Source organism: Acidimangrovimonas pyrenivorans (assembly GCF_042643245.1).
GTDB lineage: Bacteria > Pseudomonadota > Alphaproteobacteria > Rhodobacterales > Rhodobacteraceae > Acidimangrovimonas > Acidimangrovimonas pyrenivorans.
In genome coordinates, this window is record NZ_JBHRSK010000004.1 from 57,044 (window position 1) to 113,078 (window position 56,035).

Annotated in this window: 51 protein-coding genes (1 of these 51 only partly in view); 21 read left to right on the top strand and 30 right to left on the bottom strand. The window is 69.3% G+C overall.

Annotated elements, in window-relative coordinates; genetic code table 11:
- Positions 1 to 73: 73 nt before the first annotated feature.
- From ACFOES_RS03280 to ACFOES_RS03290, 3 genes are read left to right on the top strand one after another with little or no spacing between them, the layout of a single operon-like run.
- Complete coding sequence (locus ACFOES_RS03280) at positions 74 to 1,108, top strand: TRAP transporter substrate-binding protein (protein WP_377831744.1); 1,035 nt, start codon at positions 74 to 76, stop codon at positions 1,106 to 1,108.
- A complete protein-coding gene (locus ACFOES_RS03285; protein WP_377831745.1) occupies positions 1,105 to 1,686 on the top strand; it encodes a TRAP transporter small permease in 582 nt (193 codons plus the stop codon). The genes ACFOES_RS03280 and ACFOES_RS03285 overlap by 4 nt, the downstream gene beginning before the upstream one ends.
- Before the next feature lie 3 nt (positions 1,687 to 1,689).
- Positions 1,690 to 3,024: a TRAP transporter large permease gene (locus ACFOES_RS03290; protein WP_377831746.1), complete on the top strand. Its 1,335-nt coding sequence runs from the start codon at positions 1,690 to 1,692 to the stop codon at positions 3,022 to 3,024.
- Positions 3,025 to 3,069: 45 nt separating this feature from the next.
- On the opposite strand, the gene ACFOES_RS03295 is transcribed toward ACFOES_RS03290, so the two are convergent.
- From ACFOES_RS03295 to ACFOES_RS03335, 9 genes are all read right to left on the bottom strand, one after another.
- A complete protein-coding gene (locus tag ACFOES_RS03295) occupies positions 3,070 to 3,807 on the bottom strand; it encodes an SDR family oxidoreductase (RefSeq protein WP_377831747.1) in 738 nt (245 codons plus the stop codon).
- On the bottom strand, positions 3,804 to 5,126 hold the full coding sequence (locus ACFOES_RS03300; RefSeq protein WP_377831748.1) for an FAD-binding oxidoreductase: 1,323 nt from the start codon (positions 5,124 to 5,126) through the stop codon (positions 3,804 to 3,806). The genes ACFOES_RS03295 and ACFOES_RS03300 overlap by 4 nt, the downstream gene beginning before the upstream one ends.
- Positions 5,123 to 5,551, bottom strand: coding sequence for a GtrA family protein (locus ACFOES_RS03305; protein WP_377831749.1), 429 nt, complete (start codon positions 5,549 to 5,551; stop codon positions 5,123 to 5,125). Before ACFOES_RS03305 ends, ACFOES_RS03300 begins: the two co-directional genes overlap by 4 nt.
- A complete protein-coding gene (locus ACFOES_RS03310; RefSeq protein ID WP_377831750.1) occupies positions 5,548 to 6,987 on the bottom strand; it encodes a UbiA family prenyltransferase in 1,440 nt (479 codons plus the stop codon). The genes ACFOES_RS03305 and ACFOES_RS03310 overlap by 4 nt, the downstream gene beginning before the upstream one ends.
- Positions 6,988 to 7,106: 119 nt before the next feature.
- Entirely contained in the window at positions 7,107 to 8,507 is a 1,401-nt protein-coding gene (locus ACFOES_RS03315; protein ID WP_377831751.1) for a TRAP transporter large permease, read from the bottom strand.
- 3 nt (positions 8,508 to 8,510) lie between these two features.
- Entirely contained in the window at positions 8,511 to 9,143 is a 633-nt protein-coding gene (locus tag ACFOES_RS03320; RefSeq protein ID WP_377831752.1) for a TRAP transporter small permease subunit, read from the bottom strand.
- Positions 9,144 to 9,230: 87 nt separating this feature from the next.
- The gene (locus ACFOES_RS03325) at positions 9,231 to 10,247 is read right to left on the bottom strand and encodes a C4-dicarboxylate TRAP transporter substrate-binding protein (RefSeq protein ID WP_377831753.1); all 1,017 of its coding nucleotides are present in this window, start codon (positions 10,245 to 10,247) and stop codon (positions 9,231 to 9,233) included.
- Between the two features lie 168 nt (positions 10,248 to 10,415).
- Positions 10,416 to 11,759: a sigma-54-dependent transcriptional regulator gene (locus tag ACFOES_RS03330; protein WP_377831754.1), complete on the bottom strand. Its 1,344-nt coding sequence runs from the start codon at positions 11,757 to 11,759 to the stop codon at positions 10,416 to 10,418.
- Positions 11,756 to 13,531 carry a sensor histidine kinase gene (locus tag ACFOES_RS03335; RefSeq protein ID WP_377831755.1) on the bottom strand — a complete coding sequence of 592 codons (1,776 nt, stop codon included), beginning with the start codon at positions 13,529 to 13,531 and terminating at the stop codon, positions 11,756 to 11,758. The genes ACFOES_RS03330 and ACFOES_RS03335 overlap by 4 nt, the downstream gene beginning before the upstream one ends.
- A gap of 391 nt (positions 13,532 to 13,922) precedes the next feature.
- On the opposite strand from ACFOES_RS03335, the gene ACFOES_RS03340 reads away from it, so the two are divergent.
- On the top strand, positions 13,923 to 14,363 hold the full coding sequence (locus ACFOES_RS03340; RefSeq protein WP_377831756.1) for a YeeE/YedE family protein: 441 nt from the start codon (positions 13,923 to 13,925) through the stop codon (positions 14,361 to 14,363).
- A complete protein-coding gene (locus tag ACFOES_RS03345; protein WP_377831757.1) occupies positions 14,363 to 14,800 on the top strand; it encodes a DUF6691 family protein in 438 nt (145 codons plus the stop codon). Before ACFOES_RS03340 ends, ACFOES_RS03345 begins: the two co-directional genes overlap by 1 nt.
- A gap of 2 nt (positions 14,801 to 14,802) precedes the next feature.
- Here the strand turns inward: ACFOES_RS03345 and ACFOES_RS03350 are convergent, their stop codons facing one another.
- Entirely contained in the window at positions 14,803 to 16,149 is a 1,347-nt protein-coding gene (locus tag ACFOES_RS03350; RefSeq protein ID WP_377831758.1) for a HAMP domain-containing sensor histidine kinase, read from the bottom strand.
- The gene (locus ACFOES_RS03355; RefSeq protein WP_377831759.1) at positions 16,146 to 16,808 is read right to left on the bottom strand and encodes a response regulator transcription factor; all 663 of its coding nucleotides are present in this window, start codon (positions 16,806 to 16,808) and stop codon (positions 16,146 to 16,148) included. The genes ACFOES_RS03350 and ACFOES_RS03355 overlap by 4 nt, the downstream gene beginning before the upstream one ends.
- A gap of 182 nt (positions 16,809 to 16,990) precedes the next feature.
- Between ACFOES_RS03355 and ACFOES_RS03360 the strand changes: the two genes are divergently transcribed.
- The 5 genes from ACFOES_RS03360 (at position 16,991) to ACFOES_RS03380 (ending at position 22,215) form a co-directional block, all read left to right on the top strand.
- Complete coding sequence (locus ACFOES_RS03360) at positions 16,991 to 17,377, top strand: PepSY domain-containing protein (RefSeq protein WP_377831760.1); 387 nt, start codon at positions 16,991 to 16,993, stop codon at positions 17,375 to 17,377.
- The gene (locus tag ACFOES_RS03365; RefSeq protein ID WP_377831761.1) at positions 17,374 to 18,009 is read left to right on the top strand and encodes a cytochrome b/b6 domain-containing protein; all 636 of its coding nucleotides are present in this window, start codon (positions 17,374 to 17,376) and stop codon (positions 18,007 to 18,009) included. The genes ACFOES_RS03360 and ACFOES_RS03365 overlap by 4 nt, the downstream gene beginning before the upstream one ends.
- Before the next feature lie 537 nt (positions 18,010 to 18,546).
- Entirely contained in the window at positions 18,547 to 19,017 is a 471-nt protein-coding gene (locus ACFOES_RS03370) for a DUF2271 domain-containing protein (protein ID WP_377831762.1), read from the top strand.
- Positions 19,018 to 19,031: 14 nt separating this feature from the next.
- A complete protein-coding gene (locus ACFOES_RS03375) occupies positions 19,032 to 21,248 on the top strand; it encodes a PepSY domain-containing protein (RefSeq protein WP_377831764.1) in 2,217 nt (738 codons plus the stop codon).
- Complete coding sequence (locus ACFOES_RS03380; RefSeq protein ID WP_377831765.1) at positions 21,229 to 22,215, top strand: FAD:protein FMN transferase; 987 nt, start codon at positions 21,229 to 21,231, stop codon at positions 22,213 to 22,215. The genes ACFOES_RS03375 and ACFOES_RS03380 overlap by 20 nt, the downstream gene beginning before the upstream one ends.
- 3 nt (positions 22,216 to 22,218) lie before the next feature.
- On the opposite strand, the gene ACFOES_RS03385 is transcribed toward ACFOES_RS03380, so the two are convergent.
- The 8 genes from ACFOES_RS03385 to ACFOES_RS03420 form a co-directional block, all read right to left on the bottom strand.
- Positions 22,219 to 23,436, bottom strand: coding sequence for a glycosyl transferase (locus ACFOES_RS03385; RefSeq protein WP_377831766.1), 1,218 nt, complete (start codon positions 23,434 to 23,436; stop codon positions 22,219 to 22,221).
- Between the two features lie 8 nt (positions 23,437 to 23,444).
- Complete coding sequence (locus tag ACFOES_RS03390; protein ID WP_377831767.1) at positions 23,445 to 24,230, bottom strand: HAD-IIB family hydrolase; 786 nt, start codon at positions 24,228 to 24,230, stop codon at positions 23,445 to 23,447.
- Positions 24,230 to 25,969 (bottom strand): sugar phosphorylase, encoded by a 1,740-nt coding sequence (locus tag ACFOES_RS03395; protein ID WP_377832995.1) that lies wholly within the window; start codon positions 25,967 to 25,969, stop codon positions 24,230 to 24,232. The genes ACFOES_RS03390 and ACFOES_RS03395 overlap by 1 nt, the downstream gene beginning before the upstream one ends.
- Positions 25,970 to 26,671: 702 nt before the next feature.
- Positions 26,672 to 27,271 (bottom strand): GNAT family N-acetyltransferase, encoded by a 600-nt coding sequence (locus ACFOES_RS03400; protein WP_377831768.1) that lies wholly within the window; start codon positions 27,269 to 27,271, stop codon positions 26,672 to 26,674.
- Positions 27,272 to 27,395: 124 nt separating this feature from the next.
- Positions 27,396 to 27,914: a bactofilin family protein gene (locus tag ACFOES_RS03405; RefSeq protein WP_377831769.1), complete on the bottom strand. Its 519-nt coding sequence runs from the start codon at positions 27,912 to 27,914 to the stop codon at positions 27,396 to 27,398.
- Positions 27,904 to 29,244 carry a DUF5930 domain-containing protein gene (locus ACFOES_RS03410; protein WP_377831770.1) on the bottom strand — a complete coding sequence of 447 codons (1,341 nt, stop codon included), beginning with the start codon at positions 29,242 to 29,244 and terminating at the stop codon, positions 27,904 to 27,906. The genes ACFOES_RS03405 and ACFOES_RS03410 overlap by 11 nt, the downstream gene beginning before the upstream one ends.
- A gap of 280 nt (positions 29,245 to 29,524) precedes the next feature.
- Complete coding sequence (locus tag ACFOES_RS03415) at positions 29,525 to 30,355, bottom strand: ferritin-like domain-containing protein (RefSeq protein ID WP_377831771.1); 831 nt, start codon at positions 30,353 to 30,355, stop codon at positions 29,525 to 29,527.
- Positions 30,352 to 30,813: a peroxiredoxin gene (locus ACFOES_RS03420; RefSeq protein ID WP_377831772.1), complete on the bottom strand. Its 462-nt coding sequence runs from the start codon at positions 30,811 to 30,813 to the stop codon at positions 30,352 to 30,354. Before ACFOES_RS03420 ends, ACFOES_RS03415 begins: the two co-directional genes overlap by 4 nt.
- A gap of 98 nt (positions 30,814 to 30,911) precedes the next feature.
- Here ACFOES_RS03420 and ACFOES_RS03425 point away from each other — a divergent pair, with 98 nt between their 5' ends.
- The 7 genes from ACFOES_RS03425 to ACFOES_RS03455 all read left to right on the top strand — a co-directional run bounded on the left by ACFOES_RS03425 (position 30,912) and on the right by ACFOES_RS03455 (position 40,616).
- Positions 30,912 to 34,214, top strand: coding sequence for an AsmA family protein (locus tag ACFOES_RS03425; RefSeq protein ID WP_377831773.1), 3,303 nt, complete (start codon positions 30,912 to 30,914; stop codon positions 34,212 to 34,214).
- A gap of 8 nt (positions 34,215 to 34,222) precedes the next feature.
- The gene (queA, locus tag ACFOES_RS03430; protein ID WP_377832996.1) at positions 34,223 to 35,314 is read left to right on the top strand and encodes a tRNA preQ1(34) S-adenosylmethionine ribosyltransferase-isomerase QueA; all 1,092 of its coding nucleotides are present in this window, start codon (positions 34,223 to 34,225) and stop codon (positions 35,312 to 35,314) included.
- A gap of 52 nt (positions 35,315 to 35,366) precedes the next feature.
- Positions 35,367 to 36,674, top strand: coding sequence for an MFS transporter (locus tag ACFOES_RS03435; RefSeq protein ID WP_377831774.1), 1,308 nt, complete (start codon positions 35,367 to 35,369; stop codon positions 36,672 to 36,674).
- A gap of 171 nt (positions 36,675 to 36,845) precedes the next feature.
- Positions 36,846 to 37,421, top strand: a complete 576-nt coding sequence (locus tag ACFOES_RS03440; protein WP_377831775.1) for a DUF924 family protein — start codon at positions 36,846 to 36,848, stop codon at positions 37,419 to 37,421.
- 155 nt (positions 37,422 to 37,576) lie between these two features.
- Entirely contained in the window at positions 37,577 to 38,971 is a 1,395-nt protein-coding gene (gene lpdA / locus ACFOES_RS03445; protein WP_377831776.1) for a dihydrolipoyl dehydrogenase, read from the top strand.
- 180 nt (positions 38,972 to 39,151) lie between these two features.
- Entirely contained in the window at positions 39,152 to 40,381 is a 1,230-nt protein-coding gene (locus tag ACFOES_RS03450) for an MFS transporter (protein WP_377831777.1), read from the top strand.
- 34 nt (positions 40,382 to 40,415) lie between these two features.
- Complete coding sequence (locus tag ACFOES_RS03455) at positions 40,416 to 40,616, top strand: YgaP family membrane protein (protein WP_377831778.1); 201 nt, start codon at positions 40,416 to 40,418, stop codon at positions 40,614 to 40,616.
- Between the two features lie 42 nt (positions 40,617 to 40,658).
- Here the strand turns inward: ACFOES_RS03455 and uvrA are convergent, their stop codons facing one another.
- Positions 40,659 to 43,520 carry an excinuclease ABC subunit UvrA gene (gene uvrA / locus ACFOES_RS03460; RefSeq protein ID WP_377831779.1) on the bottom strand — a complete coding sequence of 954 codons (2,862 nt, stop codon included), beginning with the start codon at positions 43,518 to 43,520 and terminating at the stop codon, positions 40,659 to 40,661.
- Positions 43,521 to 43,811: 291 nt separating this feature from the next.
- Here uvrA and ACFOES_RS03465 point away from each other — a divergent pair, with 291 nt between their 5' ends.
- Positions 43,812 to 44,177, top strand: coding sequence for a rhodanese-like domain-containing protein (locus ACFOES_RS03465; protein WP_377831780.1), 366 nt, complete (start codon positions 43,812 to 43,814; stop codon positions 44,175 to 44,177).
- Positions 44,178 to 44,299: 122 nt separating this feature from the next.
- Here ACFOES_RS03465 and ACFOES_RS03470 read toward each other — a convergent pair whose 3' ends face one another.
- From ACFOES_RS03470 to ACFOES_RS03500, 7 genes are all read right to left on the bottom strand, one after another.
- Positions 44,300 to 44,665, bottom strand: a complete 366-nt coding sequence (locus ACFOES_RS03470) for an excinuclease ABC subunit A (protein WP_377831781.1) — start codon at positions 44,663 to 44,665, stop codon at positions 44,300 to 44,302.
- 116 nt (positions 44,666 to 44,781) lie between these two features.
- Positions 44,782 to 45,654, bottom strand: coding sequence for a 3-hydroxyisobutyrate dehydrogenase (gene mmsB / locus ACFOES_RS03475; RefSeq protein WP_377831782.1), 873 nt, complete (start codon positions 45,652 to 45,654; stop codon positions 44,782 to 44,784).
- Between the two features lie 2 nt (positions 45,655 to 45,656).
- Positions 45,657 to 46,694 (bottom strand): enoyl-CoA hydratase/isomerase family protein, encoded by a 1,038-nt coding sequence (locus ACFOES_RS03480; RefSeq protein ID WP_377831783.1) that lies wholly within the window; start codon positions 46,692 to 46,694, stop codon positions 45,657 to 45,659.
- On the bottom strand, positions 46,694 to 47,839 hold the full coding sequence (locus tag ACFOES_RS03485; RefSeq protein WP_377831784.1) for an acyl-CoA dehydrogenase family protein: 1,146 nt from the start codon (positions 47,837 to 47,839) through the stop codon (positions 46,694 to 46,696). The genes ACFOES_RS03480 and ACFOES_RS03485 overlap by 1 nt, the downstream gene beginning before the upstream one ends.
- A 137-nt stretch (positions 47,840 to 47,976) precedes the next feature.
- Positions 47,977 to 49,104 (bottom strand): carboxylate-amine ligase, encoded by a 1,128-nt coding sequence (locus tag ACFOES_RS03490; protein ID WP_377831785.1) that lies wholly within the window; start codon positions 49,102 to 49,104, stop codon positions 47,977 to 47,979.
- A gap of 45 nt (positions 49,105 to 49,149) precedes the next feature.
- Positions 49,150 to 49,569, bottom strand: coding sequence for a hypothetical protein (locus tag ACFOES_RS03495; protein WP_377831786.1), 420 nt, complete (start codon positions 49,567 to 49,569; stop codon positions 49,150 to 49,152).
- A 78-nt stretch (positions 49,570 to 49,647) separates the two neighbouring features.
- Entirely contained in the window at positions 49,648 to 51,147 is a 1,500-nt protein-coding gene (locus tag ACFOES_RS03500) for a CoA-acylating methylmalonate-semialdehyde dehydrogenase (protein WP_377831787.1), read from the bottom strand.
- Between the two features lie 102 nt (positions 51,148 to 51,249).
- On the opposite strand from ACFOES_RS03500, the gene ACFOES_RS03505 reads away from it, so the two are divergent.
- The 3 genes from ACFOES_RS03505 to coaD all read left to right on the top strand — a co-directional run bounded on the left by ACFOES_RS03505 (position 51,250) and on the right by coaD (position 53,349).
- Positions 51,250 to 52,143, top strand: a complete 894-nt coding sequence (locus ACFOES_RS03505) for a LysR family transcriptional regulator (RefSeq protein ID WP_377831788.1) — start codon at positions 51,250 to 51,252, stop codon at positions 52,141 to 52,143.
- A gap of 76 nt (positions 52,144 to 52,219) precedes the next feature.
- Positions 52,220 to 52,654 carry a CBS domain-containing protein gene (locus tag ACFOES_RS03510; protein ID WP_377831789.1) on the top strand — a complete coding sequence of 145 codons (435 nt, stop codon included), beginning with the start codon at positions 52,220 to 52,222 and terminating at the stop codon, positions 52,652 to 52,654.
- 167 nt (positions 52,655 to 52,821) lie between these two features.
- A complete protein-coding gene (coaD, locus tag ACFOES_RS03515) occupies positions 52,822 to 53,349 on the top strand; it encodes a pantetheine-phosphate adenylyltransferase (protein WP_377831790.1) in 528 nt (175 codons plus the stop codon).
- A 163-nt stretch (positions 53,350 to 53,512) separates the two neighbouring features.
- Here coaD and ACFOES_RS03520 read toward each other — a convergent pair whose 3' ends face one another.
- The 3 genes in view from ACFOES_RS03520 to ACFOES_RS03530 are tightly spaced (each overlapping or abutting the next) and all read right to left on the bottom strand, a layout consistent with a single transcriptional unit that may run on beyond the window.
- Positions 53,513 to 54,316, bottom strand: coding sequence for a 3-hydroxybutyrate dehydrogenase (locus ACFOES_RS03520; protein ID WP_377831791.1), 804 nt, complete (start codon positions 54,314 to 54,316; stop codon positions 53,513 to 53,515).
- Complete coding sequence (locus ACFOES_RS03525; protein ID WP_377831792.1) at positions 54,313 to 55,824, bottom strand: AMP-binding protein; 1,512 nt, start codon at positions 55,822 to 55,824, stop codon at positions 54,313 to 54,315. The genes ACFOES_RS03520 and ACFOES_RS03525 overlap by 4 nt, the downstream gene beginning before the upstream one ends.
- On the bottom strand, positions 55,821 to 56,035 hold the final stretch of the coding sequence (locus tag ACFOES_RS03530) for an acetyl-CoA acetyltransferase (RefSeq protein ID WP_377831793.1). The gene runs 949 nt beyond the window's last position; only the last 215 of its 1,164 coding nucleotides appear in the window; its start codon lies beyond the right edge, outside the window — the gene reads right to left on this strand; the stop codon is at positions 55,821 to 55,823. Before ACFOES_RS03530 ends, ACFOES_RS03525 begins: the two co-directional genes overlap by 4 nt.

A 56,035-nucleotide genomic window follows, 5' to 3' on the forward strand; every position in this document is an offset into this window, starting at 1 on the left:
GTACGGGAGAGGCCGGGTCAGGGCCCACGGTCGCGCGACGGGGCCGCCCAAGGACAACGGAGGAGGAACCAAGATGAAGAGAAGAGACTTTCTGATCGTGGCCGGGGGCACGCTCGCCGCCCCGGCCCTGGTCCGCAGCGCCTATGCGTCGAGCCCCGAGGTGACGCTCAAGCTGCACCATTTCCTGGGGCCGAAATCGCCGGCCCAGGTCAAGATGCTCGAACCCTGGGCCAAGGCGGTCGAGGACGAGACCGGCGGCCGGGTCAAGATCGACATCTATCCCTCGATGAGCCTCGGCGGGCGGCCGCCGCAGCTGTTCCGCCAGGTTGCCGACGGCGTCGTCGACATCGTCTGGACGGTGAACGGCTACACGCCCGGCCTGTTCCCGCATTCCGAGGTCTTCGAGCTGCCGACGATCTTCACCAACAACATCGTCGCCACCAACCTGGCGATGCGCGACATGTTCAACGACTACCTGGCGCCGGAATATGAGGCGGTCCACGTGCTGTTCAACCACGTCCATGCCGGCCAGGCGCTGCACATGGCCAAGGACCCGGTGCATTCGATCGCCGACACCAAGGGCAAGAAGCTGCGCGTGCCGGGCCCGACCGGCAACGACGTCGTCCGCGCCATGGGCGCGACGCCGGTGACGATGCCGGTGCCGGCGCTGCCGCAGGCGCTGTCGACCAATGTCGTCGACGGGGCGCTGATCCCGTGGGAGATCATCCCGGCGCTGCAGCTGCAGGACGTCACCACGTACCAGATCGAGGGCCCGGACAAGAACCGCTTCGGCACCACCACCTTCCAGGTCTCGATGAACAAGGCGCGCTGGAACAGCCTCGATGCCGAGATCCAGGCCGCCTTCAACAAGCATTCGGGCGAGGACTGGCTGCGCGAGGTGGGCAAGATCTGGCGCGAGGACGACGATCACGGCATCAAGGTCGCCATCGACGCGGGCAACAAGTACATCGTGCTGACCGACGCCGAGATGAAGACCTTCAACGACGCGCTGGGCCCGGTGGTCGACAAGTGGATCGCCGCCCATCCCAAGATCGACGGCAAGGCGCTGGTCGAGACCGCGCGCAAGACGATCGCGAAATACGCGTGAGCAGGGACCGTCAGACCGCGCCGGGGCAGGACCCCGGCGCCGCTCCGGGGGCGCGACGGCTCGTCCTCGGCGCGGCGACATTCATTCGCTGGTGGGCGCTGGGCGGTGGCCTGGTGGTCTGCGGGCTGGCGGTGATGACCGCCTACAGCGCCTCGTCGCAGGTGCTGTTCAACGCCCCCTTCGCCGCCGATTACGAACTTTCCAAGCACCTGATGGCGATCGCCATCTTCATGTTCCTGCCCTATTGCCAGCTGACCGGCGCCAACGTCACCGTCGACATCTTCACCGAACGGCTGAGCGAGGCGCGGAAGGCGCTGATGAGCGTGCTCTCGGCGCTGCTGGCGCTGGGCTTCGCGCTGCTGCTGCTGCGGCAGATGTCCTACGGTTTCGTCAGCTACATGCAATATCCCGAGGTGACGCCGGTGCTGCAACTGCCGCTCTGGACCGCCTTCCCGCCGATCCTTCTTTCCCTCGCCCTGCTGATCGTGGCGTCGCTCATCACCCTGAACGACTGCATCCGCGTGGCCCGCCACAAGCGGCCGATCTTCGAGGCCGGGGGGCTTCAAGTCAGCGAGTAATCCATGATCGACACCTTTTCCTTCGGGCTCATCGGCCTTGGCGTGATGATCCTGCTGATCGTGGTGCGGGTGCCGGTCGCCTATACCATGATCCTGGTCGGCATGGCCGGCACGATCTTCACCTCGGGCCCGGCGATCCTGCTCAACCAATTGAAGGACCTCGCCTATTCGCAGTTCTCGATCTACGACCTGACGGTGCTGCCGATGTTCATCCTGATGGGCGGGCTGGCGGCGCGGTCGGGGCTGTCGACCGACCTGTTCCGCGCCGGCAACGCGCTGCTGGGGCGGTTCCGCGGCGGCGTGGCGATGGCCGCCGTCGCCGCTTGCGCCGGCTTCGGCGCGCTGTCGGGCTCGTCCACCGCCACCGCCTCGACCATGGCCCGCGTCGCCCTGCCGGAGTTGCGGCGCTACAAGTTCTCGCCGGCACTCGCCACCGGCACGATCGCGGCGGGCGGGACGCTGGGCATCCTGATCCCGCCCTCGGTGGTGCTGATCGTCTATGCCGTCATCGTCGAGGCCAACATCGTCACCATGTTCGCCGCCGCGCTGATCCCCGGCATCCTGGCGACGGTGCTGTTCATGCTCGCCATCGCCGTCTATGTCCGCCTCGTGCCCGGCTCGGGGCCCGAGGGCCAGGCGGTCTCGCGCCACGAACTGGTCGCCAGCATGGTCGCGGTGCTGCCGGTGGTGGTGATCTTCGGCATCGTCATCGGCGGCATCTACGCCGGCATCTACAACCCGACCCCGGCGGCCGGGATCGGCGTCTTCCTCGTCGCCCTCTACGGTTTCGTCACCCGGCGCATGGGCTGGGGCGATTTCCTCGACTCGCTGCTCGAGACGGCGCGGACCAGCGGCATGATCTTCCTGATCCTGCTCGGCGCCGAACTGCTGAAGATCTTCATGGCCCGGGCCGGGGTGCCGCAGGCGGCGGCGGATTACCTGCAACACAGCGGGCTGCCACCCTATGTCATCCTGGCGATGATCATCGTCGTGTTCCTGATCTTCGGCTGCCTGATGGACAGCCTGTCGATGGTCATCCTGGCGATCCCGTTCTTCTGGCCGGTAGTGATGGGGCTCGATTTCGGGCTCGGGCCGAACGAGCTCAAGGTCTGGTTCGGGATCATCATCCTGGTGGTGGTGGAACTGGGGCTGATCACGCCGCCGGTGGGGCTGAACGTCTTCATCATCAACGCGCTGGCGCCGGACGTGCCGATGCGCAAGACCTTCGCCGGGGTGATGCCGTTCTTCGCGGTCGAGATCCTGCGGGTGACGCTGCTGGTGGCGTTCCCGATCCTGACCCTCGGCCTGCCGCGGCTGCTGCTGGGCGGCAAGTTCTAGGGCGGGGCGACCTGCGGCCGGACTGCCGCTAGGGGGCGTTTCGGGTCAGAGCTTCATCCGCTTGAACAGCGGTTCGGGGATGTTGCGGATCACCGCCATGATCAGCGCCCAGACCGGCCGGACATGGATCACCGAGCGGCCGCGCCGCACCGCGCCGGCGATGGCGTCGGCCACCTCCTCGGGCTGGGCGGTCAGGCGCGCGGGCAGGTCCATGTCCTCGGTCATCCGCGTGGCGACGAAGCCGGGCAGCACGGTGACGACATGGACGCCCCTGGCCGCCAGCCGGTTGCGCAGCCCCGACAGGAAGGCGGTGAAACCGGCCTTGGCCGAGCCGTAGACGTAATTCGTCGCCCGGCCGCGTTCGCCGGCGACCGAGCTGACGCCGACCAGCGTGCCGCTGCCGCGGGCCTCGAACCGGTTGGCGAGCAGGGCCAGCAGGCTGGCCGGCCCCTCGTAATTGCTGCGCATCACCGTCGCCGCCTTCTGCGGGTCCTGCTCCGACACCGCCTGGTCGCCCATCAGCCCGATCACCGAGATCGCGATGCCGGGCAGTTCCGGCAGGCCGTCGATGAAGGCGGCATGGCTGGCGAGGTCGAGCGCGTCGAGCTCGTGCAGGCTGACATGGACGCGGTGGCGCAGTTCGAGATCGGCCTTGTCGGCGGCGAGGTCCTCGGCATGGCGGGCGGCAAGCTGGATGTCGTGGCCCTCGGCGGCAAAGCGTTGGGCGATGGCGCGGCCGATATCCGAGCGGCCGCCGAGGATCAGGACCGGTTTCTTGCTCACAGCTTCAGCCTTTCCGATTGGGCCGAGCGGAAGGTCTCGGCGCGGGGGTCACGGGCGCGCAGGGCGCGGAAGGCCGCGGCCCGGGGATCGCTGGCGGTCAGGGTCTCGGCGCGCATCCGGCCGTCCTTGGCCAGGTAGAAGCGGCCGCCATGGCCGAGGGTCAGGCGGTCGAGCAGCTCCATCAGCTGCAGGCTGGCGCGGCTGGCCGGGAAGTCGAGCGCCAGCGTGTAGCCCGGCATCGGGAAGGAGAGGGCGCCGCGCTCCGGTCCCATCCGCTTGAGCACCGCCAGAAACGAGGGTTGACCATGCGCGGCGATGGCCTGCAGCAGCGCGGTCAGCCCGGCCTGCGCGCTGTCCAGCGGCAGCACGCACTGGAACTGGACGAAGCCGCGGCGGCCGTAGATCCGGTTCCAGCCGAGGATCGAGTCGAGCGGGTAGAAATAGCTGTCCCAGTCGATCAGGCTGTCGCCGGCATGGCGGCGGCCGTTCCAGTCGTAGAGGGCGTTGAAGGCGCGCACCGTCAGCCGGTTGAGCAGGCCGGGCGGTGCGTCGAACGGCACCCGCAGCCGGCGCCGGTGCGGCACCTCCAGCGGGGTGTCGCGGCGGCGCGCGTCGAGCGCGTCCCGCGTCGCGTGTTCGCCGACCATCACCAGCGAGCGGCCCAGCGCCGCCCCGCCGGCCAGCGCGTCGATCCAGGCGACGGAATAGGTGGCGTCGCGGGCCTCTTCGAACAGGGCGCAGGCGGCGGCAAGGTCGGGCGCCGGGCGCAGGCTCTGGCGGATCCAGCCGCTCTCGACCCGGCGCAGGCGGAACGCGGCGCGCAGCACGATGCCGGTCAGGCCCATGCCGCCGAGGGTCCAGTCGAACAGCTCGGCATTCTCGTCGCGCGAGCAGCGGCGGACGGTGCCGTCGGCCCCGACCAGGTCGATCCAGTCGACGAAATTGCCGAAGCTGCCGTCGCGGTGGTGGTTCTTGCCATGGACATCGGCCGCGATCATCCCGCCCAGGGTGACGAATTTCGTCCCCGGGGTGACGGCCGGGAACCAGCCGCGCGGCAGCATCGCCGCGATGATGTCGGCCAGCAGCACCCCGGCCTCGGCCACCAGCTGGCCGGAGGCGTCGTCGAAGGCGATCAGGCGGTTGAAATGGCGCATCTCGATGGTGTTGTCGGGGCTGATGGCGCTGTCGCCATAGGCGCGACCGTTGCCGCGCGCGATGGCGTTGCCGCGCCGGACCTGCGCGATCAGCCCGGCCTCGTCGCGCGGCGCCGAGACCTGCGCCTCGACCACCGGATAGCGTCCCCAGCCGCTCAGCTTCATGGCGCCGCCCTTCCGTCCAGGCGGGCATCGGTGAAGACGAAGCGGCGGTCGAGATTGTATTTCACCACATAGCCCACCGTCAGCCCCAGCACCGCGCCCAGTTCGCGCGCCTGATCGGTGCCCCAGGTCAGCCAGAAGGCCGTCTCGCTGCCCCAGAAGATCGCGGTGGTGACCACGCCCATCACCGTGTAGAGGGTGAACTTGCGGCCATGGGCCTTCAGCCCGGTGGCGCTGTCGTAGAAGATCCAGCGCTTGTCGAGCGCGTATTTCAGCAGCAGCCCGACCCCGGTGCCCGCCGCCACCGCCAGCGCGTAGAGCGTGCCCGTCTCGCCCGCCATCAGTACCAGCCGCTGGGTGGCGAGGTTGGCCAGCGTCGCCAGCGCGGCGAAGAAGGCGTAGCGCAGGACCAGTCCGCGCAGGCTCATAGCATTGCCCCCGCGAGGATCAGCGCCAGCACCGCCGCGCCGCAGACCAGGCTGACCCGGTCGCGCAGGGCATAGAGCATCGGGTCGTCGGCCATGCCGCCGCGATGGGTGACCATCTCCATCCGGGTGATCCAGTAGAGCAGCACCAGGCAGATGCCCCAGAGCGCGGCCGGGGCGCGATAGAGCGCGGCGACCTCGGGCGAGTTGACATAGAGCGCCATCACCAGCACCGAGACATAGCCGGCGCCGAGCGCCATCACCGGCAGGATCGGCAGGTCCTTGACCAGGTAGCCGCGGCCGACATCGTCGAGCTTGCCGTGGCGGGCGCTGTCGACCAGCTCGGCCTGGCGCTTGAGCACGGCGAGGGCGAAGAAGAAGAACAGCGAGAAGGCGATCAGCCAGACCGACAGCGCCAGCCCCGTCGCGGCGGCGCCGGCGGCGATGCGCAGGGTGTAGAGGCAGGCGAGGGCGCAGACATCGAGGATGACCTGCCGCTTGAGCGCCAGCGAGTAGAGCAGGGTGAGCAGGTAATAGGCCAGCATCACGGCGAGGAATTGTCCCCCCAGCGCCAGCGCGACGCAGAGGCCGGCCGCGAGCAGCAGCGGCGCCATCACCGTGCCATGGGCCAGCGGCACCGCGCCCGAGGCGAAGGGGCGCGTCCGCTTGCGCGGATGGGCGCGGTCGGCGGCGAGGTCGAGCAGGTCGTTGAGGACATAGACGCTCGAGGCGACCAGCGCGAAGGCGACGAAGGCGGTGAGGCTGAGGGCGAGCACGCCCGGGTCGAGCCGGTGGGCGGTGATCGCCGGCACGAAGATGAGGATGTTCTTGAGCCACTGATGCGGCCGCGCGGCGGTCAGGTAGGGGCGCCAGTCCTGCCCCCGGGTGGTCAGGTGCTCGGCTTCGGGCGCCGCCGCCGCGGCCTGTTCCCGCAGCCCGGGCGCGGCATTGACGGTGATCGCCCTGGCCGCGCCCTGCCAGGCCGGCAGGTCGGCGGCGGCATCGCCGAGATAGGCATAGTTGCCGGCGCCATATGCCCGGCTCAGCAGCGCCGCCTTGGCCGCGCCCTTGAGGTTGGTCGTCCCGTCCGAGCCGTGGACCTCGTCGAAGATGCCGAGATGGTCGGCGATACGGCGGGCAATGGTCTCGTCGGTCGCCGTCACCAGCGCGGTGCGGCCGCCGCGGTCGCGCCAGGCGCGGATATAGGCGATCACCTCGGGGTCGTAGGGCAGGGTGGCGACGTCCAGCGCCTCGGGTCGGGCGAAGGCGCGCTTGAGCGCGGCGCGGCCGTGGCGCCCCGCCGCCAGCGCCGCCGGGACCTTGAGGGCGTTATGGCTGAGCAGGCCCCAGACACTCTCATGCAGCGCATTCGAACGCAGCAGGGTCCCGTCGAGGTCGACGGCCAGAATCTCGGCCTGGTCCACGGAGCCGTCCGCCATGTCCGTTCTGCATCCTTGCGCGCGGGTTGCGAGGTCCGGGCAATCTCACATACCCGCCGCGCAAGTTCCAGCGCCCCGGGACGGCCCGGGGCGCGCAATGCGCAAGGCTGGCCGCCGGGTCACACCTGGCTGGGCAGCCAGAGCACGATCTGCGGCAGCGCGACCAGCGTGGCGATGGTGATGGCGTCGGCGATGAAGAACGGCGCCACGCCCTTGAACACGTCCTGCACGCTGAGGTCGTCGCGCACCCCGGCGACGACGAAGCAGTTCAGCCCGATCGGTGGCGTGATCAGGCAGAACTCGGCCATCTTCACCACTAGGATGCCGAACCAGATCGCGCACATCGGCCCCGACATGCCGAAGGCACTGTCGGCGGCCGAGACGAACTCGCCCCCGTTGAGCGCCATCACCGCCGGGTAGACCACAGGCAGGGTCAGCAGCAGCATCCCGATCGCGTCCATGAACATGCCCAGCACGGCATAGGCCAGCAGGATCATCACCAGCGTCATCAGCGGCGGCTGGTGCAGCGAGGTGATCCATTCGGCGAAGGCGCCGGGCAGGTCGGCGAAGCCGAGGAAGCGGACATAGATCAGCACGCCCCAGATGATGGTGAAGATCATCACCGCCAGCTTTGCGGTCTCGAGCAGCGCATCCTTGAGCTGGGTCCAGCGCATCCCCTTCCATAGCGCCATGCAGAAGACGACGAAGGCCCCCAGCGCGCCGCCTTCGGTCGGCGTGCCCCAGGCGTCGCCGCCGAACGGGTTGTAGATGAAGAAGATGATGATGACGATGACGAAGGCGATCGGCAGCGCGCCCGGCAGCGCGGCGAAGCGCTGGCGCCAGGAGAAGCCGCCGACCGGCGGGCCGAATTTCGGGATCGTCAGCGCCAGCCCGACGATCAGGGCCGCGTAGATCAGCGCCGAGACCATGCCGGGGATGAAGCCCGCCAGCAGCAGCTTGCCGACATCCTGCTCGACGATGATGGCGTAGATCACCAGGATCGCCGAGGGCGGGATCATCGAGGCCAGCGTGCCGCCCGCCGCCACCACCCCGGCGGCGAATTTCTTGTTGTAGCCGACGGAGATCATCTCGGGGATGGCGATGCGGGCGAAGACCGCGGCGGTGGCGACCGAGGCGCCCGAGACCGCGGCGAAGCCGGCGGTGGCGAAGATGGTCGAGACGGCGAGGCCGCCGGGCAGCCAGCCGACCCAGCGCTTGGCGGCCTCGAACAGCGCCTTGGTCAACCCGGCGTAATAGGCCAGGTAGCCGATCAGGATGAAGGTCGGGATCAGGCTGAGCGCCTGGCTGGCGATCTTGGAATGCGGCACCTGGCCGGCGGTCTTGACCGCGACGGTCAACGCCCAGAAGAACTCGTCGCCGGCGTAGCCCTTCTTGGACCAGAAGATCCAGATCAGCCCGATCATGCCCGACAGCGCCGCGGCGAAGGCGACGCGCATGCCGACCAGCACCATGACGAACATGATGATGGTGACGATGATACCGATGTCGATGGCGGCCATGTGTCAGTCCTCCCCGTCCGAGACGGTCTCGGCCTCGGCGGCGGCCTGTTCGGCAGCCGATTGCACCAGCGGCACCGCCACCGGTTCGACCAGCCCGAGCACGAAGGCGCGGCCGTAGCCCCAGAGCTGCAGCACCAGCCGGACGCAGAGCACCGAGAAGGCGACCGGCGCCAGCAGCTTGGCGGGCCACAGCGGCAGGGCGATGTCCATCGAGCTGTCGCGGCTCCACAGCGGGGCGTTCCAGTCGAAGCTGCGCTGGAAATGGGCCCAGCTGCCCCAGACCAGCAGGATCATCAGCACCAGGATCAGGAAGGTGCCGACGAATTCGGCCGCCCACAGCCAGCGCCCCGACAGGGTGCCGATCACCATGTCCATGCGGATATGGCCGCCCAGCCGCTGGGTATAGGCGATGCCCATGAAGGCGATCAGCGGCATCGCCTGCTCGATCCAGTCGATATAGCCGGGCACCGGCTGGTTGAAGAAGTTGCGCCCGCCGACCGAGATCACCGCCAGCACCATGAGGAAGAAGACGGCGATCCCGCTGATCAAGGCGAGCAGGGTTTCCAGTTTGAACAGGGTTCGTTCGAGACGGCTGAGAAGACTGTCGTCTTCCAGAACGGCGGCGTGGCCGGCCATGGTCGGGCCCTCGTGTCTAGCAGGCGGATATCGGGAATGGCCGCACCCGCCTCGCGGATGCGGCCCGGGTCAGGTCGCGGGGCCGGCTTAGTTGGGCGCGGTCTTGGCGATCTCGGCCTCGACGAAGTCATAGAGCTTCTGGGCCGGCAGGCCGCGGGCGCTCATTTCCTTGATCCAGGCGGCGGCCACCGGGCCGGCAGCCTCCTTCTTGAACGCGGCGATGGCCTCGGGCGAGTAGGTGATCCGCTCGATGCCGTGGGCGTCCAGCGCCGGGCCCCACTTCTTCATCGTGTTGTTGTTGTAGTAGTCGATGTAGTAGTCGAGCGCCTCGTCGACCGAGCCCAGCAGCGCCTCGCGCTCGGTGTCGGTCAGGGCGTTGAGCGCGTCGGTGTTCACCACCACCGGGCAGTTGACGGTGCCGGGGTTGAGGTTGGTCGTCCACCACTTGCCGGTCTCGATCGTGCCGAAGGCCATGTGGGCGTGGGGCGCGAAGGCCACCGCCTTGACGACGCCGCTGTCGAGCGCCTGGCGCACCTCGGTCGCCGACATCGAGGTCGGAACGGCACCGATCTTCTCCATCGCCTGGCCGATACCGCCGGTGGCGCGCACCGCCATGCCCTTGAAGTCCGCCAGCTTGGTCGGGGCCGGGCCGACGCCGACGAAGTTGTATTGCGGCAGCGGCGAGGGCATCAGCAGGGTGGCGTTCCAGCGGGCGAGGTCCTTGACCACCGCCGGCTGCTTGTAGAGCGCCTGGCTGACCTCGCGCTCCTGCTCGAGCGTGCTGACGCCGAGGAACGGCAGTTCGAGCACGGTGATGGTCGGGTTCTTGTCGCGGTGGTAGCCGGCGCAGAACTGCGCCATCTCGAAGGCGCCGATCGAGATGCCGTCGAGGTTCTCGGTGTTCTTCGACAGGCCGCCATAGGAAATGTTGAGGGTGAATTCGCCGTTGGTCTTCTTCGAGACCAGCTCGGCGAGCTTTTCGATATGCTCGGTGAAGGCGCGGCGCTTGCCCCAGACCGAGACGTTCCATTCGGTGGCCATCGCGCTGGTGGCGACAACGGCGGCGAGGCCGGCGAGTGCCGACCGGACAACAAGTTTACGCATATTTCTCCTCCCAGGCTCCGTTTGGACCGGATGGCGGAAGTCTGCCCTCCCTTCCGGCGCTTGCCTAGGAAGAAAATCGCGCGGATGTGATCGGGTGCCTTGCGGATTTCCGCAGGGGCCGGCAAGGGCCGGCCTCATCTTCCGCTGTCGCGCTCGAGACGCGTCGCCCTACAGCAACGAGTCCTTGTCGAGCCCCAGCTTGACGATCTTCTCGTTCAGCGTCCGCCGGCCGATCCCCAGCGCCTCGGCGACGGCGTCCATCCGGCCCTGATGGGCGCGGATCGCCTTGCCGATCAGCTCCTTCTCGAAGGCGGCGACGGCCTCGCGCAGGGTGTCCGGCACCTCCTCGGGCGGCGGATCGGCGCGTAGCGCCTCGGCCACCGAGCCGCCGCCGCGCCGCGCCGCCAGCACCCGCCGCTCGGCGACGTTGCGCAGCTCGCGCACATTGCCGGGCCAGTCATGGGCCAGGAGCGCGGTGACGTCGTTCTGGGTCAGGTCGGGCGCCATGATTTCATAGACTTGCGCGTGGTTGTGCAGGAAATGAGTGAACAGCAGCACGATGTCGTCGCGGCGCTGGCGCAGGGGCGGCAGGGTCAAGACCATGGTGTTGAGCCGGAACAGAAGATCGGCGCGCAAGTGCCCGTCGGAAATCGCCTTTTCCGGGTCCTCGTTGGTGGCCGAGACGATCCGGGCGCGCAGCGCGACCGGGGTGCTGCCGCCCAGCGGCGTCACCTCCTGCTCCTCGATCACCCGCAGCAGCTTGGCCTGCACCGGCAGCGGGCAGGCGCAGATCTCGTCGAGGAACAGCGTCCCGCCATCGGCGGCGGCCAGCTTGCCCGGATACTCGCCGGCGACGCCGAACATCTCGCTCTCGAACCGGTCGGCGGGCAGGGTGGCGCAGTTGAGCGCGACGAAGGGCCCGTCGGGGCGCGGGCCGAGATCGTGCAGCGCCCGGGCGACGAGGTCCTTGCCGGTGCCGGTCTCGCCCTGCAGCAGCACCGGGGTTTCGGTGCCGGCAAGGTCGAGCACGTCGGCTCGCAGCCGCGCCGTCTCGCCGGTCCGGCCCAGCAGCAGCCGGTCGAGCCCGGAAAGCCGCGCCAGCCGCTCCTTGAGCCGCTCGGCCCCCTTGCGCATCCGGTGCTGGTCGGCGGCATGGCGCAGGATCGACAGCAGCCGGCGCGGCTCGCAGGGTTTCTCGACGAAGCTGTAGGCGCCGTTCCGGATCGCCTCGACCGCCATCGGGATGTCGCCATGGGCGGAGATCAGGACCAGTGGCGGGGCGAGGCCGGACGGCAGTTCGCTCAGCAGTTCCAGCCCCGACATGCCGGGCATGCGGACATCGGACAGGATCACGTCGGGCTGGAGATCGGCCAGCCGCTCGGTCACCTGCGCCGCCCGTCCCAGCGCCTCGGCGCGCCAGCCCGCCGCCTCGCACAGGTCGACGAGGGAGGCGCGCATCGAGCGGTCGTCATCGACGATCAGGATGCTGGGCGGCAGGTCGGCAGTTGTCATGCGGCGGTCTCCTCGGCGGTATCCTCTGCGACGGCAAGGGGAATGGCGATGCGGAAGACGGCGCCGCCGCCGGGGCGGTTGGCAGCCTGCATGCTTCCGTGGTGTTCGCGCACGATGGCGGCCGAGATCGACAGGCCCAGCCCCATGCCGCGGCCCGACTCGCGGCTGGTGACGAAGGGCTCCTGCAGATCGGCCAGCGAGGTGTCGCCCAGCCCGTGGCCGCGATCGGCGACCGCGAACCAGCCCGTCCCGGCTCCGGTCCCGGCTCCCGTCCCGGATCCGGCGCCGGCTTCGGTGCCAATCGTCACTCCCAGCCTCCGCTCGGCGCTGTCCTCCATCGCGTCGACGGCATTGCGCAGCAGGTTGGTCATCACCTGTTCCAGCCGCAGCTGGTTGCCGCGCACGATCACCGGGGCCTCGGGGAATTCGGTCTCCAGCGCCACCCCGGCGGCCTCGATATTCGGCGCGACCAGCGCCAGCGCCGCCCGCATCGCGGCGCGCAGGTCGACCTCGCCGATCTCGGCGCCCTCGGTGCGGGCGAAGAACTTGAGCTGGCGGGTGATCCCCTCCATCCGCGCCACCAGGCCCGATATCCGGCCGATCAGCTCGGGCCCGGCCTTGCCGCTCATCTCGGCCGCGGCGAGGTGGTTCGACATCGCCGCGATCGGCTGGCCGAGCTCATGCGTGACCGAGGCCGCCAGTTCCCCCAGCGCCGCCAGCCGCCCGGTGCGGGCGAGTTCGTCCTGGGTACGCTGCAGCCGGCGCTCGGCGGCGCGGCGTTCCTCGATCTCGACCGCGAGCTGGGCATTGGCGCGGCGCAGCCCGGCCTCCTCGGCCTCCGAGCGGCGCAGGGCGGCGCCGATCCGGGCGGTGCGCCGCAGCTGGGTGACCAGCACAAACGCCCCGGCCAGGATCACCGCCGCCCCGGTCACCAGCCAGCTGCGGGTATAGGCCGGCTCCTCGCTGGCGAAGTAATGCAGCACCCAGTGATGGGGCAGGTCGCTGGCGGTGACGTGGATCATCTCGGCCCCGCCGATCCGGGCCGCGTGGTCGGCGGCGGGGCGCCAGTCCAGCGCCGGCAGGGTCTGGCCGGCGAATTGCCGCGCCGCGACGATGCGACGGCGCTGGTCGGCGTCCAGCGGCCCAAGCGTGCGGTAGCGCCAGGCCTTCTCGGAGGCCAGCAGCACGACGCCGTCGCTATTCGCCAGCAGCACCGACTCTCCCGCCGCCCGCCATGCCTGTTCCAGCCCGGACAGTCCCAGCTTGATGGCGATGACGCCGATGATGCGGCCGCCGCTGTCGCGGACCGCGTCGGCGATGAAGTAACCCGGCTGGCCGGTGGTCGAGCCGATGCCGTAGAACCGCCCCTGGCGGCCCGCCACCGCGTCGCGGAAATAGGGCCGGAAGGAGTAGTTGTGGCCGATGAAGCTGGAGGCGGTGCCGGCGTTCGAGGCCGAGATGGTCTCGCCGTCCGGCCGCATGACGTAGATCGCGTCGAGCCCGGCCTTGTCGGAAAAGGCGGCGAGGCGGCGGTTGAGCGTGGCGGCCGAGGCGCCACCGGCCGTGGCAATGACGTAAGGGTCGCGGGCGAGCACGTAGGTCAGGTGCGAGAAGCGCTGCAGCTCGGCCACCACGGTGCTGCGGTAGAGCGACAGCCGGCCCTCGGCCCGGGCCAGCTCCTCGGAGCGGAAATAGCCATGCGACAACATGAAGAGCCCGACCGCCCCGGCGATGGGGAGCAGCAGGTATATCAGCAGGTTTCGCAGGCGCATCCCAAATCGATTGGCCGAATTGGCGCCGATTGCAAGCTTTTCGGTGGCGCGGGGGCTGCGGCATATCCGGTGCGTCGCCGCAACGACCGCAGGGCAGAGCCGCCGGCCCGCGCCCGGTTCGGACCGGGCGGACGTTCCGCATCCGCGATCGCGGGCCGGCGGGCGAAGAACAATGTTCCGAATTCGCCGTGGGGCGACAACCGGGTCCGTGCCGGCGCGGCCGGGACGGACCATGTTCCCGGCCTGGCCCGCGCAGGGCGAATGTCCGACCTATTTATATTCAGTTACTTCAATATGTTAGCTCATTGCTCTAGATTGGTTTCAACGACGTTCTTAGCTCATTGCTCTAGATTGGTTTCAACGACGTTCCAAGCCACGGGAGGCGCAGGCCATGGCTCTTTCGCAGATTCCGCAGGACTGGCTGTTCGGCCTTGCCGGCGGCCTGATGATCGGCGCCGCGGCCGCGCTGCTGCTGCTGTTCAACGCCCGCATCCTTGGCGCCAGCGGCATCCTCGGTGGCCTTGTCGACGGCGCCGGCCAGCGCGGTTCGGGCGACAAGGCGACCTTCCTCGCCGGGCTGATCGGGGCGCCGGCGCTGGCGGTGGCGCTGTTCGGCGCGCCCGCCACCCATGTCTCGACCGACCTGCCGCTGCTGGTCGGGGCCGGGCTGCTGGTCGGCTTCGGCACGCGGCTGGCCAATGGCTGCACCTCGGGCCACGGCGTCTGCGGCATGTCGCGCTTCTCGCCGCGCTCGATCGCGGCGACGCTGGTCTATCTCGCGGTCGGCATGATCACCTTCTTCGTCGCCCGCCACATGCTGGGAGCCATCTGATGCGCCTGTTCATCTCGACCGTTTCGGGGGCCCTGTTCGGCCTCGGCCTGCTGCTTTCGGGCATGACCGATACCGCCAAGGTGCAGGGCTGGCTCGACATCGCCGGCAACTGGGACCCGACGCTGGCCTTCGTGCTGGGCGGGGCGGTGCTGCCGATGGTGCTGGCCTGGCGCCTCGCGGCGCGGCGCCGCCGGGCGGTGCTTGGCGAGGCGATCCCGCCGATGCCGGCGCAACGCATCGACGGCCGGCTGCTGGGCGGCTCGGCCCTGTTCGGCGCCGGCTGGGCGCTGGCCGGCTTCTGCCCCGGCCCGGCGCTGGCCGCGCTGGCCTGGAGCGGGCTGGGCGGCAGCGTCTTCGTGATCGCCATGATCGGCGGCATGGTGCTGTTCCGGGCGGCGGAGCGGCGCGTCGAGCGGCGGGCGGCGGCAGCCGCCTGAGCTCAGCCGGTCGCCGCCGGCTCGCCGTCGAGCGGCAGCCGGACCAAGGCCTCGAACCCGTCGCCGCGACCGGCGGCGGGCGAGCGCAGATCCAGCGATCCCTGCACCCCTTCGGCGATGGCGCGGGCGATCGACAGGCCGAGGCCGCTGCCATCGGCGGCCGAGGTGCCGCGGGCGAAGCGGGCGGTGAGCCGGGCGAGGGTTTCCGGCGGCACCACCGGGCCGGCATTGACCACCTTCAGGAAGCCTTGGGCCTGCAAGGTCACCTCGACCGGCGCCGCCGCATCGCCGTGGCGCAGGGCGTTCTCGATCAGGTTGCGGGCGAGGATGGCGAAGGCGTCGGCGTCGATCGGGGCCGGCAGCGGCGTCTCCGGCAGCGTGAGGGCGATGCGGCCGGGGGCGTCGCGCCCGGCCTCCTCGACCACCAGCCGCAGGATCGGGCGCAGGTCCTGCGCCTCGGCGCTGCGCAGCCGCCCGCCCTCGGCCTTGGCCAGCTGCATCAGCTTCTCCGACAGCCGGGTCAGCCGCTTCAGCGTCGCCTCGATCTCTGCCGCCCGCCGGCCCGCCGGGCTGTCGCCGGCCTCGGCGATCAGCCTTTGCGCCTGGGCCAGCGCCGCCGCCACCGGGGTGCGCAATTCGTGCGCGGCATTGGCGGTGAAGCTGCGCTCGGCCTCCAGCGCCCGCCGCAGCCGGTCGAGCAACTGGTTGACCGCTGCGGCGACGGGGGCGATCTCGTCGGGCAGGCCTTCGGCCGGGACCGGGGTCAGGTCGCCGGCGCCGCGGGTGGCGATGGAGGCGCCGAAACGGGTAACCGGGCGCAGGGTGGCGCGCACCAGCGCCCAGATGCCCAGCAGGCTGAGCGGGACCAGGATCAGCAGCGGGATCGCCAGTTGCATCCGGATCTGCCGCGCCGCCGCCGCCCGGTAGGAAAGCGGCTCGGCCACCGTGACCGTCACCGCCCCGCGCAGGGCGGAATCGGAATAGAGCCGGTGGGTCGCGGTCTGGCTGAAGCCGGCGGCGCCATAGGGCGGGAAATCGGCCGGGTCGGCATTGTGCGACCGGATCAGGATGCGGCCCTGCCGGTCGCGCACCAGATAGGTCAGCAGCTCGTCATGCGGGCGCAGCTGCGCCATGTGCTGGCTGATCCCTTCCTCCTCGCGTCCGACGATGTCGAGCACGGCCAGCGGCAGGATGCGCTGCGCCGTCTCGGTCAGGGCGCTGTCGAGCACCGAGGCCATGCGGCGGTTGACGATCTCGGCGGTGATGGTGGCGGTGACGACCCAGAGCAGCGTCAGCCCCAGCCCGGCGAACAGCGCCAGCCGGCCGTGGAGCGACCTCGGCAGCCTCACGCCGCGCCTCCGAGCCGGTAGCCCAGCCCGCGCACCGTCTCGATCACCGCGCGGCCCAGCTTCTTGCGCAGCCGGCTGACATGGACCTCGATCGTGTTGCTCTCGATCTCGGTGTCGAAGGAATAGAGCCGCTCCTCGAGCTGGGCCTTCGACAGCAATTGCCCGGGACGCTGGACGAAGGCCTCGAACAGCACCCATTCGCGGGCGGTCAGCGGCACCGGCTTGCCGCCGCGCCGGACCGAACGGGCGGCGAGGTCGATCTCGAGCTCGCCGAGCGTGACCAGTGGGTTGGGGTTGCCGGCATAGCGCCGGGCGACGGCGTTGAGCCGGGCGGTGAGTTCCGACAGGTCGAAGGGCTTGACCATGTAGTCGTCGGCGCCGGCGTTCAGCCCCGCGATCCGGTCGCTGATCTGGTCCATCGCGGTCAGGATGATCACCGGGGTGACATCGCCGTGGCCCCGCAGCGCCTGCAGGAAGGGCAGGCCGCGACCGTCGGGCAGCATCAGGTCGAGCAGGACCAGGTCATAGGCAGCGGTGCGCAGGTAGTCGCCGGCCTCGTCGAGCCGGGTCGCCCAGTCGGCCGAATGGCCGTCGGCGACGACCTGGTCGCGCACCGCCGCCCCCAGCACCGTGTCATCCTCGATCAGCAGCACCCGCATGGTCGTCCTTTCCTTGCCCAGCCGCCGTTTCCCAGCCGCCGTTTCCCAGCCGCCGTTTCCCTGCCGCCTTTCTGCGCCGCGAAGCTGACGGCAGGCTGAAGCACTCAACCGCCATGCTTCAGCTATGCGTCAGGATAGGGGGGCAGAAGAGGCCATCACAACCCGAAACGGGAGAGCAAGAGATGCGGAAACTGCTGACGATGACGACGGTGCTGACCGGCCTGTCGCTGGCGGGCATGGCCGTGGCCGAGGATCGCGACTGCACGGCGCCGATGGCGAACTGGCAGCCGCGGCAGGCAGTGCAGAAGATGGCCGAGGAAAAGGGCTGGACCGTGCGCCGGATCAAGACCGACGACGGCTGCTACGAGATCAAGGGCCGGGACGCCAGGGGCCGCCGGATCGAGGCCAAGGTCGATCCGGCGACGCTGGCCGTCGTCGATATGGAATACGAGGACGACGACGATGACGACAAGGGCCGCAACGCGGCCAAGGCGGCGCCGGCCGGCACCGTCGCACCGCCGGATAACGGGCTGTTCAAGAAGGGCGGTGCCGGGGTGGTGGTGAAATGACCGTCCGCGTCTGGGACCCGATGATCCGCTTGTTCCACTGGGGGCTGGTGGCGGCCTTTGCGACCGCCTGGCTGACCTCGGAAGGCAACGAGGCGCTGCACCAGACGGCGGGATATGTCGTTGCCGGGCTGATCGCCTTCCGCCTGGTCTGGGGGCTGGTCGGCGGGCGCTACGCGCGCTTCACCCAGTTCCTGCGCGGGCCGGGCGCGACGCTGGGCTATCTCGGCGCGATGCTGAAGGGGCGCGAGACGCGTTATCTCGGCCACAACCCGGCCGGGGCGGCGATGATCGTGGCGCTGCTGCTGGCGCTGTCGGGCACCGCCTATACTGGCTGGCTGATGGCCGAGCCGGCGCGGATCGCCGCGCTGCCGACGCTGCCCGCGATCGTCTCGCCGGCCTTTGCCGACAGTGACGAGGGCGAAGAGGGCGCGGAATACGGCGCGGGCGCCGAGGGCGGGATCGGTGGCGAGGCCGTCGAGGACCTGCACGAGGTGCTGGCCAACCTGACCCTGCTGCTGGTGGCGCTGCATGTCGGCGGCGTGGTGCTGGCCAGCCTACGCCATCGCGAGAACCTGGCCCGGTCGATGGTGACCGGCCGGAAACGGGCCCCGGAGCCAGGCGACATCGCCTAGAGCCCCAGTCGCGCATCGTGTGGGTGGTTGCGTCCCCATCGGCCCGCACGCCAGGCCCCGCCATTCGTCCCGATGGCGGGGCCGCTTTCTTTCATGGCGAGGGACTGGAAGGCGCGCTCGCGCGGGATGAGCGCACACCATGCGCCCTGCGGAAACCGCCCGGAGCACGTGAAACGCGCAGGGCGAGCGCCTGCCCGTCCCGGCGGGCTGGCGCTTTGGACATCGGCGCGCAACGCTCGTGTCGGGGAGGGGCCTGGCTGCCATGAAGCGCGACGTTCGACGGTGGCGCGCGCCCCCCTCGGGCAGGCACGCGCCCTGCTCCTGTTCCGCGGCAGCCATTTGAGGCGGGGCGCCAACGCGGACCTATGCCGCATCGCGGCTGCGCCGGCTGACGCGGCCCCGGCCATTTCCCGCCACCCCACCGAATTTCCTCCCGAACCTGACGACGGGCTGAAGCTCTTTTGCCGTTTCAGTCAGGTGGGGATCAGCCTCGCCGCGCAGAACGGGACCGAAGACAGCTCAACCGGAGACCGAAAGATGAAGACCACGCTTTCCGCCCTCGCCCTGACCACGGCGCTCACCGTGCCGGGGCTGGCGCTTGCCCAGCCCGTCACCTTTACCACCACGCTCAGCCAATATGGCGGCGACGGCGCCTATCTGGCGCTCTACGTCACCGATGCCAAGGGCGCCTACAGGGGCAGCCTGTGGATGGCCGGCGGCAAGTCGAAGTATTACCAGCATCTTTCCGACTGGTTCCGCGCCACCAATGGCGACCTGGCCCAGATCAACGGCATTACCGGGGCCAGCGTCGGGGCGGGCCAGAACCTGACCATCACGCTCGACCTCGCCGACGCGCTGTTCGACGCGGGCTACGAGCTGCATATCGACGCCGCGGTCGAGGACATGCGCGACAGCCCGTCGGAAGTGGTGCTGCCGCTGACCCGCGACGGCGCCGGCAAACCGGCCCGCGGCCGGCGCTACATCGCCAGCGCCTCCTACGACTTCTGATCGGGAGGCCGGCCATGTTCCGCGCGCTGCACAAGCTTATCGGCCTCGCTGCCGCCCTGCTGATCGTCGCGCTGACGCTCAGCGGGACCGCGCTGTCGGTCTTCCCGGCGCTGGAGCGCGCGCAGACGCCCGCCGCCGTCGAGACCAGCGTCGCGGAGCTCGCCGGCCGGGTTGCCGCCCGATATCCCGGGGTCGAGCAGATCCGGCGCGCACCCTCGGGCCGGATCACCGCCTTCTATTTCGAGGACGGTCGGCCCGGTTCGGTGGTGATCGACCCGGCGACGGGCACCGGGGTGGCGGATTATGCGCCGTCCGCCACCGAACGCTGGCTGACCAACCTGCATCGGTCGCTGTTCCTCGGCGATGTCGGGCGTTGGGCGGCGGCGACGGGGGCGGCGGCGTTGCTGTTGCTGTCGCTGTCGGGTTTGCAGCTGACGGCGCGGCGGACGGGCGGCTGGCGCCACCTCTTCGGCCGGCTGCGCGGACCGTTCTCGGGCCGGCTGCATGTCGAGGTCGCGCGGCTGACGGTCGCGGGCTTGGTGCTGTCCTCGGTGACGGCGCTGTTCATGACCGCGAGCACCTTCGATCTGATCCCCTCCGATGCGGCGGCGCCGGCTTTCCCCCGGGAGGTGAGCGGCCAGACCGGCGCGGCGCCCGGGCGGATGGCGCTGTTGCAGGACACGCCCGTCAGCGCGCTGCGAGAACTCGCCTTTCCCTATCCGGGCGACGCCACGGATGTGTTCACGCTGAAGACCGATGCCGGCACCGGTTATCTCGACCAGGGCAGCGGCGCTTTGCTGGTCTGGGCCGGCAACGGGCCGTGGCAGCGGCTGACCGAGACGATCTACAGGCTGCATACCGGGCAGGGGGCCTGGCCCCTGGGACTGCTGCTCGGCCTGATGGCGCTGGGCGCGCCGGTGATGGCGGGGACCGGCGCGCTGTTGTGGCTGCAGGGGCGGCGCGGCCGGCCGCGGATCCGGGGCAACGTCGCAGCCGGGCAGGCCGACACCGTCGTCCTGGTCGGCAGCGAGGGCGGCACCACCTGGGGCTTCGCCGCCACCTTGCATGCGGCGCTGACGGCGCAGGGCCACAAGGTCCACACCACCGCGATGGCGCGCTTCGCCCCCGCCCGCTACGGCCGGGCCGAGCGGATCGTCGTGCTCACGGCCAGCTATGGCGACGGCGCCGCGCCGGCCTCGGCCACGGGCTTCCTCGACCGGCTGGCGGCGCTGCCGCGGGCGCCCGAGGCGCGGCTGGCAGTGCTGGGCTTCGGCGACCGGCAATTCCCCGATTTCTGCGGCTACGCAAGGCAGGTGGCCGAGGCGGCCGCGGCCAGGGGCTGGGCGCCGCTGATCCCCTATGACACCGTCGACCGCCAGTCGCCGCAGGATTTCGCCCGCTGGGGCCGGGCGCTGGGCACGGCTTTGGGCACGGCTTTGGGCCTCGAGCTGGAGCTGAACCACCAGCCCGCCCGGCAGCGCAGCCACGCCCTGACCCTGGTCTCGCGCCGCGACTATGGCGCCGAGGTCCAGGCGCCGACGACGATCCTGCGCTTCGCTGTGCCGAAGGCGGGGCCGTGGGCGCGACTGACCGGCCGGGCCTTGCCGCGCTTCGCCGCCGGCGACCTGCTGGGGGTGCTGCCCGAGGGCAGCGAGGTCGCCCGGTTCTACTCGCTCGCCTCGGCCCGCCGCGACGGCTTCCTCGAGATCTGCGTCAGGAAATGCCCGGGCGGGCTGTGCTCGGGCCAGCTCCACGCCTTGCAGCCGGGCGACCGGATCGAGGGCTTCATCCGCCGCAACCCGGAGTTCCGCCCGGCGCGCGGCGGTCGGCCGGTGATCCTGATCGGCGCCGGCACCGGGATCGGGCCGCTGGCCGGTTTCGCCCGTGCCAACAGCGCCCGCCGGCCGATGCACCTCTATTTCGGCGCCCGCGATCCGGAGAGCGACCTGCTCTACGGTCCCGAGATGCACGACTGGCAGGCGGAGGGGCGGCTGGCCTCGGTGACCACCGCGTTCTCGCGCGTCGCCGCCCGGGCCCATGTCCAGGACGCGCTGCGCCGCGACGCCGTCCGGATCGCCAGGCTGGTGGGCGAGGGGGCACAGGTTCTGGTCTGCGGCGGGCGCGGGATGGCCGACGGGGTGCGCGAGGCGCTGGCCGAGATCCTCGCCCCGGCCGGGCTCACCCCCGCGATGCTGAAAGCCGAGGGACGATATGCCGAAGATGTCTACTGATCCGCAGGCGGGCACCCGTGCCGACCCGACCCGCTTCGCGCTGAGCGGGCCGACCATGGGCACGCGCTGGTCGGTGCTGTTCCACGGTGCAGCGGATACCGAGACGGCGCCGATCGAGGCTGCGCTGGCGGCGGCGGTGGCGCAGGTCGACGGCCAGATGTCGCCGTGGAAGCCCGACAGCGCGCTGATGCGGGTCAACCGGGCGCCGGTGGGCGCGTGGATCGAGGTTCCGGCGGCGTTTGCCGAGGTGCTGGCAGCGGGGCTCGAGATCGGCCGCCGTTCCGACGGCGCCTTCGATGTCGGCATGGGCGACGCGGTGAATGCCTGGGGCTTCGGGCCGCAGCCGGCGGATGCGGGCAAGGTCAAGGCGGTGCTGGGCCGGGGCCGGGCGCCGGCGCATGAGCTTGTCGAGCTCGACCGGCAGGCGCTGCGGCTGCGCAAGCGCGGCCCGGTGGTGCTCGACTTCAACGGCATCGCCAAGGGCTACGGCGCCGACCGGCTGATGGCGGTTCTGGAACGCTTCGGCATCCGCGCCGGGCTGGTGGCGATCGACGGCGAGTTGAAGGCACGCGGCCTGCGCCCCGACGGCAGCCCCTGGACCGTCGCGGTCGAGCGGCCCGACTACGCGCGCCGGGCGCCGCATTCGATGCTGGCGCTGCAGGACGCGGCGGTGGCGACCTCGGGCGATTACCGCCACTGGGTGCAGCTCGGCCAGCGGCGGCTGTCGCACACGATGGACCCGCGCCGGGGCGGCCCGGTCGACGGAGCGCCGGCCTCGGTGACGGTTGTCGCCGCAAGCTGCATGGCGGCGGATGCCTGGGCGACGGCGCTGATGGTGCGCGGCGCCGAGGCGGGGATGGCGCTGGCCGCCCGGCAGGGGCTGAACGCGCTGTTCCTGGAGCGCGCCGGCGCCGGGCTGCGGCCGCGGGCGGTCGGGCCGCTTTTCGCCGGGCCGGCGGGGCGGTAGCTTTCAGGCCTCGGCGTTGTCGGCCTGCACCGCCTCGCGGATCAACCGCAGGATATCCGGGTTGGCCGACTGCACTCGGCTCCAGTTCGAGATGAACGGCGTCTCCATCGGGTTCTCGAGGAAGACGTTGCCGGCCTCGACGATGTTCTGGGCGAAAAGCTCGACCGATTTCTCCTCGGTATGGCGGTCGAGCGTCAGCCCGTTCATCTTGGCGTCGTTGTAATACATCTCGATCAGGTCGAGCGCGATGCGGTAGAAGGTGGCCTTCAGGGTGCGGAACTGCTCGTTCGAGAAGGTCACGCCATCGGTCGCCAACTTGCGGAACAGGGCCTTGGAAATGTCCATCGACATCCGCGACAGGCCGGAATTGGCGTCCTCCTCGGACAGCGGCTGGTGCTTGTGGTCGTAGTTGTCGGCCAGGTCGACCTGGCAGACGGCGTGGCGCGACAGGTTGCGCCAGACCTCGGACAGCACGCCGATCTCCAGCCCCCAGTCGGACGGGATGCGCATGTCGGGCAGCATCGCCGTGCGCATCGCGAATTCGCCTGCCAGCGGATAGCGGAAGGCCTTGAGGTATTCGAGGTAATCGTTTGGCCCGAAACACTTTTGCAGCGCCAGGATCAGCGGCGTGACCAGCAGCCGCGTCACCCGCCCGCCAAGCTTGTAATCGGCGATGCGCGGGTAATAGCCCTTGCAGAACTGGTAGGGGAATTCCGGGTTGGCGACCGGGTAGATCAGCCGGGTCAGCATCTCGCGCTTGTAGGTGACGATGTCGCAATCATGCAGCGCGACGACGTCGGAATTGGCCGAGGCGAGCACATAGCCGATGCAGTACCAGACATTGCGGCCCTTGCCGGGTTCCTCGGGCGCCAGCTTGACCTCGGACAGCGTGTCGTGGATCGCCCGCAGCCGCGGCCCGTCGTTCCACAGGATGCTGTGGGCCTGCGGCAGGCGCGCGAAATACTCCTTGGCATGGGCGAACTGGTCGGCATCGGCGCGGTCGAGGCCGATGACGATGTGGTTGATGTAGGAGGCGCCCTGCAGCTCGTCGAGGATGCCGGCGAGGGCGTCGGTTTCCAGCTCGGAGAACAGCGAGGGCAGGATCAGGGTGATCTTGCGATGCTCGGCGAAGAGCTGCAGCCGGCGCTCGAGTTCCTCGATCGGGCGTTGCTTGAGATTGTGGAGCGTGGCGACGCCGCCGGACTGGTGGAAATCGGACACCTGTTTTCCTACTCGCTGGTCTGGCGGAGCTCCGCCAGCAATTGGCCGAGCCCTGCGGCCCAGCCGGCGGGGCCGGGACAGGGGGCGCGGCGGATGCGGCCCGTGGCCTCGCCGGCCAGAGGCGGCAGGGCGGCATGGGCCGGATTGGGGACGACGACAGCGTAATCCGCGGCCTGTAACATCGCAATGTCATTGGGCGCGTCGCCAAGCGCCACGGTCGTCGCCCCGGGGTAGCGCGCCGCGACCTCGGCCATGCGGTCGGCCTTCGCGGCGCCGAAGGACAGGGTCAGGAAACGGCCGCCCTGCACCGCGGTGATGCCGGCCTCGGCCAGCACGGCGGTGAATTCCTCGCGCTCGGCCGCGCTGCCGCTGAACAGGCCGGGTTCCGAGAAATCCCGCTGCGCCGCCAGCGCGGCGGCTTCGGGTGTCAGGCCGGTGCGGCGGGCGATCTCTGCCGCCGACCAGTCCGAGAAGCCCCGGAAGAGGGCGCGGAGCTCCCCGGGCAGGGCGTCGAGCGCAGCGCGCAGCCGGTCATGGGTGCGGGCCGCTGCAGGGCGCTCCTGCCCGGGCGGCAGCAGTCCGGCGCCGTTCTCGACGATGGCGGGGCAGGCGGACAGGCCCAGCTCGGCCCGCAGCGGCGCGATCTCGGCCGCCGTCTTGCTCGAGGCGAGCACGACCGGGATGCCCTCTGCCGTCAGCAGCTCCAGCAGCGGCCGGGCCGCCTCGTAGCTGTAGCTCTCGTGGTCCAGCAGGGTGCCGTCGAGATCGGTGAAGACGACGAATTCGGCCCCCATCACACCCGCCCGTTGGTGATCCAGCGCGACTGGTAGGGGGCCAGCACGATCTCGCCGTGATGCTCGTCGATCTGGTCGCCGCTCAGCAGGTCGTACCAGTCGTGGCCGTCGATCAGGTTGAGCGAGACCGACGGGATCGCCACCTCTTCGTCGGTGACGTTGGCGAGGATGAAGATGCTCTGCGCCCGGTCGATGCTCTGGCGCCAGAAGCCGAAGATGGCGTCGCCCAGTTGCAGCGTGAACTGGGTGGCGTTGGGGTGGAAGGCGACCTGCCGGGCGCGGATGCGGATCATCCGCTTGAGCTCCTCGAAAACCCGCGCCGTGGTGCTCTCGGGATCGGCCAGCCGCTCCTGCAGCGCGGCGTAATCCCAGCGGTGGCGGTTGATGGCGCGGTTGTAGCCCAGCTTCTCGACCCCGTCGTAATCGTTGCCGGTGGCCAGCAGCGAATGGATGTAGAAGGCGGGGATGCCCTCCAGCGCCATGGCGATCGCCTGGCTGCACAGGAAGCGCGGGACGTTGAGCTCGTCCTTGCCCCTGACTGTGCCCTTGAGCGCGTCGAACAGCGAGACGTTAAGCTCGTAGGGTTTTTCGCTGCCGTCCGGCATCCGCCGCATCGACACCCGGCCGCCGAATTCCTCGACCGTGCCGATCATCTGGCCGATCTCCTGGTCGGGGATCAGCCCCTCGGCCGGGCGCAGGCCGATGCCGTCATGCGAGGCGGTGAAGTTGAAATAGGCGCAGCCGAGCTGGGCCGGCGGCATCGCCATCTGCCACGTCCGCAGATATTGCGAACTGCCGGTGAGCAGCGCGTGCAGGATCAGCGGCGGCAGCGAGAAGTTGTAGACGACATGGGCCTCGTTGCGGTTGCCGAAATAGCTCAGGTTCTCGGCCTTGGGCACGTTGGTCTCGGTGATCAGCACCACCGGCACCGCGTCGTAATCGACCAGCAGCCGCATCAGCCGGACGATCTCGTGCGTCTGGCGCAGGTGGATGCAGGGGGTGCCGACCTCTTTCCACAGGAAGGCGACGGCGTCGAGCCGGACCGTCCGGACGCCCCGGTCGATATGAAAGCGCAGCACTTGCAGGAAGGTGCGCAGCACCTCGGGGTTGGCGAAGTTGAGATCGACCTGGTCGTGGCTGAAGGTGCACCAGACATGGCGCGTCCCGTTCGCCGTCTCGACCTCGCGCAGCAGCGGATGGGCGCGGGGGCGGACGACCTGGCTCAGGTCGTCGGCGGGATCGGCCTCGAAAAAGAACGTGTCGTAGGGCTCGTGGCCCTGGAGATATTCGCTGAACCACATCGACTGGCTCGAACAGTGGTTCAGCACCAGGTCCGACATCAGCTTGAACTCGCCGGCGATGCGGCTGATGTCCTCCCAGGCGCCGAGCTGGCTGTTGACCGCGAAATAGTCGGTGACGGCGAAACCGTCATCCGAGGTGAAGGGGAAATAGGGCAGGATGTGGATGCCGCGGATGGTGTCGGACAGGTAGCGGCTGGCGAAGTCGCGCAGCAGGTCGAGCGGCTTGTGTTCGCCGTCGGTGATCGAGTTGCCATAGGTGATGACGTAGCTGTCGCGCTGGGTCCACAGCGTGTTGCCGGTGACCCGGCCGCGGCGGCGCGGCCGGTGCTCTCCGGGCCAGAAGCTGCGGGCGAAGCTCTCGGCCAGTTCCTCCGCCCCAGCGTCCGGGTAGATCGACGCGACCAGCTGGGTCAGCCGCTCGCGCAGCTTGCGCGGCATCTGCCAGTCCTGCGGCGCCTGTTCGGAGGTATCGGCCGCGGTGGCGGCCGTCGAAATGTCTTGCTGCATGACAGCATATTCGACCTGCGCCCCGGCGATGGCAAGCGATCCGGCGGCGGGATGCGGACGATCTCGCGCGGGTTTTTTCGGCACTTGGCGGGGCGGCTATTTTCGCGGCAAGGCGCCTGTTTTCCGGGCGGTTGCGGAGGTGGTGCCGGGGAGGTCGGCGCGGGGCATTCCGCGGTGCAGGACAGGGGCGGCGACTGCGGCCACCGCGCTTCTCGTCCCGGCCGTGATCCGTCTGGAAGCTGACGATCCGTTCCGAGGCCTTTGCTGACATTGCTCATAGGCACTGAAACAGCCCGGTGCGCGCGTGAAACGCGCAGGGCAAGCGCCGGCCCGTTCCGGCGGGCTGGCGCTTTGTCATCCGCGCGCGACGCTCTTTCGATAGAGGGGTTTGGTTGCCATAAAGCGCCGCCGTTCAGATGGGGCGCATGCCAGCCCACGGGCCGGCGCTTGCCCTGCTCGGGTCACGCCCGAGAAGGACCGCTTCGTCCGCCACGCGGCCAGCCGGCGCGTAGGTCGCGCTTCGCGGCAAGCTCCGGACTTCAAGTCGAGCAGTCTCACGACACATCATGAGCCGGGCATTCCGAGGGGCCAGCGGCCAGGCCGACGATGCCCTGCGCCTGGGACTGCCCAAGCCTAGCCGCGCGGCATTTCCAGCCGCCAGCTCAGGTTGGCCTTCACCGCGGGCCATTCGCTGGCGATGATCGAATAGGCGGCGGTGTCGCGCACCGTGCCGTTCGGGCTGATCTGGTTTGCGCGCAGCACCCCGTCCAGCTTGGCGCCCAGCCGCTCGATCGCGGCACGGCTCTGGTGGTTCATGAAATGGGTGCGGAACTCGACGCAGATGCAGTCCAGCACCTCGAAGGCATGGCCGAGCAGCATCAGCTTGCACTCGGTGTTGATCGGGCCGCGCTGGACCGAGCGGGCATACCAGGTCGAGCCGATCTCGAGCCGGCGATGCGGGGCGGCGATGTTCATGTAGGTGGTCATGCCGACCGCGCGGCCCGAGGCCTGGTCGATCACCGCGAAGGGCAGCATGGCGCCGTCTTCCTGCAGCGCCAGCCGCCGCGCGATCTCGGCGCCGACCTGCCCGGGGGCGGGAACCGAGGTATACCACAGCCGGTGCAGGGCGCCGTCGGCGCTGGCCTGCGCAAGGTCGGCCTCGTGCGCGGGCGCAAGCGGGACAAGTGCCGCATGGCTGCCGGAAAGGGTCACGGGGCTGGGCCAGGTGGTCATCGACGGTCCTCCGAACTGGAACGGGCGCACTGGAACGGGGGGCCGGGATGCGCCACGGCCCGGAAATGAAACGGGCACCGCCCGGCGGCGATGCCCGTCTGGTCAGCGTCGCGACAAGGCGGGCTCAGGCCTTGGCGGCCGGGGCCGGATCGGCCTTGGGCGCGGCCGGCTTGGCCGCCGGCGCCGCGGCGGGCTTGTCGCCGCCGCTCGACAGCGGATCGTCCTGGCGCTGGACCGAACCCTCGAAATGGGCGCCGCTCTCGATCGCGATGGTCTTGTGGATGATGTCGCCCTCGACCCGGGCGGTCGAGGTCAGCCGGACCTTGAGGCCGCGGACCCGGCCGATGACCCGGCCGTTGACGACGATGTCGTCGGCCATGATCTCGCCCCGGATCGTCGCGCCTTCGCCGACGGTCAGAAGATGGGCGCGGATATCGCCCTCGACCACGCCTTCGACCTGGATGTCGCCGGTGGTCTTGAGGTTGCCGACCACGGTCAGGTCGGAGGACAGGACCGAGGCCGCCGGTTTCGACTTCGGCGTGCTGGGCGCGTAGTCGGTGCTCGGCTTGGCCGCAGGCGCCTCCGGCTTGTCAGCCTCGGCTGCCTTGGGTCCGGGTTCGTTGATGCGGCTTTTAGAAAACATGAGCTGCTGCCTTGATGTAGGTCATGGGGTTGACGGCTTTGCCAGCGGTCCGCACCTCGTAGTGCAGGTGCGTTCCGGTCGAACGGCCTGAATTGCCCATATCACCGATCCGCTGCCCGCGCGAGACCCTTTGCCCGACCTTGACGCGGATTTGCGACATGTGGCCGTAGCGGGTCGAGAAGCCGAAGGCGTGGCGGATGACGACAAGGCGGCCGTATCCGTGCGACCAGCCGGCCCGAACCACCACGCCGTCGGCGGTGGCATAGATCGGCGAGCCGTAGCGGCCGGCCATGTCGAGCCCTTCGTGGAAACGCTTGGTGCCCTTGATCGGGTCGGAGCGCCAGCCGAAGGGCGAGGTGAAGCGGAACGAGGTCTTCAGCGGCAGGCCGACCGGTACCTTCTGGGCGGCAAGCCGGTAGAGGTTCATCTTGTCCAGCCCGGCCAGGATCTCGTTGGCGCGGATCTCGTCGGCGGTCGGCGGCTCGCCCTTGGTGGTGAAGGTGATCGGGGTCAGCGGCCCGCCCTGGCCGGAATAGCCGCGGCGGATTTCCTTGAGCACCTTGTCGGTCGAGAGCCCGGCGGCGCGGAACATCTTGTCGAGCGGCTTCATCGACACCGTCACGGCCTGTTCCAGCTTGTCGAAGATCTGGTTGTTGCGGTCTTCCATCAGCCGCTTGTCGAGCGCGATCTGGTCGGCCTGGCGCTTGGCCTCGGCGGCATCGGCGGCGATCTGGTCGCGCTGGGTCGCGGTGGCGGCGAGGGTGCGGGTCAGCACGTCCAGCGTCGCCTCGACATCCTTGATCCGGCCCGCCCGCGTGTTCGGCGCCTTGGCCTCGGCCACCAGCTTCGCCCTGGTCGCGGCGAGGTCGGCGCGGGCGGCATCCCGTTCGTGGATGGCGCGCTGCAGGGTCTTCTGGATCACCTCGATGCCGGTTTCCAGCTCCTCGCGCCGGTCTTCCGAGGCCAGAAGCGCCGACTGCATCTGCGAGACCTGGGCCAGGGCGACGTTGAAGCGCTGCTGGGCGCGGGCGGCTTCCTCGGTGCGGCTGTCGCGGTCGGCGGAGAGCGCGTTGAGCCGCGCCTCGTAGGCCAGCTGTTCGCGCCGGGTCTGCTCGCGCGCGTTGCCGGCGCCGATCGAGTCCATCATCAGCATGGCGGTGGCGAGGATCGTCCAGGCGATCACCAGCGCGCCGGTGGCGAAGGTCAGGGCCTGGGTGGTCGGACTGAGGCGGATGAAGCGGGTCTCGGTGTCGGAGCGCAGGAACAGCCGTTGTTCGGGCAGGTAGCGTTCCAGCGCCGCATTCAATCGGTAGGTGATCCGTCCCGTCACACGTCTGTCCCCGTCTTGTCCTTGTCGGTGCCGGTTTCATCCCCGAACCGGCGATCCGTGTCCTGATTAGCCAGCGCGGCGGGGCTGCTGCAAGTTTTTTGGCCCTTATGTTGCGGTCTCGGCACATTCGCCGCCGAAATAGGCGGGATATTGCCGATCCGGGCGGCCTCGGGACGGGGGCGAGGCCGGGTGTGGCGGTGGCGGGGTGCCCTTGGGGAAGGAATGGGCGCGGGGCACGCGCAGTGAACAGGGGGCGGTCAGTTCCAATCTGCGCCCGGGCTCAGCCCGCCTTCACCGGCGTCTCCTCGGCCAGCGGCCAGTAGAAATCCGGCGGCAGGCCGGCCTCGGCGCGCTTCTCCTCGTTGAAGGGCGGTTTCAGCGCGCCGTGGAAGTAGTGCCGGACGAGGCGGTGGAACTCGTCCTTGGGATCGGCGCCGGCGCGGCCGCAGAGCCAGTTGAACCATTTCGAGCCATAGGCGACATGGCCGACCTCCTCGGCATAGATCACCTCGAGCGCCGCGATGGTCTCGGTCTCGCCGGCCTTGCGGAAGATCTCGATCATGCCCGGGGTCACGTCCAGCCCGCGCGCTTCCAGCACCATCGGCACCACGGCGAGCCGGCCGAGCAGGTCCGCGGCGGTGTCCTCGGCGGCGCGCCACATGCCGGCATGGGCGGGCAGGGCGCCGTAGAAGCTGCCCATCGCTTCAAGACGGTCGCAGACCAGGTTGAAATGCTTCGACTCTTCCGCCGCCGCCTTGACCCAGTCGTCGTAGAAGCCGAGCGGCATGCCGGCATCGCCGAAGCGGGCGATGATGTCCCAATGCAGGTCGACGGCGTTGAGCTCGATATGGGCGACGGCATGGAGCAGGGCGATGCGGCCGGCGGGCGTGCCCGGGCGCCGGCGCGGCACGTCGCGCGGCGCCAGCAGTTCGGGCTTTTCCGGCCGGGCCGGGCGCAGCGGCGGGCTGGCGGTGCCGACTTCCATCGGTTTGCCCGAGTCGCGCGCCGCGACCCAGGCCTCGGCATGGGCCTTGCTGATCGCGGTCTTCTCGCGGCCGTCGGCGCAGGTCAGGACCTCGACCGCGCGCTCGGTGAGCGTCTTTCCGCTCACAGCGCGCGCACCGCGTCGAGCACCTCGTCGACATGGCCCTTCACCTTCACCTTGCGCCAGACGCGGGCGATTTTGCCGGTGCCGTCGATCAGGAAGGTGGCGCGTTCGATGCCCATCGATTTCTTGCCGTACATGTTCTTCTCGACCCAGACCCCGTAGCGCTCGCAGGTGTCGCCCGCGGCATCCGAGGCCAGCGCCACGCCCAGCGAATGCTTGGCGATGAACTTGTCATGCTTGGCCACGCTGTCCTTGGAGAGGCCGACGACCACGGCGCCGGCGGCCGCGAATTCCGCCGCCTTGGCGGTGAAGTCGATCGCCTCGGTGGTGCAGCCCGGGGTATCGTCGCGCGGGTAGAAGTAGAGCACGACCTTTTGCGGTTTCAGCGCCGACAGGGTAATCTCGCCGCCGCCATCGCGGGGCAGGGTGAAGTCGGGAGCGGTATCGCCTATCTCGGCCATGGAATTTCCTTGCGACAGTGTGATGAGACTTTGTGTTTTAGTTGCCGTCGCGCGAAGATAAACACAAGCCGCAGCCGCAAACCACCGCCAGGGCAGAATTGAACGAGACCCAACCAGCAGAACCCAGGGCCCGGCCGGCGCGCCGGCGGCGCGGGCGTTTCGGGCTATGGCTGCTGCTCAGCCTGGCGCTGCTGGTGGCCGCCGGCGGCTTCGGCGTGCTGGCAGTGACCGGCCGGCCGCTGGTGGCGCCGGACTGGGCGGTGCAAAGGGTGCAGGCGCGGCTGAACCAGGTGCTGCAGGGGCGCGGCCGGATTTCGCTGGGCAGCGCCGCGGTGGTGATCGATTCCAACTACCTGCCGCGGGTGCGGCTGCGCGATGTCCGTTTTCTCGACAGCACCGGCAACGCGGTGGCGGCGCTGCCCGAGCTGCGGGTGACGCTGGCGCTGGAGCCGCTGCTGAAGGGCCAGATCCGGCCGGTGCGGCTGCGGGTTTCCGGCGCCAGCCTGACCCTGCGCCGCGATGCCTCGGGCGGCTTCAACCTGGCGCTCGGCTCCGACATGGGCGGCGACCGGCCGCCGGTCGGGTCGCTGTCGCAGCTGCTCGACGCGATCGACGGCGTTTTCGCCCAGCCGGAACTGGCCAGCCTGCGCCGGATCGACGCCGACGCGCTCAGCCTGACGCTGATCGACAACCGGGTCGGCCGGACCTGGGAGGTCAGCGACGGCCGGGCGACGCTGGTGCAGGACCCGCGCAAGATCTCGATCGAGCTGGGCTTCGGCCTTGCCGGCGGCGCCGAGGAACCGGCCCGCGCGGTGCTGACCTTCGTCTCGCAGAAGGGCTCGCCCGCCGCCCGGATCGCGGCCCGGGTCGAGGGCGTGGCGGCGCGCGACATCGCGGTGCAGTCGCCGGCGCTGGCCTGGCTCAAGCTGCTCGAGGCGCCGATCTCGGGCGACCTGCGCGCCTCGATCGACGGCGCCGGCCAGATCGGCACGCTCGAGGGCGCGCTGCAGATCGGCAAGGGGGCGCTGATCCCCGGCGCGGCGGTGCGCCCGGTCGCCTTCAACAAGGGCTCGCTCTATTTCACCTACGATCCGCGGGCCGAGAAGATCAGCTTTTCCGAGGCGACGGTGGACAGCAAGGTGCTGCGCATCCACGCCTCGGGCCATGCCTATCTCGAGGATCTGGAGAACGGCCTGCCGCGCGGTTTCCTCGCCCAGGTCAAGTTCGAGAAGGTGATGGTCGATCCCGAGGGGCTGTTCCAGGAACCGGTGCGGTTCTCCCAGGGCGCGCTCGACCTGCGGCTGCGGCTCGACCCGTTCGAGGTGACGGTCGGCCAGCTCGCCCTGATCGAGGGCGACCGGCGGATCGACAGCCATGGCAGCATGCGCGCGACCCCCAAGGGGCTGGCGGTTTCGCTCGACACCACGGTGAACGCGATCCGCCATGACCGGCTGGTGGCGCTGTGGCCCGTCGGGCTGGTGCCGAATACGCGGCAATGGGTGGACGAGAACGTCCAGACCGGGGTGCTGAGCAACGTCAAGTCGGCATTGCGGATCCAGCCGGGGCAGAAGCCCCACCTGGCGCTGGGCTACGACTTTTCCAATGCCGATGTCCGGGTGATCAAGACCCTGCCGCCGGTCGAGGGCGGGCGCGGCTATGCCACGATCGACGGCGACACCTACACGATGGTGATCGAGGAGGGCCATGTCACGCCGCCCAGGGGCGGGGTGGTGGACGTTGCCGGCTCGGTCTTCCAGGTGCCCGACATCACCCTCAAGCCGGCGCCGGCGGTGGTGCATCTGAAGACCGACAGCTCGGTGACCGCGGCGCTGTCGCTGCTCGACGAGCCACCGTTCGAATTCCTGACCAAGGCCGGCCAGCCGGTCGACATCAGCGGCGGCCATGCCAGGGTCGAGGCCACGATCCGGCTGCCGCTGGTGCCCAAGATCGAGCTGCCCGACGTCACCTACACGGTCAGCGGCGAGATCAGCGATGTCCGCTCGACCAAGATCGTGCCGGGCAAGGTGCTGACGGCCGACCTGCTGCACCTGCATGCCGACAATTCGGGAATCGAGATCGCCGGCGCCGCCCATCTGGGCAAGGTTGGCTTCCACGGCCGCTGGACTCAGGGTTTCGGCCCCGAGGCCAAGGGGCGCAGCCAGGTCAGCGGGCTGGTCGAGCTGTCGCAGAATTTCATCGACGAATTCGGCATCGGCCTGCCGAAGGGCGCGGTGGCGGGCAGCGGCGTCGGCGATCTGACCATCGACCTGCGCAAGGATGAGGCGCCGCGCTTCAGCCTGGTCTCGGATCTCAACCGGCTGGCGCTGAAGATCCCCGAGATCGGCTGGTCCAAGCCGCACGCCACTCTCGGCAAGCTCGAGGTCGCCGGGCAATTGTCCAGCCCGCCGAAGATCGAGAAGCTGCGGCTTTCGGCGCCGGGGCTTTCGGCGGCGGGGCGTGTCGAGCTGAACAAGGACGGCTCGCTCAGGGCGGTGCGGCTGGCGCGGGTCCAGGTCGGCGGCTGGTTCGACGGGCCGGTCGACCTGCTGGGCCGGGGCAAGGGCCGGGCGGTGGGGATCGCCATCGGCGGCGGCAGCCTGAACATGGCGAAGTCGAATTTCGGCGCCGGGGCGGCGCAGGGAGAAGCGGTGCCGATCACCGCCAAGCTCGACCGGCTGCGGATCTCGGACAGCCTGTCGCTGACCGGGGTCGACGGCAATTTCACCACCGCCGGCGGCTTCAACGGCACCTTCAGCGGCCTGGTCAACGGCAAGGCGGCGATCAGCGGCACCGTCGCTCCGGCAAGCAACAAGCGCGGCGCCCGCAGCGCGGTGCGGATCACCGCCAAGGATGCCGGCGCCGTCTTCGCCGCGGCCGGCATCTTCACCAAGGCGCATGGCGGCTCCCTGACCATGACCCTGCGGCCGAGGGCGGAGCCACAGCAATATGACGGCCATCTTGCGGTGACCAGGCTGCGGGTCCGCGACGCCCCGGCGCTGGCCGATCTGCTGGGCGCGATCAGCGTCGTCGGGCTGCTGGAGCAGCTGTCGGGCGACGGCATCGCCTTTTCCAATGTCGATGGCGACTTCCGCTTGACGCCCAAGGCGATCGAGGTCACGAGGGGCGCGGCCGTCGGCGCCTCGCTGGGCGTGTCCATGGCCGGGCTCTACACTTTCGACGACGAGAAACTCGACATGCAGGGCGTGGTGTCGCCGGTCTATCTGCTCAATGCCATCGGCGGGGTGGTCTCGCCGCGCAGGGGCGAGGGGCTGTTCGGCTTCAATTACCGGCTGCGCGGCACGGCGGACGATCCGCAGATCTCGGTTAACCCGCTGTCGATCCTGACGCCGGGCCTGTTCCGCGACATCTTCCGCCGGCCGCTGCCGAAACTGCCGGAGTGACCACGACGATGAAACTGTCGGATTTCGATTTCCACCTGCCGGAAGAGCTGATCGCCACCCGGCCCGCCAAGCCGCGCAGTTCGGCGCGGCTGCTGCTGGCCGAGGGCGACGCGATCCGCGACCTGATCGTGCGCGACCTGCCGGAGCTGCTCGGCCCCGGTGACCGGCTGATCCTGAACAACACCAAGGTGATCCCCGCCCGCCTGTCGGGCCGGCGCGTCCGCGAAGGCGCCGCCCCGGGCGAGGGCGTGGCCAGGATCGAGGTGACGCTGCTCGAACCGCGCGCCGGCGGCGACTGGCTGGCGCTGGCCAAGCCCGCCCGCAAGCTGCGCGAGGGCGAGACCGTCACCTTCTCGGACAGCCTGTCGGCCGAGCTGTTGTCACGCGACGGCGGCGAGGTGGTGCTGCGCTTCAACCTGACGGGCGAGGATTTCGATGCCGCGCTGGCCGAGGCCGGGGCGATGCCGCTGCCGCCCTATATCGCCGCCCGCCGCCCGGCCGACGACCGGGACCGCGAGGATTACCAGACCATCTTCGCCCGCAATGCCGGCGCGGTGGCGGCGCCGACCGCGTCGCTGCATTTCGACCGGGAGCTGCTGGCGGCGCTGAAGGCGCGCGGGGTCCAGTTCACCGAGGTGACGCTGCATGTCGGCGCCGGCACCTTCCTGCCGGTGACGGTCGAGGACGTGACGACGCACAAGATGCACTCCGAATGGGGCGAGGTCAGCGAACAGGCGGCGGCAGAGATCAACGCCACCCGCGCCGCCGGCGGCCGCATCATCCCGGTCGGCACCACCGCGCTGCGCCTGATCGAGAGCGCGGCGGAAGAGGACGGCACGATGAAGCCGTGGTGCGGCAGCACCGACATCTTCATCTATCCCGGCTACCGCTTCCGCGTCACCGACGCGCTGATGACCAATTTCCACCTGCCGAAATCGACCCTGCTGATGCTGGTCTCGGCACTGATGGGGCAGGGGCGGATGCGGCGGGTCTACGACCACGCCGTCGCCGAACGCTACCGCTTCTTCTCCTATGGCGACGCCTCGCTGCTGATCCCGGAAGCCGGCAAGCGACAGCAAAATGTCGCTGGCGAGGGGTGACCCGAATCCGGCGATGGCCTAGGTCTGGACAGGTGGAAATGCGGAGCGTGCGATGATCCGGGTGATGGCGACATCATGGCCCCTGCTGACAGGGGTCATGCTGCTGATGGTCGGCAACGGGGTGCAGGGCTCATTGCTCGGCATCCGCGGGGCGCTGGAGGGGTTCTCGACCTTCCAGCTCTCGGTCGTGATGTCGGCCTATTTCCTCGGCTTCCTCGGCGGATCGCGGATGGCGCCCGACCTGATCCGCCGAGTCGGCCATGTCCGCGTCTTCGCCGCGCTGGGCTCGCTGATCTCGGCGGTGCTGGTGCTCTACCCGGTGCTGCCGCAATGGCAGAGCTGGGCGATCATGCGGGTGCTGGTCGGCTTCTGCTTCTCGGGCGTCTACGTCACCGCCGAAAGCTGGCTCAACAACGCCGCCACCAACGAGACCCGGGGCCAGTCGCTGTCGCTCTACATGATCGTGCAGATGATCGGCATCGTCGCCTCGCAGGCGCTGCTCAACGTCGGCGATCCCTCGGGCTTCACCCTGTTCGTCATCCCCTCGGTGCTGGTGTCGCTGGCCTTCACCCCGATCCTGCTGTCGATCGCCCCGGCGCCGGTCTTCGAGACCACCCAGCCGCTGTCGTTCCGCAAGCTCTACCAGGTCTCGCCGCTGGGCTGCGTCGGCATGTTCCTGACCGGCGGCGTCTTCTCGGCGATGTTCGGCATGGCCTCGGTCTGGGGCACCCAGGCCGGGCTGAGCGTGCGCGACATCTCGATCTTCATCGGCGCGATGTATGTCGGCGGCATGCTGATGCAGTATCCGGTGGGGCGGATGTCGGACCGCATCGACCGGCGCAAGCTGATCCTCGGGCTGACCGCGGTCGGCGCGGCGGCGATGGCGGCGACTGCCTTCGCCACGCTGCCCTTCCTGCTGATGATCGGCGTCGCGCTGGCGCTGGGCGGCATCGCCAACCCGCTCTACTCGCTGATCCTGGCCTATACCAACGACTTCCTCGAGGCCGACGACATGGCCGCCGCCTCGGGCGGGCTGATCTTCATCAACGGGCTGGGCGCGATCCTGGGGCCGATGATCACCGGCTGGATGATGGGAATGGTGGGGCCGGGCGGCTTCTTTCTCTATATCGCGGTGCTGATGGCGGCGCTGGCCGCCTATGCCGCCTGGCGCATGACCCAGCGCGCCGCCACGCCGACCGAGGAAACCGGCGCCTTCGCCACCATCGCGCCGACGGCCTCGGCCTACGCCGTCGAGGCGGTGATGGAATATGTCCAGGAGGAAGCCGAGGCCGAGGCGGAGGCCCGCGCCGAGGAGGAGGCCCGCGAGGAGGCCGCCGTGCACGAGACGCCGGCAGCCTGATCGCGGTGGCCCGGTTTGAGCGGCCCGGTTGCTGTGCCCCGGTTGCTGTGCCCCGGTTGCTGTGCCCCGGTTGCTGTGGCCCGCCGCTCCAAGCCGTGATCCCGGGCGCCGCCATCTTCGGTTGCGCCGGGCGGCAACTGCTGCCACGCTGAAGCAAAGGGAGGGCGCGCGATGTCCGACGATGTGCAGGCCGTGCTGGATTACTGGCTGGGCGATGTCGGCCCCGAGGGCTGGTATGCCGGCGGCGAGGAACTGGATGGCGAGATCCGCGACCGCTTCGCCGATCTCTGGACCGCGGCCGAGGCCGGCGGGCTCGAGCACTGGATCGGCGGCACCGCGCCGACGCTGGCCTATATCGTGCTGACCGACCAGTTCCCGCGGAACATGTGGCGCGGCTCCGGCCGGGCCTTCGCCACCGACCCGATGGCGCGTGCCGCCGCCGGCCGGGCGGTCGAGGCCGGCTGGGACATGGCCGCGCCCGAGCCCGACCGGCAGTTCTTCTACATGCCCTTCATGCATTCCGAGGCGCCCGAGGATCAGGCCCGCTGCGTCGCCCTGTTCGAGGAGCGGATGCCCGAGACCGGGGCGCAGAACCTGCTCCATGCCCGCGCCCATCAGGAGGTGATCCGGCGCTACGGCCGCTTCCCCTATCGCAACGAGGCGCTGGCGCGCGAGACGACGGCAGAGGAACGCGCGTTTCTCGGCGATGGCGGCTACGGGGCGATCGTTCAGTCGTTGAAGGAATAGGGCCCGGAGCCAGGCGGCGCCCGCGTTGCCCCCGGGCGCCGGGAATGGATTTTCCCAGCCATGCGCCCGGCGCAAGGGCCTATGTCGCGGAGCGGATTGCCCTGCCGTTCGGAATAGTTTAGTGCTGAACTAATTTTTCACGAGGAGGAACTCGCATGGCGGGCAAAGCCTTTGACATGATCGTGGTCGGCGCCGGTCCGGGCGGCTATGTGGCCGCCATCCGCGGCGCCCAGCTGGGGCTCAACGTGGCCGTGGTCGAGCGCGAGCATCTCGGCGGTATCTGCCTCAACTGGGGCTGCATCCCGACCAAGGCGCTGCTGCGCTCGGCCGAGGTTTTCCACCTGATGCACCGGGCCAAGGAATTCGGCCTGTCGGCCGAGAAGATCGGCTACGACCTCGGCGCCGTGGTCAAACGCTCGCGCGGGGTGGCGAAACAGCTGTCCTCGGGCGTCGGCCACCTGCTGAAGAAGAACAAGATCACCGTGATCATGGGCGAGGCGGTGCTGCCGGCCAAGGGCCGGGTGAGCGTCAAGACCGACAAGGGCGCCGAGGAACTGACGGCGAAGAACATCGTCCTGGCCACCGGCGCCCGGGCGCGCGACCTGCCGGGGCTGGAAGCCGACGGCAAGCGGGTCTGGGCCTACAAGCACGCGCTGCAGCCGCCGCACGAGCCGAAAAAGCTGCTGGTCATCGGCTCGGGCGCCATCGGCATCGAATTCGCCAGCTTCTACAACACGCTCGGCGCCGAGACGACGGTGGTCGAGGTGATGGACCGGATCCTGCCGGTCGAGGATGCGGAGATTTCGGCCTTCGCCAAGAAGCAGTTCACCAAGCAGGGGATGACGATCCTCGAGAAGGCGACGGTCAAGAAGCTCGACCGCGCCGCCGACAAGGTGACGGCGCATATCGAGCAGGGCGGCAAGCTGACGACGGCCGAATTCGACACCGTGATCTCGGCGGTCGGCATCGTCGGCAATGTCGAGGACCTCGGTCTCGAGGCGCTCGGGGTCAAGATCGACCGCACCCATGTCGTCGTCGACGAATATTGCCGCACCGGCGTCGACGGGCTCTACGCCATCGGCGACATCGCCGGCGCGCCGTGGCTGGCCCACAAGGCGAGCCATGAGGGCGTGATGGTGGCCGAGCTGATCGCCGGTCAGAAGCCGCACCCGGTCCGGCCCGAGAGCATCGCCGGCTGCACCTATTGCAGCCCGCAGGTCGCCAGCGTCGGCCTGACCGAGGCCAAGGCGAAAGAAGCGGGCTATGAAATCAAGGTCGGCCGCTTCCCCTTCATCGGCAACGGCAAGGCGATCGCCCTGGGCGAGCCGGAGGGGATGGTGAAGACGATCTTCGACGCCGGGACCGGCGAACTGCTGGGCGCCCACATGGTCGGGGCCGAGGTGACCGAGCTGATCCAGGGCTATGTCGTCGGCCGGACGCTGGAGACGACCGAGGAGGAGCTGATGAACACCGTCTTCCCGCACCCGACGCTGAGCGAGATGATGCACGAGAGCGTGCTCGACGCCTACGGCCGGGCGCTGCATTTCTGATCTCTCGCCGGCCGTCCGCGCGGACGGCCGGCGCAAACGGCTCCTCCCGCCGGGCAGCCCGGGTTCGCCTTCATCGGCGGGCCGGGGCTGCCCTCTTTCAATCCGTCCTTGAAGCTCCTGCAGCGCGGGCATGTTCTTTCCCTCTGGCCGACCCGCATGGGCTGGGCTAGCTGTGACGGCATGACACAGGACAACCCGCCGGAACGCACCCGCAGCCTGCTGATCCTGGTGATCTGGGGCGCCGGCCTCGGGGCGGCGGCGCAATTCGCCAAGATCAGCGTGATCTACGACCGCATGGCCGCGATCTACGGCGCCGCCGGCGGCGCCGGGATCGGGCTGATGGTTTCGGTCGTCGGCATCGTCGGGCTGCTGTTCGGCACCACCGCCGGGCTGCTGGCCGAGCGGATCGGCTATCGCCGGGTCTTCGTCGGCGGCATGGCGCTGGGGGCGGTGCTGTCGGCCTGCGAGGCGCTGCTGCCGCCCTGGCCGCTGATGATGGCGGCGCGGGCGCTGGAGGGCTTTTCGCAACTCGCCGTGGTCGTCGTCGCGCCGGTGATGATCGCCCAGGTCGCCCAACCGCGGCACCAGGGGCTGGGCATGTCGCTCTGGGCTACCTTCTTCGGCGTTTCCTTCGCCCTGACCGCGTTCGCCGCCCCGCCGCTGGTCGCCGCCTTCGGCCCGCCGGGGCTGTTCCTTGCCCATGCCGGCTGGATGGCGGTCTTCACCTTTCTGCTGGCGCTGATGCTGCCCGCCGACCCGCCGGGCGCCCAGGCGCCGCGGTTGCGCCTGCCCGAACTGGTCCGCCAGCACGGTGCGATCTACGGCTCGCCCTATATCGCCGCGCCGGCCGCCGGCTTCATCTTCTACACGCTGATGTATGTCGCATTGCTGACCCTGCTGCCGCTGCTGGTGCCCGGGGCCCAGCGGGTCTGGGTGGCCGAGGCGATGCCGCTGACCTCGATCGTCGCCTCTCTCAGCCTCGGCGTCTGGCTGCTGCGCTTCGTGCCGGCGATCCGGGTGGTGCAGCTCGGCTTCGGCCTGTCCGCGCTGGCCGGGCTCGGGTTCTGGGCCTTCTGGGGCCAGGCGGCGGCGGTGCTGGCCTGCGTCGTGCTGCTGTCGGCGGGGCTGGGGCTGGTGCAGGGGGCGAGCATGGCGGCGATCCCGCAGCTCAATGCCGCGCCGGGCGACCGCGCCCGCGCCGCCGGCGCCATCGCCCAGCTCGGCAACCTGGGCACGACCACCGGCACGCCGCTGCTGGCGGCGCTGATCGCCGGGCAGGGGCCGCGGGCGGTGCTGTTCTTCGTGCTGCCGCTCAGCCTGGCCGGGATCGCCATCCACCAGTGGATGGCGGCGCGGCGGGCGCGGCAGCTTGACGCAAATCAATGGGGGGCGTCCGCGCCGGACCTATAGTCGGTTCATTGTGAATTTCCCGTGGAGGCGTTCCATGTTCAAGACCAATGTCGGCGGCACCGATCGGGTGCTGCGCATCATCGTCGGCGTCGCGCTGCTGGTGCTGTTCTTCCTGCTGCCCAATGCCGGCTATCGCTGGTGGTTGCTGCTCGGCATCATCCCGCTGGTCACCGGGCTGATGTCCAGCTGCCCGCTCTACTCGATCCTCGGCATCAATACCTGCTCTAGGAAGTGACGCCAAAGACCTGATATCAGATGGTAAATGATGGGTGGCGGTCTATTCGGCCGCCACCTTCTTGCGCGCCGCCAGCATCGGCTTGAGATAGCGGCCGGTATGGCTGCGCTCGACCTCGGCGACATCCTCGGGCGTGCCGGTGGCGACGATCTCGCCGCCGCCATCGCCGCCCTCGGGGCCGATATCGATGATCCAGTCGGCGGTCTTGATGACGTCGAGGTTATGCTCGATCACCAGCACCGTGTTGCCCTGGTCGACCAGTTCGTGCAGCACTTCCAACAGCTTGCGCACATCCTCGAAATGCAGACCGGTGGTCGGCTCGTCGAGGATGTAGAGCGTCCGGCCGGTCGCGCGCCTGGCCAGCTCCTTCGACAGCTTGACCCGCTGCGCCTCGCCGCCCGACAGCGTCGTCGCCTGCTGGCCGACCTTGATGTAGCCAAGGCCGACGCGCATCAGCGCATCCATCTTCTCGCGGATCGAGGGCACGGCCTGGAAGAAGCCTTGCGCGTCTTCGACCGTCATATCAAGAACGTCGGCTATGCTCTTGCCCTTGAACTTGATTTCCAGAGTCTCGCGATTGTATCTCTGGCCCTTGCAGGTCTCGCATTCGACATAGACGTCGGGCAGGAAATGCATCTCGATCTTGATCACGCCGTCGCCCTGGCAGGCCTCGCAGCGGCCGCCCTTGACGTTGAAGCTGAAGCGCCCGGGCTTGTAGCCGCGGGCCTGGGCCTCGGGCAGGCCGGCGAACCAGTCGCGGATCGGGGTGAAGGCGCCGGTATAGGTGGCGGGGTTCGAGCGCGGCGTGCGGCCGATCGGGCGCTGGTCGATGTCGATCACCTTGTCGAGATGCTCGAAGCCCTTGATCGTCTCGCAGGGGGCCGGGGTCTCGCGGGCGCCGTTCAGCCGCATCGCCGCGGTCTTGTAGAGCGTCTCGATGGTCAGGGTCGACTTGCCGCCGCCCGAGACGCCGGTGACGCAGACGAACTTGCCCAGCGGGAACTCGGCCGTCACCTCGCGCAGGTTGTTGCCGGTCGCCTTGACCACGGTCAGGGTCTTGCCGCTGCCCTTGCGCCGGACCGCGGGCACCGCGATCTCGCGCTCGCCGGACAGGTACTGGCCGGTCAGGCTGGCCGGGTCGGCGGCGATCTCCTCGGGCTTGCCATGGGCGATGACCTGGCCGCCATGGACGCCGGCGCCGGGGCCGATGTCGAAGACGTAATCGGCGTGGCGGATCGCGTCCTCGTCATGCTCGACCACCAGCACGGTGTTGCCCTGGTCGCGCAGGTTCTTCAGCGTCGTCAGCAGCCGGTCGTTGTCGCGCTGGTGCAGCCCGATCGAGGGCTCGTCGAGGACGTAGAGCACCCCGGTCAGGCCCGAACCGATCTGCGAGGCGAGGCGGATGCGCTGGCTCTCGCCGCCCGACAGGGTGCCGGCATTGCGGCTCATGGTCAGGTATTCGAGGCCGACATTGTTGAGGAAGCCGAGCCGCTCGCGGATTTCCTTGAGGATGGCGCGGGCGATCTCGTTCTTCTGCACCGTCAGCGCCTCGGGCACCGTGTCGATCCAGCGATAGGCCTCCTTGATCGACATCTCGACCACCTGGCCGACATGCAACCCGGCAATTTTCACCGCCAGCGCCTCGGGCCGCAGCCGGTAGCCGCCGCAGGCGTGGCAGGGGCGGTTGTTCTGGTAACGCTCGAATTCCTCGCGCACCCAGGCGCTGTCGGTCTCGCGGTAGCGCCGCTCCATGTTCGGGATCACGCCCTCGAAGACGCGGCTGACCTGGTAGACCCGGCCGCCCTCGTCGTAGCGGAACTGGATTTCCTCGTCGCCCGAACCGTAGAGCAGCACCTGCTGGACGTTCTTCGGCAGGTCCTTCCACGGCTTGCGGCGGTCGAAGCCGTAGTGTTTCGCCAGCGCCTCGATGGTCTGGAGGAAATAGGGCGACTTGCCCTTGCGCCAGGGGGCGATGGCGCCGTCGGCCAGTTTCAGTGCCGCGTCGGGCACGACGAGGCGCTCGTCGAAGAACAGCTCGACCCCGAGACCGTCGCAGTCGGGGCAGGCGCCGAAGGGGGCGTTGAACGAGAACAGCCGCGGCTCGATCTCGGGGATGGTGAAGCCCGAGACCGGGCAGGCGAACTTTTCGCTGAAGGTGATGCGCTCGGGGTCGTCCTCGCGCGGGGCCGTCTCGAGGATGGCGATGCCGTCGGCGAGGTCGAGCGCGGTGCGCAGCGAGTCGGCCAGTCGCACCTCGAGCCCCTCGCGCACGACGATCCGGTCGACGACGACGTCGATGTCGTGGCGGAACTTCTTGTCCAGCGTCGGCGGCTCGTCGAGCTCGTAGAACTCGCCATCCACCTTGATCCGCTGGAAGCCCTGCTTGCGCAGTTCGAGGAATTCCTTGCGGTACTCGCCCTTGCGGTCGCGCACGATCGGCGCCAGCAGGTAGGCGCGGGTGCCGTCCTCCATCGCCATGATCCGGTCGACCATGTCCTGCACCTGCTGGGCCTCGATCGGCAGGCCGGTGGCGGGCGAGTAGGGGGTGCCGACGCGGGCGAAAAGCAGCCGCAGGTAGTCGTAGATCTCGGTCACCGTGCCGACGGTCGAGCGCGGGTTCTTGCTCGTGGTCTTCTGCTCGATCGAGATCGCCGGCGATAGGCCCGAGATATGGTCGACATCCGGCTTCTGCATCATGTTGAGGAATTGGCGGGCATAGGCCGACAGGCTCTCGACATAGCGGCGCTGGCCCTCGGCATAGATGGTGTCGAAGGCGAGCGACGACTTGCCCGAGCCGGACAGGCCGGTGATCACCACCAGTTGATCGCGCGGGATGTCCACGTCGATGTTCTTGAGATTGTGCTCGCGCGCGCCGCGCACTTCGATCTGCTTGAGCTCGGCCATTGCCAGTCCCCGTTCACCAAGAACGACAGATAGGGGATGCGCGCCGAGTCTCCAATGGGAAAATGAGAACGGAGCGCGAACATCTGGCGTGGAATCGCCATTCGGGCAATCTGTCGCCGGGATTTCCGCGCCTGCCCGAATTCACGGCACCGCGCCCTGCACTGCGGCACGGTTTCGCATATGCGATATTTCATATTCACAATATCGAATAAGTTACCTATCTGCCCTTGCAGGGCGCGGTGGAATCCCCCACCTGTCGCCAGCAGATGACGGCAGCCAAAGGATGATGCCATGTTTTCATTTCTGAAACCGTCGGGCCCCCGGGTCGAGCGGATCAATCCGGCCGATGCGGTCGCCAAGGCGGCGGCGGGCGAAATGACGGTGATCGACGTGCGCGACGCCAGCGAGATTCGCGCCTCCGGCAAGGCGAAAGGGGCGCTGCATATCCCGATGGTCGTGCTCCAGTCGAAGGCCGACCCGAGCCATCCCGAGCATGACAAGAACCTCAAGACCGACAAGCCGGTCGCGCTCTACTGCGCCAGCGGCGCGCGCTCGCAGATGGCCGGCCAGCTGATGCTGCGGCTGGGCTATGGCGAGGTCTACAACATCGGCGGACTGGGCGACTGGCGCGCGGCCGGTGGCAAGGTGGTGCGCTAGGCACCGCTTCGGGCGCCGGCGCCTCCTGCGCCGTGCCCGGTCGGGCCGCGCCGCCCGTGCCGGCATCGCGCCGGGGCACGGGCCGCGCCGGCGATGGATTTCTCAGCAGATCGGGGCAGGGGCTAGTTGAGCAGGTCGCGCACCAGCCCGACCACGCCCAGCACCTTCAACGTGTCGGCATCGACGCGCAGCAGCTGGCCGCCGAGCGAGACATAGACCGCGCCATCGGGCAGCGGCGGCAGGCCGTAGCGGCGGTAATCGCGGAGGATGACGTAGTCGGAGCGGCCGATCCGGTCGCCTTCGCGCCAGCGGTGCCGCTCCTCGCGGTGACGGGGTTTCTTGGCCAGCCCCGGCGGCCGGCAGCCGTTGTGCTTCTTCTGCAGCCCGGGCGGGCAGCCGCCCGCCGCCACCGGGGCGGCCCCCAGGGCCAGGCCGCCGAGGCCGAGCAGGGCGGCGGCAAGAAGGGCGCGGGATGTGATCTGTCGCATGCTGTCTCCTGTCTTGCCGGAGACCCTAGACCGCGAGGGCCCGGAGGTCTCCCCCCGGGCCCTGTCATCGGCATAAGCCGGCCGGCCGCGTCGGCCCGACCGGCGAAGATCGGCCGTCAGCCGCGGTGGCGCTTCTCGAAGCGCGGCAGCATGGCCGAGAAATCCTTGCCCAGCCCGTCCTCGGCTTCGACGAAGGTCTCGTAGAGCTTCTGCGCCATCTGGCCCATCGGCGTGTCGGCATCGACCGCCTCGGCCGCCTGTTGCGACAACCGCAGATCCTTGAGCATCAGCTCGGCGGCGAAGCCGGGCTTGTAGTCGTTGTCCGACGGGCTTTGCGGGCCGACGCCGGGGGCCGGGCAATAGGCGTTCATCGACCAGCTGTAGCCCGAGGAGGTCGAGACCACGTCGAACATCTTCTGCCGGTCGAGGCCGAGCTTGTCGGCCAGCGCGAAGGCCTCGCAGGTCACGATCATGGTCGCGCCGAGGATCATGTTGTTGCAGATCTTGGCCGATTGCCCGGCGCCGGCGCCGCCGCAATGGACCGCCTTCTGGCCCATGATGTCGAACAGCGGCTTGACCGTGGCGAAGGCCGCCTCGCCGCCACCGACCATGAAGGTCAGGGTGCCGCCCGAGGCGCCGCCGACGCCGCCCGAGACCGGGGCGTCGAGCGCGCCCAGCCCGGCGGCCTCGGCCTTCTCGGCCACCGCGCGGGCGCTTTCGACATCGACCGTCGAGCAGTCGCAGAGCACCGCGCCCTTTTCCATCGCCGGGATCACCTGATCGGCGACCGCGCGCAGGATGGTGCCGTTGGGCAGCATGGTGATCACCACTTCGGCCCCCTTGGCGGCCTCGGCGGCGCTGGCGGCCTTGGTCACGCCCTCCGGCATCGGCGCGGCGGTGTCGAAGCCCGTCACCTGGTGCCCCGCCTTGACGAGATTGGCCGCCATGGGCGCACCCATGTTGCCCAGTCCGATGAAACCGATTTTCATGATCACTCCTCCTCGAATGTCAGTTCCGCCTCCCCGAGCGGCGCGAGCATCGCGTCCACCTCCTCTTCGGGGACGTCTTCGCCGGCATGGCGCCAGTGCGGATCGCGGTCCTTGTCGATGATCTGGGCCCGGATCCCTTCCAGGAAATCGGCCTCTTCCATCGCGCGGTAGGTAAAGCGGTATTCCATCGCCAGCGCATCGCGCAATCCGTCGCCGCCGCGGACCTCGTTCAGCAGCTCCAGCGTCGCCGCCATCGACAGCGGCGCATTGCGCATCATCGCGGCCAGCGCCGCCATGGCGAAATCGCTGCCATCGATCTCGAGCGCCGTGGCGATGGCCGAGAGATCGCCCTTGGAGAAGGCCGAGTCGATCTGCGGCAGCACCGCTTGATAGCGGCCCTCGGGCGGGTCTTCCGCGACCTCGTCGATGACGTCGACATCGCCGCTGTCGACCAGCGAGTCGCGCAGGATCTGCCAGCGGTCCGCGGGCACGAAGCGGTCGGCGAAGCCGGCGAGGATGGCGTCGGCCGGCCCCATCCGGGCGCCGGTGAGGCCGAGATACTCGCCCAGGTGGCCCGGCGCCTTCGACAGCAGGTAGCTGCCGCCGACATCCGGGATCAGGCCGATGCCGCATTCGGGCATGGCGATCTGGCTGCTTTCGGTGACGAGGCGGTGGCTGCCATGGCAGCCGACGCCGACGCCGCCACCCATGACGAAACCGTGCAGCCAGCTGACGATGGGCTTGGGATAGTCGCCGAACAGGGCGTTCATGCGGTACTCGTCATGCCAGAAACGGCGGCCGTAATCGTAATCGCCGGCCTTGCCGCTGCGGTACATCTCGGCGATGTCGCCGCCGGCGCAGAAGGCGCGCTCGCCTTCGCCCTCGACGATCACCAGCGCGATCTCGGGATCGTCCCGCCATTCGCGCAGCGCGGCGTCGATCTCGAGGCACATCTCGTAGGTCAGCGCGTTCAGCGCCTGCGGCCGGTTGAGCGTGATGACGCCGGCGCAGCCCTCGATGTCGATCACGACGTCCGACATCAGCCGCGCTCCGCCAGCAGGGCGCGGCTGACGATCAGGCGCATGATCTCGTTGGTGCCTTCGAGGATCTGGTGCACCCGCAGGTCGCGGACGATCTTCTCGATCCCGTAATCGGCAAGGTAGCCGTAGCCGCCGTGCAACTGCAGGCACTGGTTGGCGACGTCGAAGGCCGCGTCGGTGACGTACATCTTGGCCATGGCGCAGAACTTGGTCGCATCGGGCGCCTTGTTGTCCAGCTTCCATGCCGCCTGGCGCAGGAAGGTGCGGGCCGATTGCAGTTTCACCTCCAGCTCGGCGACGCGGAACTGCAGCGCCTGGAACTGGTCGAGCGAGCGGCCGAAGGCCTTGCGCTCGCCCATGTAGTCCAGCGTCGCGTTCAGCGCCGCCTGCGCCCCGCCAAGGGCCGAGGCGGCGATGTTCAGCCGGCCGCCGTCGAGCCCGGCCATGGCGTAGGAAAACCCCTTGCCCTCTTCGCCGACCAGGTTGTCCCCGGGGATCTTGCAGTCGTCGAACTGGACCTGCGCGGTCGGCTGTGCCCGCCAGCCCATCTTGTCCTCGAGCCCGCCGAAGCTCAGCCCCGGCGTGCCGTCCTCGACGATCACCGTGCTGATGCCCTTCGGGCCGTCATCGCCGGTGCGGCACATGACGACATAGACGTCGGAATAGCCGCCGCCCGAGATGAAGGCCTTGGTGCCGTTCAGCGTGTAGCCCTCGTTGGTCTTCTCGGCCCTCGTCCGCAGCGCGGCGGCGTCCGAGCCCGAGCCCGGCTCGGTCAGGCAGTAGGAGAAGACCTTCTCCATCGAGGTCAGCGACGGCAGCCAGGCGGCCTTGGTGGCGTCGCTGCCGAACTTGTCGATCATGCCGCCGCACATGTTGTGGATCGACAGGAAAGAGCCGACGGCGGGGCAGGACATCGCCAGCGCCTCGAAGACCAGCGTCGCGTCGAGCCGGGTCAGGCCCGAGCCGCCGTATTCCTCGGACACGTAGATGCCGCCGAGGCCGAGTTCGGCCACCTTGCCCCACAGCTCCTTCGGGATCGTGCCCTCGGCCTCCCAGGCCCGGGCGTTGGGGGCGATGTGTTCCTGCCCGAAGGCGAAGGCCATGTCGAAGATGGCCTGTTGTTCCTCGCTCAGCGCGAAATCCATGATCTCCTCCAGGGGTCGAATTGAACGCCCGTTTAATTCACAAATCTTGCAGGAGTATTGCAAGGGGGAAAGGCGAAATCCTGCACGGTGGATTTGCGCGGATGCGCGCACGGTGCGGGGCAGGATGCGGTCCGGTTCTAGAGATCGGCATGATACTCCTCGACCAGGTGGCGCACCACCGCGCGCAACGCCTGATCGTGGGTGTCGCCGGCCTCGACCGCATCGACCAGCACCTGCCGCTGGCGGTCGGCGCTGGTGCCCTCGGCCAGCAGCGCGGGCAGGGCCCGCACTTCGGCCAGGCATCCCAGCGCCTCGGCATCCTCGGCCACCAGTTCCAGCAACTCGACCAGCAGGGTGGGGAAATCGACGATCTCGTGGCGGGCGAAGTCGATCAACCCGGCCGAGATGCCGTAGCGCTGCGCCCGCCAGCGGTTCTCGGCCAGCAGGAACAGGTCGTGCAGGCGCCAGCTCCGGTTGCTCCGGTGCAGCCGCCACAGCGCCCGGGCAAGGGCCTGGGTCAGCGCCGCCAGGGCCAGCGTCATCTCGAGCCGGGGCGAGACGTCGCAGATCCGGGTCTCGAGCGTCGGGAAGCGGGAAGAGGGCCGCAGGTCCCACCAGATCTTGGTGCCGTCCTCGATCACGCCGACATCGGTCAGCGCCGCCACCGCGCTGTCGAAGGCCGACCAGTCGGCCAGCCGCGGCGGCAGCCCGGTGCGGGGCAGGTTGTCGAAGACGGTGAGCCGGTAGGAGGCGAGCCCGGTATCCTCGCCCTGCCAGAACGGCGACGAGGCCGACATCGCCAGCAGATGGGGCAGGAAGTAGCTCAACTGGTTCATCAGCGCGATGCGCAGTTCGCGGTCCTCGATGCCGACATGGATATGCATGCCGCAGATCAGCATCCGCCGCACCACCGCCGCCAGGTCGCGGCGCAGGCCGTCGTAGCGTTCCTTGCGGGTGTGGTGCTGGTCCTGCCAACGCGCGAAAGGGTGGCAGGAGGCGGCGATCGGCGCCAGCCCGTGCTCGGCGGCACGGCGCGAGATGGTGGCGCGCAGCCGGCGCAGATCCTGCCGCGCCATCGGCAGGTCGGAGCAGACGCGGGTGCCGACCTCGACCTGGCATTGCAGGTATTCCGGGCTGACCTGGCCCTCGAGATCGGCCCGGCAGGCCTCCATCATCGTCGCCGGCGCGACGGCGAGGTCCAGGCTGTCGGCATCGACCAGCAGGTATTCCTCCTCGATGCCGATGGTGAAGCCCGGCTCGTTCATCCTGCCCGTCCTCCTTCGCCGCCGGCGCCTCTCCGGGCGTCCGGCCTATTCCGCCCGGGCCATCAGTTCGTCGAAGCTGCGCTCCGGCTGGCCGAGCAGTTCCAGCGCCTCGGCCTCGCATTGCAGGACGCGGCAGACGATTCCGTCAAGCCCCTCCCAGGAATTGCGAATCCAGCCTGCCATCTCGTAGGTCTCGGCCGTCGGCGCGTAATAGACGACGAGGGTCTGGACGCCGTCACGCAGGAAGGTGTCCGCCTTCTGTGCCTGCATGTTCATCAGCCCGGCGAAATCGTCGTCGAAGCCGGTGACTTCGGACAGGTCGACCAGCTGTTTCTGGCCCGGCCTGCAATCGGGATGGCGGGAATATTCGGCGAAGACGGCAAGGGTTTCTCGAAACCGGGTGAACCCGACATAGCGCACATAGACCAGTCCGCGACGGGGAAAGACCGTGAACGTGACGGACATTCCTGCTCCTGCAATGCGTAAAATAAAATAGGGGCGCCCAGCGGCTGCCAGACGCCCCTTCACATAAATGTTAGCGGCTCAGTCCATCTGTTTGAAGTGGAATTCGCCACCTTCCTTGATGCCCGAGAACCAGCGCGCGGTCACGGTCTTGGTCTTGGTGTAGAAGCGGAAGGCGTCCGGGCCGTACTGGTTGAGGTCGCCGAAGGCCGATTTCTTCCAGCCGCCGAAGGTGAAGTAGGACAGCGGCACCGGGATCGGGAAGTTGATGCCGACCATGCCGACATTGACCCGGCTGGCGAAGTCGCGCGCGGTGTCGCCGTCGGCGGTGAAGATCGCCGTGCCGTTGCCGTATTCGTTGTCCATCACCAGCTTGAGCGCGTCGTCATAGGTCTTCGAGCGCACCATCGACAGCACCGGGCCGAAGATCTCTTCCTTGTAGATGTCCATCTCCGGGGTGACGTTGTCGAACAGGGTCGGGCCGACGAAGAAGCCGTTCTCGTAGCCCTGCAGCTTGAAGTCGCGGCCGTCGGCGACCAGCGTGGCGCCCTGTTTCTCGCCCGAGTCGATCAGCCCCTTGATCCGGGCCAGCGCCTGGCTGGTGATGACCGGGCCGTAATCGACGTCGTCGCCGGCGGTGTAGGGGCCGACCTTGAGCTTCTCGATCCGCGGGACCAGCCGCTCGATCAGCGCGTCGGCGGTCTTGTCGCCCACCGGCACCGCGACCGAGATCGCCATGCAGCGTTCGCCCGCCGCGCCGTAGCCGGCGCCGATCAGCGCGTCGGCCGCCTTGTCCATGTCGGCGTCGGGCATGATCAGCATGTGGTTCTTGGCGCCGCCGAAGCATTGCGCCCGCTTGCCGTTGTTGGCGGCGCGGCCGTAGATGTATTGCGCGATCGGGGTCGAGCCGACGAAGCCGACCGCCTGGATCGTCTCGCTGTCGAGGATGGTGTCGACCGCCAGCTTGTCGCCGTTGACGACCTGCAGCACGCCGTCGGGCAGGCCGGCTTCCTTGAGCAGCTCGGCCAGCATCAGCGAGCAGCTCGGGGTGCGCTCGGACGGCTTGAGGATCATCGCGTTGCCCGAGGTCAGCGCCGGGGCCATCTTCCACATCGGGATCATGGCCGGGAAGTTGAACGGGGTGATGCCGGCGACGACGCCCAGCGGCTGGCGCATCGAGTAGAGGTCGATGCCCGGGCCGCCGTTGTCGGTGAACTCGCCCTTCAGCATCGCCGGCCCGCCCATGCAGACCTCGACGACCTCGAGGCCGCGCTGGACGTCGCCGCGGGCGTCGGGCAGGGTCTTGCCGTGCTCGCGGCTGATCGCCTCGGCCAGCTTGTCCATGTTCTCGTTGACCAGCGCGCCGAAGCGCATCATCACGCGGGCGCGGCGCTGCGGGTTGGTCGCGGCCCAGCCCTTCTGCGCCTCGGCGGCGGCGGCGATCGCGGCCTCCATCTCCTCGACCGAGGCGAGCGGCAGCTTGGCCTGAACCTCGCCCGTCGCCGGGTTGTAGACGTCGGCGAATTTGCCCGACGTGCCCTTGACGTGCTGGCCGTTGATCCAGTGGGTGAGTTCGGTCATCAGTTCCTCCCGGAGAAATTCGAGCGCAGCATAGGCTTGCGTTTTTGCCTGATAAAGGGGCAAGTTCTCAAAAGCGTTTTGCATTTGTGCAATAGGCGGGCGATGGCCGACTGGGATGATCTGCGGGTGTTTCTGGCGGTGGCGCGGGCGGAAAGCCTGAGCCGCGCCGCCAAGCTGCTGCGCATCGACCCGGCGACGGTCGGCCGCCGCATCGCCCGGCTGGAGGAGGCGCTCGGCGCCCGGCTCTTCGCCAAGTCGCCGCAGGGCTATGCCCTGACCGATGCCGGCGCCCGCCTGCTGGCCCATGCCGAGCGGGCCGAGCAGGCGGTGATCGGGGGGCTGGAGGAGCTGCGCGGCGATTCCGGCCAGCTCTCCGGCCAGATCCGCATCGGCGCGCCGGATGGCTGCGCCTCCTACGTCCTGCCGCAGGTGGTGGCCGAGATCTGCAACGACCATCCCGGGCTCGAGGTCCAGATCGTCGCCCTGCCGCGGGTCATCAACCTGTCCAAGCGCGAGGCCGACATGGCCATCGCCGTCAGCCCGCCCGAGGCCGGCCGGCTGACGGTGCAGAAGATCACCGAATATCACCTCCACCTCGCCGCCAGCCGCGACTACCTCGCCCGCCACGCCCCGATCACCAGGCCGGGCGACCTGATCCATCACCGTTTCGTCGGCTACATCGCCGACATGATCTTCGACAAGGAACTCGATTACCTGGGCGAGGTCGGCGCCGGGGCGGTGCAGCTGGCTTCGAATTCCATCGCCGTCCAGCTCCACTGGGTGCAACTCGGTGCCGGCGTCGCCGTGGTCCATGACTTCGCCCTGCCGGCCGCGCCCGAGCTGGTGAAGATCCTCGAAGACCGCATCGGCCTGACCCGCGCCTTCTACCTGATCCGCCATTCCGACGACCGCCGGGTCGAGCGACTCAACCGCTTCGCCGACCTGCTGACGGCGGGCATCCGGCGCGAGGTGGCGCGGCTGGAAGGGCGAAAGTGATCGCCCTGATGCTCACGAAAACTTGACAGATTGTCGCAGGGGGCTGACCCTTGGAGCATATTGGAGGAGGACCATTATGCTCGTGCAACAAATCCTTAGGTCGAAAGGCGATGACGGGGTGGCGACGATCGCGCCCGACGAGACGGTGTCGAAGGCGGTCGAGGTGCTTGCGGCCCGGCGGATCGGGGCGCTGGTGGTCTCGACCGACGGCAAGCACGTGCTGGGCATCGTTTCGGAACGCGACATCGTGCGCGAGCTGGGGCGCCGCGGGCCGGCCTGCCTGAGCGACCGGGTCGACCAGATCATGACCGCCAAGATCGTCGGCTGCTCGCGCGACGAGACCGCGCGCGACGTGCTCCAGCACATGACCGACGGCCGTTTCCGCCACATGCCGGTGCTCGAGGGCGACGAGATGATCGGGCTGGTCTCGATCGGCGACGCGGTCAAGGGCCGGCTGGCCGAGCTGTCGATGGAGAACGAGGCGCTCGAGGGCATGATCAAGGGCTTCTGACGTCGAGATCTGGCGTCGAGATCTGACGTCGAGATCTGACGTTGGGGGCTGACGCTGGGGTCTGACGTCGGGTTCCGGGGCCGGATTCCGGGGTCGGTCGCGGAAAACCGCCTTGCAAAGCCGGACGCAATATTGTTGCGTGCGGCTGAAGTAAACGGAGGGCACCCATGCGCATCGGCCTCTACCCGGGCACCTTCGACCCGGTCACCCTCGGGCATCTCGACATCATCCAGCGGGCGTCGAAGCTGGTCGACCGGCTGGTGATCGGCGTCGCCATCAACCGCGACAAGGGCCCGCTGTTCCCGCTCGAGGACCGGGTGCGGATGGTCGAGGAAGCCTGTGCCGGGCTCGAGGGCACGAATTGCGAATTCGTCGTCCACCCGTTCGAGAATCTGCTGATCGACTGCGCCCATGACGTCGGCGCCACGGTGATTGTCCGCGGCCTGCGCGCGGTGGCCGATTTCGAATACGAATTCCAGATGGTCGGCATGAACCGGGCGCTCGACGCCAGTGTCGAGACCGTGTTCCTGATGGCCGATGCCCGGCGCCAGGCGATCGCCTCGAAACTGGTGAAGGAAATCGCCCGGCTGGGCGGCGACGTGTCGAAATTCGTCAGCCCGGCGGTGAAGGACGCGCTTTACGAGCGGCTCGGCCGCAACGGGCTGAGCCAATCCGCGCCTGCGGCGCAAGCCTGATTGCTTGCGCTGCGCGCGAGGGGGCGCTGCCCCCGCCGCCCTGCGGGCGACTCCCCCGGGATATTTGCGCTCAGGTGAAATGGGGAAGGGCGCGCTCCGCATTTCATCTTCACGCAAATATCCCGGGGGTCCGGGGGCAGCGCCCCCGGCCTTGCCTTCGGTGCTACTGCGCGGTCCAGCCGCCGTCGACCGGGATCGCGGTGCCGGTGACGTTATGGGCGATCGGGGCGCAGAGCCACAGGGCAAGGGCGCCGATCTCGGACGGGTCCGAGGTCCGCAAGCTGGGCTGCTTTTCCGACAGCAGCTCGGCGATGCCGGCGTCGCGGTCGCCGCCAAGGGCGGCGGCGCGGGCGTCGATCTGGGGCTGGATGATCGCGGTCTCGGTCCAGCCCGGGCAGATGCAGTTGACCGTCACCCCGCCCTGCGCCTTGGTCCCGGCGGCGGCATATTCCAGCGCCGCCACCCGGCTCATGCCCACGAGGCCGAACTTGGCGGCGACATAGGGCGCCTTGTCCTTCGAGGCGACGAGGCCATGGACCGAGGCGATGTTCACCACCCGTCCGTAGCCCTTCTGCGCCATCGCCGGCAGCGCCGCCTGCATGGTGTAGAAGGCGGCCGAGAGGTTGATCGCCAGGATCGCCTCCCATTTCGCGCGCGGCATGGTCGCGATCGGCGCGGTGTGCTGGATGCCGGCATTGTTGACCAGGATGTCGGCGCCGCCCCAGTCGGCGACCCGCTGCATCATGGCGGCGATCCGGTCGGGGTCCGAGAGGTCGGCGTCGAAGAACTTCGCCTCGGGCGCCCCGGCCGCGCGCAGCTCGGCGCAGGCGGCTTCGGCCTGCTCGGGGCTGGCCAGCCCGTTGACGGCGATCCGGGCGCCGGCGCCGGCGAGCGCCTTGGCGATGGCCAGGCCGATGCCCTGGACCGAGCCGGTGACGAGGGCGGTCTTGCCGTTGAGATCGGTCATGTTTCCTCCAGTTTTGCGCGAAGATCGGTCTTCAACACCTTGCCGTAATTGTTTTTCGGCAATTCCCCGATCTCGAAATAGGCTTTCGGCCGCTTGAAGCGGGCGATCTGCGACAGGCAATGGGCGTCGAGCTTGGTCGGGTCCATCCCGGCCCCCGCGCGCGGCACCACGAAGGCGACGACATCCTCGCCCCATTCGGCCGAGGGTCGGCCGACGACGGCGACTTCCAGAACGTCGGGATGGGTCAGCAGCGCCTCCTCGACCTCGCGCGGGTAGATGTTGGTGCCGCCCGAGATGATGACGTCCTTCGAGCGGTCCTGCAGGGTGACGTAGCCGTCGCCATCCATGAAGCCCATGTCGCCGGTCATCAGCCAGCCGTCCCGCAGGGCCTTGGCGCTGGCCTCGGGGTTCTGCCAGTACCCAGGCATCACGTTCGGGCCGCGGACCATGATCTCGCCGGTTTCGCCCGGCGGCAGCGGCGTGCCGTCCGCGGCGCCGATGCGCAGCTCGCAGACCGCCTGGGCCCGGCCGACCGAGGCGAGGCGCGCGCGCCAGCGCGGATGGCTGCGGTCGGCGACCTCGGCGCGCGACAGGGCCGAGATCGACATCGGGCATTCGCCCTGGCCGTAGATCTGGATGAAGATCGGGCCGAACAGCTCGACCGCCTCGACGATGTCGGCGACATACATCGGCCCGCCGCCATAGACGATGCTGCGCAGGCCTTCGCCGCTTTCGCCGGTCGCCTTGGCGGCCTCGGTCAGGCGCTTGACCATGGTCGGGGCGGCGAACATGTGGATATTGCCGTGATGGCGGGCGAGGGCGAAGATCTCCTCGGGTTCGAAGCCGCCCGAGACCGGCACCACATGGCGGGCGCCGACCAGCACATGCATCAGGTTGTAGAGCCCGGCGCCGTGGCTGAGCGGGGCGGCATAGAGCGCGGTATCCACGGGCCGGACCTGGTCGACATCGGGGAAGTAGCTCAACGCCATCTGGGCCAGCATGCCATGGGTGATGGTCACGCCCTTGGGCCGGCCGGTGGTGCCCGAGGTGTAGAACAGCCAGGCGAGGTCGTCGCCGCCGCGCGGCTCGAGCGGGCAGGGGGCGTGGCCGCGCATCGCGGTGAACTCCGCCCCGGCGATGTCGACCAGCGGCGTCCCGGTCTCCTTGGCCAGTTCCGCCCCCAGCGCCGTCGTGACGAAGCACAGCGTGGCCTCGGAGGCCGCGAGAATCCAGGCCGCTTCCTTGGCGTGGAGTTTGGCGTTGATCGGCACCACGGCGGCGCCGGCGATCCAGGCGCCGTAGAGGGCGATCAGGTAATCGGGGCAGTTCTTCATGAACAGCGCGACGCGGTCGCCCGGCCGGACGCCGCGGGCCTTGAGGGCGCCGGCGACGCCGGCGGCGGCGGCGTGGAAGCCGGCGTAATCGGCGACCAGTTCCTCGCCGAGGAACAGGGCCGGGCGGTCACCGCCGGTCGCGGCGCTGCGTTCGAGCCAGAGCGCGAGGTTCATCCCGCCCGCTCCGCTTCCAGCACGCTGGCATAGTTGGCCACGCCGGAGCCGCCCATGTTGAACACCAGCCCGAGCCCGGCGCCCGGGCGTTGCATCTCGCCCGCCGTGCCGGTGACCTGCCGCGCGATCAGCGCGTGCATCGAGACGCCGGTGGCGCCGACCGGGTGGCCCTTGGCCTTGAGCCCGCCCGACAGGTTGACCGGCAGCCGGC

Coding starts and splice junctions, on each gene's coding strand:
- ACFOES_RS03280 (WP_377831744.1), top strand. CDS start 74: ATGAAGAGAAGAGACTTTCTGATCGTGGCCGGGGGCACGCTCGCCGCC.
- ACFOES_RS03290 (WP_377831746.1), top strand. CDS start 1,690: ATGATCGACACCTTTTCCTTCGGGCTCATCGGCCTTGGCGTGATGATC.
- ACFOES_RS03300 (WP_377831748.1), bottom strand. CDS start 5,126: ATGAAGCTGAGCGGCTGGGGACGCTATCCGGTGGTCGAGGCGCAGGTC.
- ACFOES_RS03305 (WP_377831749.1), bottom strand. CDS start 5,551: ATGAGCCTGCGCGGACTGGTCCTGCGCTACGCCTTCTTCGCCGCGCTG.
- ACFOES_RS03310 (WP_377831750.1), bottom strand. CDS start 6,987: ATGGCGGACGGCTCCGTGGACCAGGCCGAGATTCTGGCCGTCGACCTC.
- ACFOES_RS03315 (WP_377831751.1), bottom strand. CDS start 8,507: ATGGCCGCCATCGACATCGGTATCATCGTCACCATCATCATGTTCGTC.
- ACFOES_RS03320 (WP_377831752.1), bottom strand. CDS start 9,143: ATGGCCGGCCACGCCGCCGTTCTGGAAGACGACAGTCTTCTCAGCCGT.
- ACFOES_RS03325 (WP_377831753.1), bottom strand. CDS start 10,247: ATGCGTAAACTTGTTGTCCGGTCGGCACTCGCCGGCCTCGCCGCCGTT.
- ACFOES_RS03330 (WP_377831754.1), bottom strand. CDS start 11,759: ATGACAACTGCCGACCTGCCGCCCAGCATCCTGATCGTCGATGACGAC.
- ACFOES_RS03335 (WP_377831755.1), bottom strand. CDS start 13,531: ATGCGCCTGCGAAACCTGCTGATATACCTGCTGCTCCCCATCGCCGGG.
- ACFOES_RS03340 (WP_377831756.1), top strand. CDS start 13,923: ATGGCTCTTTCGCAGATTCCGCAGGACTGGCTGTTCGGCCTTGCCGGC.
- ACFOES_RS03345 (WP_377831757.1), top strand. CDS start 14,363: ATGCGCCTGTTCATCTCGACCGTTTCGGGGGCCCTGTTCGGCCTCGGC.
- ACFOES_RS03355 (WP_377831759.1), bottom strand. CDS start 16,808: ATGCGGGTGCTGCTGATCGAGGATGACACGGTGCTGGGGGCGGCGGTG.
- ACFOES_RS03360 (WP_377831760.1), top strand. CDS start 16,991: ATGCGGAAACTGCTGACGATGACGACGGTGCTGACCGGCCTGTCGCTG.
- ACFOES_RS03365 (WP_377831761.1), top strand. CDS start 17,374: ATGACCGTCCGCGTCTGGGACCCGATGATCCGCTTGTTCCACTGGGGG.
- ACFOES_RS03370 (WP_377831762.1), top strand. CDS start 18,547: ATGAAGACCACGCTTTCCGCCCTCGCCCTGACCACGGCGCTCACCGTG.
- ACFOES_RS03375 (WP_377831764.1), top strand. CDS start 19,032: ATGTTCCGCGCGCTGCACAAGCTTATCGGCCTCGCTGCCGCCCTGCTG.
- ACFOES_RS03380 (WP_377831765.1), top strand. CDS start 21,229: ATGCCGAAGATGTCTACTGATCCGCAGGCGGGCACCCGTGCCGACCCG.
- ACFOES_RS03390 (WP_377831767.1), bottom strand. CDS start 24,230: ATGGGGGCCGAATTCGTCGTCTTCACCGATCTCGACGGCACCCTGCTG.
- ACFOES_RS03395 (WP_377832995.1), bottom strand. CDS start 25,969: ATGCCGCGCAAGCTGCGCGAGCGGCTGACCCAGCTGGTCGCGTCGATC.
- ACFOES_RS03400 (WP_377831768.1), bottom strand. CDS start 27,271: ATGACCACCTGGCCCAGCCCCGTGACCCTTTCCGGCAGCCATGCGGCA.
- ACFOES_RS03405 (WP_377831769.1), bottom strand. CDS start 27,914: ATGTTTTCTAAAAGCCGCATCAACGAACCCGGACCCAAGGCAGCCGAG.
- ACFOES_RS03420 (WP_377831772.1), bottom strand. CDS start 30,813: ATGGCCGAGATAGGCGATACCGCTCCCGACTTCACCCTGCCCCGCGAT.
- queA (WP_377832996.1), top strand. CDS start 34,223: ATGAAACTGTCGGATTTCGATTTCCACCTGCCGGAAGAGCTGATCGCC.
- ACFOES_RS03435 (WP_377831774.1), top strand. CDS start 35,367: ATGATCCGGGTGATGGCGACATCATGGCCCCTGCTGACAGGGGTCATG.
- ACFOES_RS03440 (WP_377831775.1), top strand. CDS start 36,846: ATGTCCGACGATGTGCAGGCCGTGCTGGATTACTGGCTGGGCGATGTC.
- lpdA (WP_377831776.1), top strand. CDS start 37,577: ATGGCGGGCAAAGCCTTTGACATGATCGTGGTCGGCGCCGGTCCGGGC.
- ACFOES_RS03450 (WP_377831777.1), top strand. CDS start 39,152: ATGACACAGGACAACCCGCCGGAACGCACCCGCAGCCTGCTGATCCTG.
- ACFOES_RS03455 (WP_377831778.1), top strand. CDS start 40,416: ATGTTCAAGACCAATGTCGGCGGCACCGATCGGGTGCTGCGCATCATC.
- uvrA (WP_377831779.1), bottom strand. CDS start 43,520: ATGGCCGAGCTCAAGCAGATCGAAGTGCGCGGCGCGCGCGAGCACAAT.
- ACFOES_RS03465 (WP_377831780.1), top strand. CDS start 43,812: ATGTTTTCATTTCTGAAACCGTCGGGCCCCCGGGTCGAGCGGATCAAT.
- ACFOES_RS03470 (WP_377831781.1), bottom strand. CDS start 44,665: ATGCGACAGATCACATCCCGCGCCCTTCTTGCCGCCGCCCTGCTCGGC.
- mmsB (WP_377831782.1), bottom strand. CDS start 45,654: ATGAAAATCGGTTTCATCGGACTGGGCAACATGGGTGCGCCCATGGCG.
- ACFOES_RS03480 (WP_377831783.1), bottom strand. CDS start 46,694: ATGTCGGACGTCGTGATCGACATCGAGGGCTGCGCCGGCGTCATCACG.
- ACFOES_RS03485 (WP_377831784.1), bottom strand. CDS start 47,839: ATGGATTTCGCGCTGAGCGAGGAACAACAGGCCATCTTCGACATGGCC.
- ACFOES_RS03490 (WP_377831785.1), bottom strand. CDS start 49,104: ATGAACGAGCCGGGCTTCACCATCGGCATCGAGGAGGAATACCTGCTG.
- ACFOES_RS03495 (WP_377831786.1), bottom strand. CDS start 49,569: ATGTCCGTCACGTTCACGGTCTTTCCCCGTCGCGGACTGGTCTATGTG.
- ACFOES_RS03500 (WP_377831787.1), bottom strand. CDS start 51,147: ATGACCGAACTCACCCACTGGATCAACGGCCAGCACGTCAAGGGCACG.
- ACFOES_RS03505 (WP_377831788.1), top strand. CDS start 51,250: ATGGCCGACTGGGATGATCTGCGGGTGTTTCTGGCGGTGGCGCGGGCG.
- ACFOES_RS03510 (WP_377831789.1), top strand. CDS start 52,220: ATGCTCGTGCAACAAATCCTTAGGTCGAAAGGCGATGACGGGGTGGCG.
- coaD (WP_377831790.1), top strand. CDS start 52,822: ATGCGCATCGGCCTCTACCCGGGCACCTTCGACCCGGTCACCCTCGGG.
- ACFOES_RS03520 (WP_377831791.1), bottom strand. CDS start 54,316: ATGACCGATCTCAACGGCAAGACCGCCCTCGTCACCGGCTCGGTCCAG.
- ACFOES_RS03525 (WP_377831792.1), bottom strand. CDS start 55,824: ATGAACCTCGCGCTCTGGCTCGAACGCAGCGCCGCGACCGGCGGTGAC.